This is a genomic window from Bacteroides graminisolvens DSM 19988 = JCM 15093 (genome assembly GCF_000428125.1).
In the GTDB taxonomy this organism is placed as follows: Bacteria; Bacteroidota; Bacteroidia; order Bacteroidales; family Bacteroidaceae; genus Bacteroides; species Bacteroides graminisolvens.
Genome location: NZ_ATZI01000022.1, coordinates 1 through 40575 on the forward strand (window position 1 = coordinate 1; position 40575 = coordinate 40575).

A 40575-nucleotide genomic window follows, 5' to 3' on the forward strand; every position below is an offset into this window, starting at 1 on the left:
AGGTGACTATAGCACAAGGGTTCCACCTCTTCCCATTCCGAACAGAGAAGTTAAGCCTTGTCACGCCGATGGTACTGCGTAACAGTGGGAGAGTAGGTAGTCGCCGTTTTTTAGAGAAGTCCTGCAGCTATACAAAGCTGTGGGACTTTTTGCGTTTAGGTTTTTTATTAATAAAAGTAGTATGAAGAAAATTGTGATTGTGGGTTGTGGACGTTTATCAACGATTGTGGTAGATGCAATTGTTAGTGGAATATTAGATGAGTATGACTTGGTTGGTGTTTACTCTCGTACGTTTGCTAAAGCAGAGTCTCTGTCAAGTAGGATGAATGAGAAAGGCAAGTCTTGTCGAGTTTGTAGAGACTTGAATGAATTACTCTCTCTGAAACCAGATTTTCTGGTTGAATTAGCTTCTCCTAATGCCATGAGGGAACTTGCATTGCCAACTCTTCAAAATGGAACTTCAATTATAACCTTATCTATTGGTGCTTTGGCGGACTCGGTTTTTTATAATGAAGTTATGAATACTGCTAAACTTAATGGAACAAAGGTTTATATTGCATCGGGAGCAACTGGAGGATTTGATGTGTTGCGTACAGCCTTCTTAATGGGGAATGCCTCTGCGAAATTCTTTAATGAGAAAAATCCACGTGCATTGATGGGTACGACTGTTTATGATGACAGCTTACTTAATGAACAAAAAACGGTTTTCAGTGGAAATGCCAAAGAGGCAATCAAATTGTTTCCTACGAAGGTGAATGTTTCTGTAGCAGCATCATTGGCGTCGGTCGGACCTGAGAACATGGAAATGACAATGGTATCAACTCCTGGGTTTATAGGAGATACTCAAAGAGTAGAAATTAAGAATGATCAAGTTCATGCTGTTATTGATGTGTATAGCGCAACGGCTGAAATAGCAGGGTGGTCAGTCGTTAACACCCTGCTGAATATTGTATCGCCTATTGTATTCTGATAAGTTAGCTAATACTTTCTCACTTAAACGATCAAAGGCTTGTTGTGTTCGACCTGTGGAAACCTGCATACATCGGACGTGCGGATGATTAAGTAAATGTTTTCCGCCCAAAGCTCCTATAGTATCGCAATAACAAAGGTTTTTCCCATTTAGCCAGTCGAGAAAGGGTGCCTCATCCCATGCAGGTGATAGTCCTGTATTGAATAATATTTTATTCTCACCTAAAGATTGAAATTCTGCTTCGTGGAGTAAGATGGTATTTTTGTTCAAGCAACAAAATACCACTTCACTTTCACGAAGTAGTCTATCTAATGGCAAGAACTTATAACCTTTCTGACGTGCATTGACTTTCTCACTTCTTGCAAAATATGAAATGTCTGCACCAAAAAACTTCATGGCATCAGCAATCATTCCACCTGATTTTCCTAATCCAATGATTCCAGCCTTTAATCCGGTAATTTCGCGGGGGATTTCGTCCCATGCTTCTTGTCCGAAACCATGCAGACAGCGAACTAATTCACTAATAACGTATTCTACTACTCCTTCGTCGCCATAATCACGAATTCCCGTTACTGTAATACCTTTTTTATTGGCATAGATAATGTCAACATTGGCACTTTCTGGTGAGTAGAGAGAACAGCACATTCCGATGTATTTTACTTGATCACATCTGTCTAGCACCCATTTATTGATTTGAGAAGTATAACTCAATAATACGGCATCGGCATCGCTAATACGACTTACTATTTCATTATCGTTTTGAGGAATATCTCCAAAAAGAATAACCTCTTTGGCGAACTTCTTTAATGCTTTTTCAGCAGAATGAATTAAGCTAATAGGCTCAATTGCAACTAATTTACGAAACATACTTATTCTATTTTTCAACGAAGTTACAAATAAAATAGGTATAATACAAAAAGAGTTGCAGACTCTATTACCAGTCTACAACTCTTTCAGATAAATCATGATTCTGTATTTATTCTACCTTTATTTGAAAAGGAGAGGCAGGTAAACCTGTTTTGTTTCTAAGATTTCCTTTTGGATTATCATCCCATGCATAACGAATCATCGTAGGGTTGGCAATGTTTTCATTCCATATTAGGATTTTATTACCCGAGATTTGAGCTTTGGCCCATTGATAACGTCCATCTTTATCGGCAATAGCAAAACCTTCTAACGAATCAACTGGAAGGAAGTCATCGGTACCTTTTTGAAAAGTAAGTGCTATTTTTCCGTCTTCGAGCTTGGCTGATATGCAGACAGGACCTGAACTAACATTTTTTTTCTGATTATAGGCAAGTCTGTCGGCTTGTAAAGCAACCCTTTTGGCTAGTTCTTTTTTGTTTAGTGGATGAATGTCATTCCATTCTCCCAAACCTAAACCTACTACAAGAGCAGTGTTGGGTAGTTTAGTTGTTACTAACCTTTGTGCTTCACGCAGCTGAGCCCAACCACTTTCAGATGGATATGTGTGTGTTTGCATGAAGTTTGGCAATTGAATAATAAAGAATGGTAGCGTAGAATTGTTTAACTTACTTCTCCAATCAATGATCATGGAAGATAATAAGGCTTCATATTCGTGAGAACGTCCTGTATTACTTTCACCCTGATACCACAATACCCCTTTAAACTGAAGTTTTGATAAGGGAGAAATCATTGAATTATACATACCAGTTGGAACATTTTGAAATGAAACGCCATTCACTCTGGTTGGCATTTCACAACCCAACTTATAATTCCATTGGCTGGACAATTTAATACTATCACCTCCCAAAATAAAACAATAAGGTTTGTCTTTAACAAAACTGGGACGTCCTCCATAACTAATCAGGCGCACGGTAATTATATTTTTTCCGGCTTTTAAGATCGAAGCGGGCACTTTATAAATACGAGGAGGATATTGATATGCTGTAGTCCCAACAAAAGTTCCATTTACAAAAACAGAATCAGCATCAACGATACATCCAACACGCAATACCCCATCTTTTATCTGAGTAGGCGAGAGTTCAACTGCTTGACGAAACCAGTGTGAACCATTTATGGGATATCCTTTGTTGATACTCCATTCCGAACTAAACATATCTACAGATGCCCAGTTTGAATCATCAAATTCAGTCTTATACCAGCAAATTGAATCATGTAATCCTTTGTCTCCCTTATATAATGATCTATCCCAAAATGCATTCATCATACTACTGCTTTGATTGATCAACTTTCTATATTCATCCGAAGAGAAAATATCTCTTTCTAACAGATTCCGAGGGAAGTCTTTCAAAGCTTCTTCACTCATCCAAGCTTCGATGGTACTACCGCCCCAACTTGAATTGATAATGCCAACCGGAACTTTGGTTTTGTTATACATTTCTTTAGCAAAAAAATAGGCTAAAGCAGAAAAGCCAGGTGCAGTTTCTTTGGTTAAGGCTTTCCATTCCATTTTTGAAATATCTTCTTGCGGACCTTTTACATCGTTTCCGTAGGGCGTTTTGACGTATCTGATGTTGTTGTTCTCATACATCTCTGTTTCTTCACGATACAGATCAGTAACACGATTTATGGGTAATTCCATATTTGATTGTCCGGAACAGAGCCACACATCGCCAACAAGAACATCTTTTATGATCAGGTGATTAACGATTAATTCATAGGGGCCACCCGCTTTACAAGCCGGGAGAGTAGCAGTCCACTTTCCATTTTGATCCGCTTTGACGGCCACTTTGTGCTTATTGAATGTTATGTTAACTGCTTCATTTGCATCGGCAGTGCCCCAAATCTGAATGGGTTGTTCTCGTTGCAGAACCATACCGTTTGACAGAACGGCCGGAAGTTTAACTTCTGCTTTGGCACAGATAAGCATTATTAATGCTAATGTAATGAGTAATATCTGCTTCTTTGTATTGCTTATCATGGTATTATGTTTTTAATGAATTGGTATACGGAACAAAGGTATTAAATCTAAGGCTTAATTGTTTGCTTTTAGGGCTCATTTGTGTTACATACCGTTACGCTGATTTGCTTCGTGTAACATAAATTATTGTTTATGTTACATATTATCTGATAGTTAATGAAGAGGGTTGTTTTATAAGTTGAATAGTGTATTTTTGCATCGACAGAGATTTTAATAACTAAATGTAAATACGATGAAATTGACACATCTTATTAAAGCGAATTTAGGTGTTGCTTGTCTTTTTTGCTTCTCTTTTACTATTTCTGCTCAAGAAGCATACAAGAATCCTAAATTATCACCAACGGAAAGAGCTAACGATTTATTACCTCGATTAACCTTGGAGGAAAAAGTTTCTCTCATGCAGAACTCTTCTAAAGCCATACCACGGTTAGGTATCAAAGCATACGATTGGTGGAGTGAAGCCCTTCACGGAATTGCTCGTGCAGGAAACGCAACGGTTTTTCCGCAAACAATCGGTATGGCTGCTTCTTTTAATAAGGATTTACTATTCAATGTATTTGATGCAGTTAGTGATGAAGCCAGAGTTAAATATCGTCAGTTTAGTTCATCCGGCCAGCACGGAAGGTATCAAGGGTTAACCGTTTGGACTCCCAACATAAACATTTTCCGTGATCCGCGCTGGGGTAGGGGACAGGAAACTTATGGAGAAGACCCCTATCTGACCAGCATGATGGGACAAGCCGTTGTACGTGGATTGCAGGGTGAAGCCAAAGGCGGGTATGATAAACTGCATGCTTGTGCAAAACACTTTGCCGTTCATAGCGGTCCCGAGTGGAACAGACATACTTATAATGCAGAGAATATTTCCCCGCGTGATTTGTGGGAAACCTACCTTCCCGCCTTTAAAGATTTGGTTCAGAAGGCCAATGTAAAGGAGGTTATGTGTGCATATAACCGCTTTGAAGGTGACCCGTGTTGCGGATCAAATAGACTGCTAATGCAGATTTTGCGTGATGAATGGCAATATAAACATTTGGTTGTGAGTGATTGCTGGGCTATTAATGATATGTTCACACCTGTTCCCAAGGGACATGGAACGGAACCCGATGAAGCTCATGCCGCATCAAAAGCCGTATCAGCTGGAACAGATGTGGAGTGCGGTTCGGTTTATAGCAATCTGACAGACGCAGTAAAGCGTGGTTTGATTGATGAAAAACGCATTGATGAATCTGTTATTCGTTTGCTGAAAGCCCGTTTCGAACTTGGAGAAATGGATGACCCCTCACTTGTTCCCTGGATGCAACTGAAGGATGATGTTATCAACAGTCCGAAACACCAGCAGCTGGCTATCAAGATGGCGCGTGAAAGCATGACTTTGTTGCAAAACAAAGACAACATACTTCCCTTGAAAAAAACAATGAAAGTAGCTGTCATGGGACCCAATGCTACCGATTCTGTAACGATGTGGGCTAATTACAATGGTTTCCCATACCATACCACCACCATACTAGAAGGAATAAAGAATAAGATAGGAGCCGAAAATGTGATCTATACCCAAGGCTGCACATTTACGCAAAATGTAGTTTTGAATAGCTTCTTTGATCAATGTGCCTTGAATGGCAAACAAGGTTTTCAGGCTACGTATTGGAATAATACAACGTTTAATGGCGAACCTGCTACTACAGACTGGTTAACAACTCCGTTCAATTTCTCAGCTGCCGGAGGAACTGTTTTTGCCCGTGGCGTATCATTGACAAACTTTTCGGCTCGCTATGAATCAGTTTTTACTCCTAAGGAATCTGGCGATGTGGCTTTCCATATGAATCTTAACGGCGGCTATACTTTATATATTGATGGAGAAGAACAAAACAAAGGAGGATCTATTGGATTACCGACTAAGGTTTATATGCTTCATGCAGAAGCCGGAAAATCATATACTATTCGTTTAGACTATAGCGTGCGTTATGAAGGTTCGTTGAACTTTGATTTGGGAAAAGAAGAAACGATTAACTTTAGCAAAGAAATTGAAAGGGTGAAAGACGCCGATGTGGTTATTTTTGCCGGAGGTATTTCTCCCAAACTGGAAGGTGAAGAGATGGCTGTAAATACTGATGGATTTAAAGGAGGAGACCGCACCAACATAGAACTACCTGCAGTGCAAAGAGAATTGCTAAAGCAATTGCATGCCGCCGGTAAACAGGTTGTATTTGTAAACTGTTCAGGTTCTGCTATGGGACTTGTGCCCGAGACGGAAAGTTGTCGAGCTATTTTGCAGGCGTGGTATCCGGGACAAGCAGCCGGTGTTGCCGTGGCCGACGTCTTATTCGGCGATTATAATCCGGCCGGACGTTTACCCATTACCTTCTATAAGAATGTAGATCAGTTACCCGATTTTGAAGATTATAATATGAAAGGACGTACCTATCGTTATTTTAAAGGCGAAGCTTTATTTCCTTTCGGTCATGGTTTGAGCTATACGACCTTTACTTACGGTCAGGCTAAATTAGCCAAGGCAGTTGTCAAGGCCGGAAATTCTGTAGAATTAACGATTCCGGTGACCAATACTGGTAAGTACGATGGCGAAGAAGTCATTCAGGTGTATCTGAACAGACCGGCTGATGTGGAAGGACCTTCGAAAACGCTTCGTGCCTTCCAACGAGTATTCCTCAAAGCCGGTCAGAAACAAGATGTCAAAATCCAGCTCAATCCCGATGAATTAGTTTGGTTTGACACCAACTCAAATACGATGAGATGCATTCCCGGTGAGTATAAGTTGTTGTACGGAGGAACCTCCGACAGCACCAAACTGCATACCGTTTCGTTTCGGATGAATTAACTGTTAAGCAGTTGAAACAGAAAGAGAGGAGTCTTCTTCAATGAAAGACCCCTCTCTTTTCTTTTATTCAAAACAGGAAATTTTTATTTCATGCCTTTTTTAGCATTGCTGGCCGGAGTAACAGCTTTTGCTGATTCGGCTTTCTTTGCTTTAGTTTCCTTGCATGCTTTCTTAGACGATTCTGCTTTCTTAGAAGCAGTTTGTTCAGTCTTCACCGGTTCTGATTTCTTAACCTGAGCATAAACTACGTTACCTGCACACATCATAGCTACCATAGCAGCTGCGAAAATAATCTTTTTCATAATTGTAATTCTTTTAAGTGATTTACTATATAAATGATAAACTCTATGTCTTTTGGACATGACAAAGATAGATTGATAGTTTCTTCATTGTAATTAGAAACTTCTTATAATTACATTAGAATTTCATTAGAAAGCGTTGGGGCTACTAAAGTTGTTATTGCTTTTTTATTATAACTTTGCAGCCAAATTGATAGAAAGATGCAATACTTTGGCGAAATACTTTCTTTGGGCGTGGCTGTGTCGTGGACAATCACGGCTTTATTTGCTGAAACAGCCAGCAAAAGATTGGGCACCTTACAACTTAACGTCATTCGACTAACACTTTCCATTATCATGGTTGGAGGAACTTTGTGGTGGTTTACCGGTTCCTTTTTGCCACTCTACACAGACTCTGCCACATTAATCTGGCTAGCCTTATCGGGTTTTGTAGGATATGTGTTGGGAGATTATTGCCTCTTCAACTCGTATGTGCTAATCGGTTCACGGTTTGGACAGTTGTTTATGACTACGGCTCCCATAGCTGCTGCTTTTTTCGGATGGATTATATTGGGAGAACATTTGTCACTCCAAACCCTGGCAGGCATGCTGATCACATTATTTGGAATTGGACTTTCGGTTTTAGGCCGGGGCAGCTCCCATAAAATAGGATTAAAACTGCCATTGAAAGGTGTGCTCTTTGGTATTGGTGCCGGAGTAGGCCAAGGAGTTGGTTTAGTTCTCAGTAAAATAGGAATGAATTATTATGAAGCGTCTATTCCTGAACAAATGGAATCTGTTTCCGATTTAGTACCCTTTGCCTCTACTTTTATTCGTGCAGCCGTAGGAGCAATTGGTTTCATCTTGATCATGGGCTATAAAAAACAATTTCACACCTTAAATACTGCCCGCAGAGATTATAAAGGAATGGGTGCTGCTTTGGGCGCAACCGTTTTCGGCCCTTTCATAGGCGTTTCTTTTTCATTGATGGCAGTTCAATATACTGAAGCCGGTATTGCATCTACCTTGATGGCGCTTACCCCCATCTTCATACTTTGGCCATCACATTATTTCTTCAAGCAACAAATAACCCTTAGAGAGATAATAGGCGCCATTATCAGTGTGCTGGGGGTGTCTTTGTTCTTTATCTGATCAATATGCACTCTTTTCTAATAGATAAAATACGCCCGTTGGTAGATATTAATCTGTTTGTAATGTATTTCCTGATTTAAATATGAGCTTAGGTTGAAAACTTTACTAACTTTGCATCGATTTGCAGAAAGTATAATAAGTATGATAAGACCTTTATGAAAGGAGTTTTGTGATCTTCTTATTTTCTTATTAAGAAAAACTTTAGAGGGATCAAAAGTGTTTGAATGAGTTTATTAGAGAGAGTAGTTGTAATAATATGAAAGAGTAATGAGGCTTATTGAATTGGTGAACTGTGTTCGCAGAAAAACGCTGTGTTTATTGACCGGTAGTATAAAATCGGGTATTTCTTGTATGGATAGCGTTGACAGAAAATGTATAAAAAAGGTGTTAATCGTTAGGCCCAATCACCGTTTGGGCAATCAGTTGCTGATTTCTCCTTTGATACAAGAAGTTCATCGCATGTTTCCTGATAGTAAAATTGATCTTTTTGTAAAAGGGCCTCTTTGCCGGGTGTTGTTTCATAACGACGAAGCGGTAGACGATATTATGACTCTCCCAAGGAAGCACTTCAATGACTTTTTCTGTTATATTGCCGGATGGTATAAAGTTCGCTCGAAGAAATATGATTTGGTCATAAACGTAGTAAGTACTTCCTCATCGGGCAGAATAGCGACTAAAGTAGCACGCTCAACTTATAAAATCTTTGGTGACGAAGCTGATGTTAATGTACTCATCAACCTTCCTTATAAAAAACACATTGCAGTTAAACCCATCTATAATTTACGCACCTATTTTTCCGCTCTGGGCTATGATGAAATGACCAAAGAGTTGCCTTTGCTGAAAATACAGCTAAGTGATGCCGAACTGTTAGCCGGAAAAGAAGTTTTAAGAAGGTATATTGCTGATGATAAGAAAGAAACCATTGCACTCTTTACCTTTGCCACCGGTGCCAAATGTTATCAGCAAGAATGGTGGCAACAGTTTCTTCAAGAATTAAAGCACCGTTTTGATAACTATAACATCATTGAAATACTTCCTGCCGAGAATGTTTCACAAATAGGATTTTCCATTCCTGCGTATTATAGTAAAGACTTACGGGAGATAGCCTCTGTACTTGCTAACGTCCGCCTGTTTATTGGCGCCGATAGTGGCATGATGCATTTGGCAGTTGCTGCAGGTGTAACTACTGTCGGCTTGTTTTCTATTACGAAGATGGATGTATATGCTCCGTATGGCAACCTTAATAAAGGCATTGATACAACACGAGTAACGATGGACCAACTGATGGACGAAATAAATGCTAGTCTACCGCAGTTAAACTAATACGGCACTTTGCCTTATTCCATACGTTCTATAAAGAAATTGCTGGTTGCAAAACCTTCTGTACACCCGGATGTACAAGCCTTGTACACCCCCATGTAGAACACTTATACACCCGGGTGTACAGAAGTCGTACACCCGGGTGTATAAAAGATTTGTTCACCAGCAAATTTTTATTTAATCACTTGCACTTTAGCTTTGTCACGTGGCTTGGCGTCCGGCCATTCGTTAGGATAACCTACGGATATAGTATAAAGAGGAGCAAAATTCTCGGGCAGATTAAGCTGAGCAATCACTTCTTTGGCTTCCGGTGTGCGCATGTATGCAATAACACTTCCTACCACACAAGTGCCTATGCCCATTGATTCGGCAGCGAGCAGAATATTCTGTCCCAATAAACCGCAGTCAACCTCACTATAATGGTTGGTTGTATCATTGGCAACTACAATAATAGTAGGTGCTCCGTGAAACACACTAAATCCTTCTTGCTGAGCCTTCGAGGCACTACCCTTCATCTCTTTTCCTTTAGCGAAGTTGATAAAACCATCGTTGATTGCTTTTATTAAATCGGGCTTTTGTATTACCCGCACTTCCCACGATTGCTTATTTAAAGCACTTGGTGCGTTGATGGCACATTCTGTTAACGTGTCAAGTTGTTCGGCCGTAATCTGTTCTGCTTTGTATGAACGTATACTCCGACGACTCATAATACTTTCTACCGTTTGGTTTGTTGCTTCCATATTCGTTTCTCCCGATGGAGGTGTTTGGCAAGACACCATTAATAAAGCCGTTAAAACAATAAAATAAACTTTCTTCATCATATTACGTATATTTAGTCATTTATCAAAAGTACAATTAATTTGGAAAGATGCAATTAGGTATAACTTCTTTTAGTATTCCTGTTTGGCTTTTAACGAACAAACAAGACCCTTCAATCGTTCTGTTCTCACATTCTATAAATAGTATAGTATAAGAAAGGAATCACAGTTATGAATGAAGATTTTAGCAAGTTGTTATCTCCTTTTCAGTTTCCTGTATCAGGAATTCAGGTCGATAACAGAATAGTGATGGCACCGATGACCACTTTTTCGGGCAACGAAGACGGAACCGTATCCGATGATGAACTGTCTTACTACAAAGAGCGTAACCGAGGAGCCGGTTTACTTATCTCCGCATGCGCTTACGTAACTCCGCAGGGAAAAGCTTTTCCCGGACAATTCAGTGCTTATTCAGACGATATGTTGCCTAGCTTGAAGCGATTGGCTGCTGCATTGAAAGAAAACGGAGGAAAGGCCGTGTTGCAGATTCACCACGGCGGAAGAATGTGTCCTCCCGAACTGGTTCCCGGCAGCGAGCCATTGAGTGCCAGCGCTGTTGCACCTGTGCGTGAAGGAGCCGTAACACCTCGTGAAATGACCGAATTGGAAATAGAAGAAACCATAGCCGCTTATGGAGAAGCCGCCCGAAGAGCCGTGGAAGCCGGTTTCGATGGTGTTGAAATTCATGGTGCCAATACATATTTAATACAGCAATTCTTCTCTCCGCATTCAAACAGACGAACCGATAAATGGGGAGGAAGTCTTGAAAAGAGAATGACTTTCCCGTTGGCAGTGGTCGATGCCGTAAAGGCAGCCGTGAAAAAGGCGTCCGACAGACCCTTCATCATTGGTTATCGTATCTCTCCCGAAGAGCTTGAAAACCCGGGAATTACCATGAATGATACGTTGGCTTTGGCGGAAGTTCTCTCTGAGAAAGAACTGGATTACCTGCACGTTTCAACCATGAACTTCTTTGGTGCTTCGTTGCGAGATGCCGCAGATGCCACACCCAGAGCACAACTTATTTATGATAAGGTGGGACACAAACTACCTGTGATTGGTGTTGGAGGAGTGAGCACGCCACAGCAGGCCGATATGGTTCTCGGCACCGGTGTACAATTAGTCGCGTTGGGTCGTGAATTACTTATTGAGCCTCGTTGGCTGGAGAAGTTGAAAAATGGTCAACTTGATTCGATAGAAACGGCACTGGATGTGCACAACCAGTCGGGTTTACATATCCCTACCCCCATGTGGAACAGTTTGTTAACACGAACGGGTTGGCTTCCTCTTAAGGAATAAGTACATCTTCTACCCCTTTTCTGGGGGAGTAAGGCATGGGAGAGGCGTAACCCAAACGAACAATTAACATAGGATGTTCATTGGTTTGGAGAAGCTTCTCCCTTATTGTTTCCATTAGTTCAGGCACTTCGCACGGCTGGTTCATGTAAGCATTGCATATTCCCAATCGGGTAGTTTCCAATAAAAAGCGTTCCAATGTCCGTCCTAGCGATATCCACTCTTCAACCGTATTCTCTTTAACGGTGAAAAGTACGAGGTGAGAGGATGACTCAATCTTCTTTAAATCCGATTTGTTTTGGGTTTTGGGCTTAAGGAAACTGTTTACTATGGGGCGTGCAATTAACGACGGAACACCGGGAACACCCATGGCAGCATTGGTCAGTCCGTTATTTGTCTTTTCGGCATGTTTGCTGTTAAACCGTATCCAATCCAATAATTCTTTTTTAAAAGCACCGTCGCTCATCTGAACATCGTTTCCCAAGCAGATGTAATTGGTTAGCCGCTTGTAATCGTCTTCTCCTTTTATATACATATAAAAACGAACTCCACTTTCCACCGGCATGTTTTTGATGATGGAAACCGTATCGCGGCTTATCTTCCGACAAGTGTAAACGCTTCGGTTTGTTTGTCTCTTGCTGATCGATGCGAACAGCGGGTGGCTTTGTGGCGATGCACTTTGTAGGGCAATATGAATGCTATACGTCTTTTCGTCTTTCTTTTCCACAGATAGTTGCGGAAGGTATCCTTTCTCTTGTGCAGCAATGCATAAGTTTTCGGCCGCGCATCCCAAGCTGATGTACAATTCCCGGTTCATCGGGTCAATAATTGGCAGTGACTGACCGAAATCGGGCAATATCTCAATCTCGTTGGGTTGTATTCTGAATAACCAGGGTTGCGTATTATGGCCTGAGGGAGCTTTTATCGCATAAGAAATCAATTCTTTGAAGACCGTGTTTTGTGCCTGGGCGTCGGTCGTAACAGGAATTATTGTTGCCATACACATTGTTATTAGAAAGTTTTTCAGATTCATTTAATTCATCAGTTAGTAATTCAAAGGTAGACATAAATAAATGATCTGTCTGCGCTAGTCTGTTATAATATCTATTGAAATCTTAACTTTTAGTTAAAGAGTAATGGGTGATTAAACTCATTGGGTTGTTTGTTTGTCAAACACTCAAAGTATTTAATTAAGGGGCCTGCTGGTTATGTTGCCGAAATGTAACCGTATAGTTTTCAATAGGTGGATGCAGGCTACGTAAACCCTAGACTAATAAGTGAAATATGAGACGATTAACAGTTCTTTTTTTGTTGGTATTATCAGTTTTAACCGTTTATGCTGAGACAGAAAAGGGGGCGCAAATTACAGGAAAAGTCATTGACGCCTCCACGAAACAAGGAATGGAGTTTGCAAACATCAGTTTGCGTAAAACGGGAAGTAAAGAGTTTATCAAAGGAACCGTATCCGATCAGTTGGGTGCTTTCAGACTAGATGGTGTATCAAACGGCAATTATGTGGTTGCCGTATCCGTAGTTGGATATGCTACATTTGAGAAAGAACTGACGATTGGTACGGGACAAAAAACGATAAATCTGCGTAACATCTTACTCAAAGAAGATACGCAGCTTCTGAATGAAGTGCAGGTGGTGGGACAACGGTCTCAGATGAAATTTGAGATTGACCGCAAAGTCTTTAACGTGGATCAAAGTTTAGCTACTGCCGGAGGTTCAGCCAGTGATGTACTTGGTAACATACCTTCGGTTCAGGTTGATCCCGAGGGAGAGGTCTCTCTTCGTGGTAATTCAAGTGTTACCGTTTGGATTAACGGTAAAGAGTCGGGGTTATCTGCTGATAACCGTGCTCAAATATTGGAGCAGCTACCGGCCGAATCGATTGAACGTGTGGAAGTAATTACCAATCCGTCGGCCAAATATAATCCCGAAGGCACAGCCGGTATCATTAACATTGTGTTGAAGAAAAACCGCAAAGCCGGTTATTACGGAAGTTTGCAGGCGGGTGTTGATACTCGTGGTGGCTATAATGCTGCGGGTAACGTAAACTTCAGCAGTGGAAAGTTTGAGTCTTTCGTTAACGTGGGCACGCGCGTACGTAAGTCGGAAGGAGAGGGTTATACCAATCGTCAGAATCTGGATGATAATGGGAATCCGGTTTCTTATCTGAACCAGTTGCGTAACGATGAGGATACGCGTAAACCGGTCATTTTCAGAGCGGGGACAACTTATCATGCTACCGATAAGGACCACTTTAGTTTCAATGGATTTGGATTGTTAGGCAGGGGAGATGAAACCGACTGGCTGAATTATACCAGCAACATTCCAGGTTCTTTTACTAACAGCTTGCGTACTTCCGCCGAGAAGAGAAAGATGAATATCGGTAATTTTGAAATTGGGTACAAAAGAGATTTCAGCGAGAAGAGCAATCTCGACTTGTCGGCTTCATATAACTTGGTCAACATAACTCCTGAAAGTTCGTTCTTACAAGTATCAAACTATGCGGGCGGTACTTCAACTACTTCTTACCAATTTCAGGAGAATGTAATGAAACCCAGAAAATGGGAGTTTCAGGCCGACTATGTGACAGAATTTGGCGAACAGAACAAGATTGAAGCCGGTTATAAAGGTGAGTTCCTCACATCGAAAAGCAAGGTGTCAACTTATTCGGGAACATCGGAGGGCAATGCCGCTTTCAACGAGGGACTTTATAATAACTTTACCTATGATCAGAATGTGAATGCTTTGTATGCAACCTACTCGAAACGCATCAATCGATTCGGCATTCAGTTAGGTTTGCGTGGAGAGCACACGCGTACCAATACCAATTCATTAGGTTACAATCAGTCCGAGACAGATCATCCGGCTTATAAAGATGACTATTTCTCGTTCTATCCAAGTGCGTTTCTGTCTTATCAGTTGCCTTCGAATAACGAACTGCAACTGAATTACACCCGACGTGTATCTCGTCCTTGGGGTGGACAGTTAAACCCGTTTGTAAACCTCACTGACTCAACGAACATTTCTTACGGTAATCCTTTGTTGCTTCCGCAATACTCCAATTCATTGGAATTGAATTACATTAAGAACTGGGAAAATCATACGCTTTCGGCATCGTTGTATTACCGTAACACGGACAACGTAATTCAACGAATCAGTTATCGCGACGGTGATATTATGAAGAGTACGTTTGAGAATATAGCCAAGACTCAGTCGGCCGGAACGGAACTTATTTTAAAGAATAACCTGTTTCGTATGATTGACTTGACCAGCACGTTGAACTTTTATTATAACAAACTCGATGGCTTTAGTTACTTACCTGCAGGGGCAACTACCCCCGTAGTTGGTGAGGCCGATGAAGATTTCTCGTGGAGTGCCAGGATTATAGCCAATGTCATGTTGCCTTGGGGTGTCTCTTTGCAAGCTACCGGCGATTATAACTCGCGTGAGTTAGTAGCACAAGGATATCGTAAAGCCAACCATGCAATTGATTTAGGCCTTAGAAAATCATTCCTCGATCGGAAACTGAGCCTGACTATCAATACCCGCGATTTACTGAATTCACGCAAAAGAGAAACAATTACTTCGGGTTCCGGATTCAGTCAGGAATCAGTATTTGCCCGTTCCGGTCGTACCGTAGGCTTTACGCTGACTTATAATTTCGGTAACATGAAAGGTAGCAGCAAACGTCCCGACCGACAGGAACAGCAGAACAACGGTGATGGTGGTATGATGGAGGAAGGATTCCAATAGCAACCTAGACTAATGTGTCTTTCATATATAGATATGTTTTTACTGTGATTATGAGTATCCCTGCAAGCTTAACCTCTTGCAGGGATTTTTGGTTATTGTTCTATCTCAAGCAATTTTTCCTTAACGTCTAGTCCTCCTGCATAACCTACTAAACGTCCGTTAGCACCAATTACGCGATGACATGGAATGATAATAGCAATGGGATTACGGTTATTGGCCATACCTACGGCACGAGATGCTTTGGGGTTGCCGGCAGCCGTTGCTACTTGTTTGTAACTCCATGTTTTACCATAAGGAATGGTACGGAGTACTTGCCAAACTCTTAATTGAAAATCAGTTCCTTGAGGATGCAACGGAACCGTAAACTCTCGCCTTCTTCCTTCAAAATACTCTTGTAATTCGTTTACAGCCTGTTTAATGAAAGGTGTTTCTTCGCAAACAGCATGAACAGGATTTCTTTTACCAAATGATACATCTGTAATGCCTTGTTCATCGGCAGAAATGGTTAAGTAACCAATTATCGTTTCATAAAAGTAATAGTTTATCATACGCACAATCTTTTTAAGGATTGAATGAATGGATAATGTGCAATAATTCTTCGTGCAAGATACCGTTACTAGCTAACACTTCACGTCCCGAATAAAAGCTGTCTGTACCCGAGAAATCAGTAATTCTACCCCCGGCGTTTTTTAAAATGATAGAGCCCGCAGCTATATCCCACGGACCTAAGAACGCTTCCAGACGCGCTTCAAACCGTCCGGCAGCAACGTAACAAATCTCAGCAGCGGCCGATCCCTGAATACGTAGTCCACCCACATTTCCGTATAATGTGTGAATGAGGTAATCTGCCATCTTTTTATAAGCATTGAAGTTATAAGGTAATCCCAATTCGATGAAAGCATCATTCAGTTTATTAATTGCGGATACATGAATTTTCTCCTCATCAAGATAGGCGGGAATGCCTTTGTGCGACCAAAAGCATTCATTGCGACATACTTCATAGACTACACCGAGTAACACTTCCTCCCTATTCCGCAACGCAATGCTGATGCAAAACGGAGCATTGTCATGAATAAAATTAGTGGTGCCATCGAGCGGATCAATAACCCAGCAATACTCTTGCGTAGTCAGTTCACCCGAACCTTCTTCGGCTATGAAGCCTGCTTCGGGAATCAGTGCCGACAATTGCTCAACCAATCGGCGTTCCGATTCCTTATCGACGTACGAAACGTAGTCGTGACTGTTTTTTTCTTCTACCTTTTCTCTTTTGAAGTTCTTTCTCTCAGCTCTTAAAAAATCACCTCCTTCTTTGGCGATGCTTCGTACTGCTCTTGTCAGTTCAGCCAATTCTCTGTTATCGGCGGGATTATATTTCATCATTAGTTCTTTTAAAGATTATTATTAGGGGTAACGAGTAGTTTATCAACCCGCCCGTTATCCATGTCAACCACCTCGAATTGTAAGTGACGATAGGTAAATGTATCACCCTCTTTCGGGATGCGTCCGATGAAGAACATAGCCATTCCGCCTAACGTTGTGAAATCCTCCACTTCAAGGTCATCGTATTCAAGTATATTCATTTCGTCCATAAAATCACTGATATTCATGGAACCCTCAACGAGTAAGGAACCATCGGCCCGTTCAACGATCTCGAGCTCTTCAGTCTCACCCTCTTCGAGTATATCACCAAAGATACTCTCGGTCAGGTCATGCAGCGTAACCACTCCTTCGGTTCCTCCGTATTCATTGACCACAACTCCGAATTTGGTTTTATTCTTTTTAAATAGCTCCAATATTTTCTTGGCATACAAACTTTCAGGAATATAAAGAGGTTCCCGGGCTATGTCGGCTAGGTTGAAAGGCTGATCGGAACCCGTTTTAAGAATGATGTCCTTTACCGAAACAACGCCGATGGTCTCGTCTTTGGCATGGTCAACTAGTAGATAATTACTGAAATGCCGTTCATCAATTATCGCCAATGTTTGTTCCAAGGTATAGTCCGGCTGCAGAATTACCAAATCTCGTCTGTGCGTCATTAATTCGTTGGCGCGTTTGTTTGAGAAGCGGAAAACATCCCGTAACATTTCAGATTCTTCCCTGTCAATAATTCCTTGCTCCGAGCTCTGATGCAAAATCATGCGCAGCTCTTCATGAGTCATGGGCCTTTCCTGACCTCCTTCAATACCTAACATTCTATTAACCACACGGGTTGACAGACTTAACAGGTACACAAACGGGTAGGCTAACTTCGATAGTAAGCTCATGGCAGGGCACAAGGCACATGCATATTTTTCAGGGTTCGTCAGTGCAATCGATTTAGGAACCAGTTCGCCAATGACCAATGAAAGGTAAGTGATGATGGCTACAACGGTAATCATAGCCAGATTTTCGGCATAAGGCGCCGTAGCGGGTATGTCTTTAAAAAGAGGAGCCAAATCATCAGCCAATGCCACTCCACCGAAAGCACCCGATATGATACCGATCAGTGTAATTCCGATTTGTATAGCTGAAAGAAATTTCTCAGGTTCTTCCAACTGTTTCAATACTTTTTTTGCCGTTCTGTTTCCTCTGCCGGCCATTGTTTCGAGGCGAGCTTTGCCGGATGAAACCAATGCTATTTCATACATGGCGAAAATGCCGTTCATAACCAGCAACAGAATGATGATAATAATTTCCATAAATGTTTGTGAAGATTTTCAGAAGCGAAAGTTACTTCTTTTAGTAATGCCGTGCAATAGTTGGCTCCTTTTTTTATTAAAACTCAAATGTAACCCCAATAGTTGGCAAAACAGTACCGCTTTCTTGTTTTATGTATTTCATAACATACCGTTGTTCCGCACGTGGTGCCGATGGATTCTCTACAACTCCGGTGCTCACAATAGCGTCGGGTTCCTTAAATTTACTTCCGGTAATGTTCTGTACATCCAGATAAAATCCAAGCATGTATCGTCCTATGTAATATGTTTTATCAACGCGCACGTCGAGCGCAGCATAATGATCGGCTCGTTCCGTGTTGAACTTCGAATAATCATAATACGGTTTAGCCTGTGCATCCCAAGCAGTAACGAGCGATGACTTTTGCACATCATAAGGAGTGTAAGGAGCACCTCCTATGGCACTGATCTTCGCCCCGATGCTCCAGTTGCGAGGCAGATTGTAAGTACCACTCATATTCAATATAAATCGGTTATCCCATGCCGAAGCGATGTACGGATCGTTTTTGGTGTTTCTGTATTCGCTTTTAAACAGGGTGAGTGAAGAAGAAAGGTTCAGTTTCTGGGCAACGATCCATTTCAACATGAATTCTACTCCGTACGAACGCCCCTGAGCTGTTGATGATACCGCCTCATTACCTACTACACCGTAATCATTGCCTTTGCACGCCATGGGAATACCGTCAACAATGGAGTAGGGAATACGATCATAGTCTTTGTAGAAACCTTCGGCAGATAGTTCTACCTGGTTATTGATTTGCCAGGAAAGACCTATGTTCTTTTGGCTGACCGACATAAAGCGAAGGTTGGTTTTGTTTACGAACTCTCCGTTGTTGTCTTTGAATCCTAACATGGTGTAGGCGGGTAACTGATAGTATAACCCAATGCTTCCGCTCAGGAAAAATCCTTTGCTGAGTTGATAGGAAACAGACAGACGAGGTGATAGCTGCTCGCTCAGATCACGCATTTCCGAAGAGTAATTGTTAGCGTCTGTTCTTAATCCCAAAGATGCACTGAATCGATCATCATCCGATTCGTAAGTAGCTTTTACAAAAGCTCCCCATTTAATCATATCTATCCAAGTGCGGTAGTTCACCACTTGCTCGCTTCCGGTGAAACGCTTTTGATACGTACGATTCCCATACTGTGCATATTCCATATTTGCACCGTAACTTAACCTGGTATTTCCCCAAACCGAACTGTTTTCTACTCTCAATTTCGTTTCCTGCTCTTTCGACCGAAGTTTGAGAGAGAGCATCTCTGCATTGCTTTCGTCGTTGTTCAGGTATTTGGTATTCCGGTTGTTGAGGTAGCTGTGGCTTAACACCAAACTCTGTACATGGTGTCCGGCATAGTGTTTGTACACACCACCTACCGTAAAAGTCTCTTGTTGTATCTTGGGCAGATAACCCAGAATATACTGGGCATCTTCCTCTTCTGCATCTTTGTTGAGTCGCATGTTATCAATACCCGCCAGTCCTAACAATGTTAACTCGTTTGCTTCATTAAAGCGAGTTTTCAACTTAAACTGCGCATCCGTATAGGTGGGTAGGAATGGTAATCCTAACGCTTTGAACAGAAACTGCAAATACGACTGCCGTAAAGATACGAGATAAGTAGTTTTCTCACTTAAATGTCCGTTGGACGTGAGCGATGCTTCCGATGCACCGAGTGTTGCTTTCAGTGAATTCTTCTCCAAATCGCCGTCACGCAGCTTGAAGTCGAGCACCGAACTCATGGCATTTCCTCTTTCGGCAGGGAAGGCGCCCGTATAGAAATTGACCTCACGTATCAGGTCAGCGTTGATGATGCCAACCGGTCCGCCCGACGCTCCTTGCGTGCTGAAATGATTGATATTAGGGATCTCCACTCCATCGAGGTAGAAACGGTTTTCAGACGGAGCACCTCCACGTACAATCAGGTCGTTTCGGTAACCGGCAGGCGAGAAGGCTACACCGGGATACGACTGTACGATGCGAGAAATGTCACGGTTAGCTCCGGGACTCTTTTCTATTTCCTGCAAACCAATAATACGCAGGCTTACCGGAGTTTCCGTAACTCTTCTGAATGGCGATGCCGTAACGGTAACACCGGTTAGTTCCGTGGGGCTTTCCTCCATTTCAATGGTGATGTGTAAGTCTTTTGTGGAAAGAATATATTCGGGAGTAATGACCGTGCGGTAACCTATAGCCGATGCTTGTAACCGGTAGATACCCGGTTTGAGTTGCGGTGAAGTGAAACGACCCGTTTCATCTGTCACGCTGCCGCTACCCGTGCCTTGCACCAGTATGTTGACGAACTCTAACGGCTTGCGTGTCATTTTATCAATAACCACTCCTTTTATATAATGTATGGGTTGAGCGGCTACATTCAGAAAGCAAATTACGAGAAAGATACCTAATAAAAATAGTCGTTTCATATATTCTATTTGTTTAATGTCACTAATCAACAAACAAATGTAAGGAATAGTTTTTGTTTTCAGATGAAACCGTTATTTTTGTCATACAATTGCAGTCAATAGATTGCAATATTCGTTTTCATTGAATTTAAAAAGAAAAACATGATTGTAAAAAGACATTTTTTAGCTGTATTGCTTCTATTGGCAGGTTTATATGTACAAGCCGCCAAAGTAGATACCGTTCTGGTGAAGAGCCAGTCGATGAACAAAGAGGTGGAAGCTGTTGTCATTACTCCGAATATTGCTTCGGGTAAGAAGGCAGTAAACTGTCCGGTTATTTATTTGTTACACGGATATAGTGGCAACGCTCGTTCGTGGATTGCTCTGAAACCCGAACTACCTAAGATAGCCGATGAGAAAGGCGTTATCTTTGTTTGCCCCGATGGCAAGAACAGTTGGTATTGGGATAGTCCCAAGAATCCGGAGTATCGTTATGAAACGTTTGTTTCAACGGAACTGGTTAGCTACATCGATGCCAGTTATAAAACAATTGCCAATCGCTCGGGACGAGCCATTACGGGACTGAGCATGGGCGGTCACGGCGCCTTGTGGCTTGCTTTTCGTCACAAAGACGTGTTTGGTGCGGCAGGTAGCACCAGTGGGGGTGTAGACATCCGTCCGTTCCCTATGAATTGGGAGATGAACAAACAATTGGGCGAATTTGCTGCCAATAAAGGTTTATGGGATCAGCATACAGTGATTAACCAACTCGACAAGATACAACCCGGTGATTTGTCGCTCATCATTGATTGCGGAGAAGGTGACTTCTTTCTTACTGTTAATCAAAACCTGCACGAACACTTGTTGGCCCGTCGCATTGATCATGATTTCATCCTTCGTCCGGGAGTTCATAACGGACAGTACTGGCATAACTCTATTGATTACCAGATTCTTTTCTTTCAGAAATTCTTTTTGAAGAAGTAAGTACAACAAATAAATAATGGGCGTATGGAAAGTTTAATCTCCGTGCGCCCATTATTTGTTTACTATGTACGTTTCAGAACGACTTTTGTTTATTGTTTGGCCGTTTGACGAATGCCATCAACCACCACACCGTTTGTTGCTTTTCTCTCAAGTGATGATTTCCCTCTTCGCAGTTGCGTTGTGGTAGAACGTGTTGAGGCCTTTGTCGCACTATATGTTCCATTAATAATGCTAATGGCTGTGCTTAGCATAATCTCGTCTGTGTTACCGAAATCAAATATCTTATCTAAGTGATCAATCTCCGCTACTTGGTATTTAGGAGTAAATCCGTTTACGTAGAAGTCCGATTCCCCTTTGGAGTTGTATATCTGACAGGTAATAGGATGCATTTCCCATTTGTAGGTAGTATTTTCAAAGGTTTCCGAACCTACGTTTTTACCTTCGGTTTGTTCACCAATCAAAATTACATTGGCATCACCCATATAAGGCCTTAATGCATTGATTACGAGCTCGGATGCTGAGGCAGTACGATTGGATACCAAAACATATAGTTTGCTAAGGTTTAGGTTCGTTCCTGTGCTGATTAAACTTTTTGCATAGCTCAGGTTGTAAGTACGTGGGCTCTGTTTATCATTAAACGTCATGTTACAGAACGTTTGATTCAAAGCACTGGATGGAGCCAGAATGGTAGAAAGCAGTTGGGCGCAAGTGATCAATCCGCCTCCGTTGTACCGTAGGTCGAGCACAAACTCATCTACACCTGCAAATTCTTTAGATAAAGCCAATAATTCTTTGTTATATTTCTCATCTCCATCCGTTTTACTATCGGTGAAGTGATTGTAGACCAGATAACCTATTTTTTTCCCACTCTTCTCGTCCGTTATAATTGTATGATAATGTACGGGATCATCTTCAATGGCACGAGCTGAACTAATGTTGATATCACCGGCTGCAACAAAACGTTTATCGGTTTCAAAGGTAGCCATGGTAAATTTGGTGGCCGTGCTTCCAAGCAAGGTCGTGTAATTACTTTCTGTGATATTCTTTCCGTCTATTTTAGTAATCCACATACCCCGTTTAATTCCTGCTTCTGATGCCGGTGAATTAGGAACTACGTACAAAATGTGCGCGTATGAATAACCTAGTGGGTTATCATTTTGGTCAACCATGTTGTAGATCTGAAATTCAAACCCGTAACTGTAGTCGGTCTGACTGATGCTTTTGGTTGAAGCCGATACGTCAGAAGTACTTTCTATATAAGAATAGAAGTAATCAGAACTATCGTTGTGTTTACCGTCTTTAGAGGAAAGCAACGAATCAAAGAAATCCAATACTCCCAGTTTGTAGTTTAACGAAGAAGCTGCGGGTATTTCAGAATACCAGTAATAGTTTTCCCGCATTTCGCTTTCAATCCAAGTATACACACTTTCCGTAATAACTACAGGATCCTCTTCTTCTTCCTCTTCGGTAGGTGTGGTTACTATCTCATCATCGTCTTTGCTGCACGAATAAAAGAAAAAAGGTAAAGCCACGGCAAAGAATACGATGGCAAATGTCTGTTTGATATTCATAAAATTACAGTATGAGTTATTTATTATTCAATCAGCTTCAGGGCGGTACTTAAAAGTAACTCGCCGGTGTTGCCGAATTCTTGAAAAGTAGCAAGTGTCGATAGGCTTTCTGCAGCAGCGTAATCAACAGCGAAACCACTTGTGTAATCAGCCTTATCTTTGGCGTTGTAGTACATGTGCGTAACCGGATTAACACTCCATTGGTACGCCTCGTTCACGTATGGGGTGGTGCCGTAAGGTTTTCCGGCAGTCTTCGCACCCACAAGCACTACCGTCATATAAGGTTTAAGTGAGTTAATCAGTAACTCAGCCGCCGCCGATGTTTCTCCGCTTACCAATACGTACAGCTTTTCCAAATTCAGGTTTGTTCCTCCCGATATGCTGCTCAAAAATGTTTTTGTTACCGTTTGCGGGTTCTGTTTATTGTTGTATTTCAGCGTGCAACATGTTTTCCCCAATGCTGTGGACGGTGCCAGTATGCTGCCCAATAGCTGCACATTTTCCAAATCACCTTCTCCCTGAGCATAGCGAAGATCCAAAACAAACTCGCTGACCCCCGAAAACTCATTCGATAATGCAATCAATTCCTTGTTATATGCATCATCGGTTCCGTTTGCAAAGTTGTTGTAAACCAGATACCCCACTTTCTTTCCCGCCTGCGTCAGCGTGGTGTGATACAAGACAGGTTCGTTGGCAACTACCCTGGTTGTAGGCAAGCTCGACTTTCCCGCAGCTACCAGTTTGCCGTCACTGTATGTGGCGAGTCCTATTTCCAATGCATCATCTTCATCCAAGATTGTTTTATTCTTGCTAGTAATGGAGTCGCCCTCTACCGTGGTTATCCATTTCCCTCGTGACAGTCCGGCTTCCGAGGCGGGTGAATTAGGCAGAACATATAGTACTTGAGCTGCATAAGTCGTGTCACTCACACTGTATAGCTTGTATTTAAAACCGTACGAATAATCGGTTGCCGTTAAATCCGTGACGTAAGAAACCGTTTCACTATTATATACCAACGTTTTGAGGAAAGCCGCCGGTGCTGTAAAGTAGTTGAGCTTTTTGGTGGAAGGCATCTCGGTGTACCAATAGTAGTTAACACGCATCAAGCTGTCCATCCATCTGTCTAGCCCTGTTTGCTCCCGATAAGCAATGCTGCGGTCTTCCCCGCAAGATGAAAGGCAAACGACAGATAAGAATAGCATGACCGACGCATATCGTATTTTCCGGAAATTCATAACAGGTGTTTTATAGTTCTTGAACGATGCAAATATACTTTATTCTTTCTTTTTCCGAATATAAAATTTGAATAAATACAATATTTATAGACGAACTACCATATTTGTGGTATGAAAATGCCTTCAATGAGTGATTGGGTAGTGTGTTCGTGCGACCTATCTTTGTGACATGAGATTTGAATTCTTATTTATAGAAACAATATAATACAGATTAGGTTATGGGAACAAAGAAATTACATTTTGAGACATTACAACTTCATGTTGGACAAGAAAATCCGGATCCGGCAACTGATGCACGTGCGGTACCCATCTATCAAACTACGTCGTACGTTTTTCGCAATTCGGCGCACGCTGCCGCACGCTTCAGTTTGCAGGATGCCGGTAACATTTACGGCCGTTTAACTAACTCCACACAAGGAGTGTTCGAAGCCCGCATAGCCGCACTCGAAGGCGGCATTGCCGGACTGGCATTGGCATCGGGAGCGGCTGCCATCACCTATTCTTTGCAGAACGTGGCCCGTGCCGGCGATCACATCGTTTCTGCCAATACCATTTACGGTGGCACCTATAACCTGCTGGCTCACACGCTGCCTCAATACGGCGTAACCACTACATTTGTCGACCCGTCGGACCTGTCGAATTTTGAGAAAGCCATTCAACCCAACACCAAAGCGGTGTTCATTGAATCGTTGGGTAACCCCAATTCAAACATTATCGACATTGCCGCTGTGGCCGATATTGCTCACAAACACAGCATTCCGCTGATTGTTGACAATACATTCGGCACCCCATACCTGATCCGTCCCATTGAATACGGTGCCGACATAGTAGTGCACTCTGCCACAAAGTTTATCGGTGGTCACGGAACATCTCTGGGAGGTATCATTGTCGACTCCGGTAAGTTCGACTGGGTAGCTTCCGGCAAGTTTCCCCAATTTACCGAACCCGAAGCCAGTTACCACGGCGTAAGATTTGTCGATGCTGCCGGTCCGGCTGCCTACATTATCAGAATACGAGCCGTATTATTGCGCGATACCGGTGCAGCTATCAGTCCGTTTAACGCTTTTATTTTGCTACAAGGAGTAGAAACACTATCTTTGCGCGTTGAACGACACGTGTCGAACGCACTCAAAGTGGTTGAGTATTTAAAGAAACATCCCAAAGTGGCGGCAGTGAACCATCCTGCGTTACCCGATCATCCGGATCATGGGTTGTACAAACAATACTTCCCGCAGGGAGCCGGATCCATTTTCACTTTCGAGGTGAAAGGTGGTGCTGCCGAGGCACAAGCGTTCATTGATCGTTTACAAATATTCTCGCTGCTGGCCAATGTGGCCGATGTGAAATCACTTGTCATTCATCCGGCAAGCACCACCCATTCGCAGCTGAGCGAGAAAGAATTGGCTGAACAGGGCATCAAACCGGGAACGGTACGCTTGTCAATCGGTACGGAACATATCGATGACATTATCGATGACCTGGAGCAGGCGTTGAACTTTTAATAGAATATGAATATAGCAACTTTATTATCGGGAGGTGTCGACAGCTCTGTTGTCGTACACCTTTTGTGCGAACAGGGCTACAAGCCCACTTTGTTTTATATAAAAATAGGTATGGACGGGGCAGAATACATGGATTGCTCTGCCGAGGAAGATATTGAGCTGGCCACTGCTACAGCTCGTAAATACGGCCTGCCGTTAGAGATCATAGATTTACATAAAGAATACTGGGACGGGGTGGCGTCTTACGCCATCGACAAAATACGGAAAGGGCTTACTCCCAATCCGGATGTGATGTGCAACAAACTCATCAAGTTTGGCTGTTTTGAAGAACGGGCAGGGAAGGACTTTGATAAGACCGCTACGGGACACTATGCCAGCATTGTGGAACAGGACGGAAAGATATGGCTGGGTACTGCCAAAGATCCGGTGAAAGATCAGACCGACTTCCTGGCGCAAATCAACTACCTTCAAGTATCCAAACTGATGTTTCCGCTGGGTGGGTTGATGAAGAATGAGGTACGCGACCTGGCACTCAAAGCCGGTCTGCCTAGTGCTAAGCGAAAAGACAGTCAGGGCATCTGTTTCTTGGGCAAAATCAATTACAACGACTTCGTGCGTCGTTTCCTTGGCGAAAAGGAAGGACCTATTATCGAACTGGAAACCGGAAAGAAGATTGGTACCCACCGCGGCTACTGGTTCCACACCATCGGACAACGTAAAGGATTGGGATTGAGTGGCGGTCCGTGGTTCGTGATCCGTAAAGACATTCAGGAAAACATCATTTACGTGTCACACGGATACGATGTGGAGACACAATACGGTTATGAGTTCGGCATGCACGATTTTAGTTTCATCACTGAAAACCCGTGGACAGAAGGAGCAGGCGAGTACGATGTTACCTTTAAAATACGTCACACCCCGGAATTCCTTCAGGGCAAGCTAACCCGTACGGGCGATACTTACAATTTGGTTTCGTCAGAGAAGTTGCAAGGCATTGCACCGGGACAATTTGGCGTGATTTACGATAAAGACTCCCGCATTTGCTTTGGGAGCGGCGAAATTATCGGTTAATTATTCCCCTTATTATAATAAAGAGATAAAGCCGGGTACTGCTTAAATGTAGTATTCGGCTACATCAACAATACCTGCACGCATGGCATATCTTGTAGCCTCATGCGCATTGTTAACCCCCAGCTTTCTGAAAATATTCTTCCGGTGACTGTTGATGGTATGAAAACTCAGGTTCTTCTCCGCAGCAATCTCCTTGGTTGTCTTTCCCAACGCAATCTCTTTCAGAATCACCTTTTCACTGGCAGTGAGCAAATGATCATCTTGCATCGCCGTGGCAGCAGCCGAATTTCCGGTGAGCAGCATATTGCTTATGTGGTTACAAATGAAACGCTCTTTACGTGAAGCAAACTGCATGGCAGTAGTAATTTCCTCCTTCGAGCTATCTTTCATCACCACGCTGAAGGCTTTGGCCGGCAATACCACCTGACGAATAAAATTCAAACTCAGCTCGTCGGAAAACAACAACCAGTCGGCATCCTTAAACCGCTCGTGCAGCACCACCAGCTCGTCGGCGGTGTTAAAGTCAAACAAAGTATAATCCAGCACCACCACCGCATCGGGATGCAGACGCAACTCTCTGATCAGTTCTGCCTTGCTGTCGGCTTCCACAATCACCTGAATCTCCTTCTGTAGGCCTAATAAAAATAGAATTCCCGCCCGGGTGATATCCTGATTATCTGCAATGATGTATTTCCTCATTATTCAAACGTTGGTTACTTTGCAAAAATACACTTTTTGATGAATTTATGCTTCTTTTTTCACTATTTTATATCCCGTTGCCGCAATAAAGATACTCATGAGCGGACTGATGATATTAAAGAAACAATAAGGCAGGTACGCCAGCGTGGCTACGTTGAGAATCGTAGCTTGCGTCATGCCGCATGTGTTCCACGGAATAAGTACAGAGGTAACCGTCACGGCATCTTCGGTGGTGCGACTCAGCAACCTGCTTTCGTAACCCTTCTTCTTATAAATATTGCCAAACATATTTCCGGTCAGAATGATAGAGATATACTGATCGGCCGTGGTTATATTGAGGAAAATACCCGAGCATACAGTCGAGGTTACCATGCCTGTGCGGCGTTTCATGAAACGTACAAATACCGATGTGATACTTCCCAGCATGCCGCTTGCCGTCATGGCTCCACCAAAACACATGGCACACACAATGAGCCACACCGTGTTGAGCATGCCCGCCATACCTCTTGTGGCAACTAGTTCGGTGAGTGCTTCGTGATTCGTGTGCAACTCCGTTTCACCGTAGATCGTCATCAGTGCACCTTTGAACAGCGCTTCGGCGTTGCTGCTTGCCGTACCGGCAATTTCCTGCAACAGATGAGGCTGAAAGATGACGGCAAATACCGCCGCCAGTGCAGTCGACAAGAAAAGAGTAACCAGCGAAGGTACCTTTCGGGCAATCAGTACTCCGGTTATGACCGGCACCAAGAGCAACCATGGCGTAATGTAAAACTTATCATGAATAGAAGCCGAGAACGCAGCGATATGTTCCGTGTGACTCGCCTCGTGTGATAATCCGGCCACCGTAAAAATAACCAGCGTAATGAGCATAGACGGTATGGTGGTAATCAGCATGTAGCGGATGTGTGTAAACAGAGGCGTATCCGTAACCGAAGAAGCCAGTATGGTGGTATCGGAAAGCGGGGAAACCTTATCGCCAAAGTATGCTCCCGAAATGATGGCACCCGCAATCCATCCCTCGTCGAATCCCTGCGCCTTACCAATACCCATCAGCGCAATGCCGATGGTAGCTATGGTGGTCCACGAGCTACCCGTCATGACCGACACCAGCGAACAAATGATGCACGTTGAGGCCAGGAAGAAGTTAGGATGAATAATCTGCACTCCATAATAAATAAGTGTGGGAACCACCCCGCTCACCATCCACGCTCCGCTTAGTGCCCCGATAATAAGTAACACAATCAGCGCCGTGGCAACGCCCGAAATATTATTCGTGATGGCCAGCTCAAAGTCATGCCAGCGAGTTTTGCATACAGCCATACCAATCAGTACGCATACCGCCGTAGTGGTAAGCAATGCCACCTGACTACCGCCGTTGAGTGCATCACTGCCAAATACCCGGATAATGGCAAACAATAAACTGACCAGTACCACGATGGGAACCAGCGACAGGAGAGGAGACGGTTTTCTTTTCATACTTTACGTATCAGTGGTTTATGCAGCATCTATACCCGTCAGCGTTTTCAGAGCGTAACCGATGAGGAAACTGATACCCGCCACCGTGAAGCTGAGTATAGCCATTTCCAGAAAACGCTTTTTGAAACTCTCGCCTCGTGCCACTGCGTAATAATAATTAAACAAAGCTATAATGGTAAGTGCCATGACAAGCATCAACCCCAATGCTACCAGTACATTCTCGATGAAAATGAACGGAGCTACCAGCGCCACCACTGTTATGATGTAAGCAATACCCGTATACACAGCCGCCTTGACCGGATGTTTGGAGTCACCCTCCTCCGATTTGGTCGACAAATACTCTGACGAAGCCATTGACAAGGCCGCTGCAATACCCGTAATGCTACCGGTCAGCGCTATGAGGGGTGCGTTACTCAATGCCAGCGTGAAACCAGCCAAAGCCCCGGTGAACTCCACCAACGCATCATTCAACCCCAATACCACGGAACCCATGTACTCCAATTTCTCCTCATTGATAAGGCCAATCAGCTTTTGTTCATGCACCTCCTCGTCGCGTCCCAGCTTCTCTAACTCAGGATATTCCGGGTAGCGGGCATAAACCTCTTGCGCATCCCTCTCTTCCTTCTCCATCAGTTTGATGGCGAAAGTCAGTCCCAAGATGCGTGCCAGCCAATAATACTTGAATATACGCCAACGATTGGGAGCCACCTCTTTACCCGTATGCCTTTTCAGTATTTCGTAGTGCGCCTTTTCCTCGGCAGCAATCTGTAACAACGTCTTTTTATTCTCGCTATCTTTTACGATATGGGCCAGTTTAGCATACACAATGCTGCTGGTTATTTCATCCTCCTGAAAGAACAGGAAGTCAGATATTGCATTTTTATCCGCTTTCATTTCATTTGAATTTAATGTTTATGCAAAGTTATATTATTTATGATAGAACACATTCGTTGCTTTCTTTTTTAACGCAACAACCTCTAAAAATAAAGCAGGCGGTGAGAGACATACATCTTCACCGCCTGTTTGCTAATTGCCACCTGCCTAACGCCGGTGAGCAACGAAACTATTAATCCACATCCTCTTCCGCATTGGCATCGAATACAACGCTTTTGGCTACGTATGACTCATTGCCGGATGTATCTGTGCAGTACACCACCACGTGATACTTACCCTGACGAGCCAAGATAGGTATCTCGATGTGATCGTGAACGTGGTGATTCTTCTGATTCACATCGAACGACTGATTGTAAGTGAACGTAATGGAATCGCCGACCGCCCTGGTCGAGGCCGAAGTATGCGTGTGTCCGTCGAATTTATTATGAATATCAACCTTGTAAGAAGCCACCATTACATCATCAGACAAATCCATGTCGAGATGCAACAAACTACCTGTTTTGATAGCGCCCCCATCTGTAGGTTCGTTGATAACGATCACCGGTTTGGTGGTATCATTATCATCGTCAGAGCACGCTACGAACAAACTACTTAGTGATACAATACAAATTGCTGAAAGAATTAATTTTGTTTTCATTTGAATACTTGTTTAAATGGAATTTTGATTAAAACCTGTAAGTTCCTGCCCGGTTCGGGAATCTCCACTTTGCGGTAGAAACTCAGGTGATTGAAATACTTCCTGTCCAGTACATTTCTGGCAGTAAGCGTTACCTCTATGGGAGTGTTGTGCCATTTGAAGTCGAACTTCCCGCCCAGATGAAACAAGTTGCCGCCCGAAGTCTTGTCCTCGTTGCGATCCACCCTGTTCTGTGCGACAATACTCTCCATCTGCGCATACACACTCCACGAAGCAGCCTCCCACGTAAGCGTGTTACGCATGGAAGCAGGCGGTGAGAAACTCAGCGGCAAATGTTCGTCGCAGTTATACGTGTACACATAATCGCCGGCAAACTGATAAGTCAGCTTGGGCAACACGCGGTAAGACATACTCAGTTCCGCACCCGTGAAAATAGCCTCCGCACCCGTGTATCGGTAAATTTGTCCGGCATCGGGCAGTACAGACCATTCACCCGTAGGCCTCAGAAAAATGTAATTGTCAAACCAACTGAAGAAAGGAGACGCCGTGAATGACAACCTTCCTTTCTCATATGTATAAGCAGCATCCGCCTGCCATCCTTGTTCAGACTTCAGCGTAGCCACACCCTGCTCGTGCCTGAAGGTGCCGTGATGCACCCCGTTCGACGCCAGTTCGTTGGCACCCGGCAAGCGGAAACTCCGCCCCACGTTGGCTTTCAACATGTGCACCCGCGAAGGATTCCATACAAAACCCACCGAAGCCGAATAATCGCCAAAGTCCCTGTTCACCGCATAGCTTCTGTTCTTATACACCTCTATCACATTTGCATCATATCCCTGATCAACGAGATACTCCTCCAGATACGCATCGGTATACCCGGCCACCTTTATCTTGCCATAATCATACCGCACACCTCCGCTCAGCGTTAGCTGACTGTTGAGTTTGTAGTTACTCAACCACAACCCACCGGTGGTGACACGCGTGTACTCCGGCAATAAAAAAGAGTAACCGGCTATGTTATTATCTTGATATTGCACATCCCAGCCCAGCGTATGCTCCCATTTTCCATTTCCCAGAAAACGCAACTTAGCATTTGAACTATACGTGTTCAACCTGAACGCCAACTCCTTGTCGGGATCCTTCTGAGGAATCTGTTGCGTGGAGTAATGCGTGTGAAACGAACTCCACTCTTCGCGGTGATTGTTCTGGTACCCCAAGTCCCACGACAGAGCCAGCGGTCCCCACGCATACCCTTGATGCAACGCCACCTTCAGGTGATTCACAAAACTGTAAGGCAACTCAATGTTGCGACTGTTGCCGTCATCGGTCAGTTTCGACAGATCAGGAATGCCATGCGCCCCCGGAAAGAACCCCGTTTTCTGGTAAGCATTACTTATTGAAAAGGAAGCATCGTACCCGTTTTTGCGGTACGTGGTGAACCAGCTCACGTCTCTTTCGAAACCGGCTGTGTTCTTCATCCTTCGGTTATACACCGGAATTTTACGGGTCAGATACACCACCGTATCCGTGGGAATACGGTAATCGGCAAAATGCATCTCGGTGTACCTTAGTTTGGTAAACCACGCATTGTGTTTCAGCCCCAGCATGAGCGAACCGCCCAGCGTGCCGTTCACCGATTTGCCGATGAGAGCCACTTCACCCAGAAACATGTTCTGAGTAGGAGCAGGCAAGGCATTGATTTCAATTGCTCCGCCCATGGCATCACTACCATATAATAAAGACGAAGGACCTTTGCGCACACTTACCTGGCCGGCATTGAACGCATCAATCTCCAGCCCGTGATCCGCACCCCATTGCTGCCCCTCCTGTTTGACCCCGTTTTCGGTCACCGTAATCCGGTTAAAACCCAATCCCCGAATCATCGGTTTGGCAAAGCCCGAACCAATATCCATGGAATGTACGCCGGGAATGTTACCCAACGTCTGCACCAGATTTCCCGAAAAGTTATTTCGAAGAAAATCTTCACCGACCACCTCGAGCTGCAACGTAGCATTCTTGTTTCGTATGTGGTGATACGTCTCTGATACCACCACCTCCGACAAGTTGACACTCTTCAGTGAATCGGTTGTCTGGGCGTGTGCCGACAAGGATATAGCTATACCCCATGCACACATACCCGATAAACATCCGATACGCATACTAACAAATAGTTATTCGTTAAACGAAAAAAATAAGATGAGTGAGATAAAAGTATGTCAGCCCACGGCGGGAGGTGCACGCATGCCACGAGAATAAGAGAAACTGAATGTTCCCTTGTTCTCAAAAACCGGAACCTCATAAGGAAGAAGTTCGGCAATGAAACATAGTTGGAGAGAAGATACTTGAACGAAAGGCGACAGTGTGAAATGACAGATAGGGCAGGAGTCGGGCCGACTGCTGTTACTGTCTTCCTCACAATCGTGGTGACAGGCAGAAGATGTGCACGGCTCGTGAAAGTGAAAAGCCTTCACCACATGGAAAGGCATGAGCGTTAGTAGTAACACCCAGGCAATTCCTATCCGTAATCTGTATTTCCTTTTTGCCCTGTTAAGCATAGTGAATGCAAAGTTATATAGAACTTTTCTAAATAAAAACAGCTTGCCGCGCAAATTTGAATTCTTTTATACTTTATTAGTTATAGCATTTCCACCAATGGAGCAGAAACAGAAACCCCGTTGCTACGAGTGCGGTAGACAGTCCCGTGTAGAAGAAAGCAATGAACCAGGTAGGCAATAAATGAAAAGTGCGAATGCTGATACCCATACCAATCATGAACAACATAACGAGCCACCCTTTGGCATCAAAAAAAGCCAGCGGATGATTTTTGTCGCCCATTTCAGCAATTCGCCGGGTGTGTTTACCGTGCAGCCTTTTAAATATAAGAAAAAAAAACAGGCAGAAAATAACCACCGCTCCGGCTAACTTCAGTTGCCATTGCAGCGCATCGTTCATCCATGTATAAATGCCTATTTTCAGTATGTTGGCTCCGGCAGCTATCCAAACCAGTCCGGCCATTGCCACCAGTACTTTTCTGCTTACGTACACTCTCATTCTATCTTGCTGATTTTGTATTCAGGTACTTAAACAGCATGGAGGGGAGTAATGTTCACGCAGAAAAACAAGTCAGCCGTCCTTGTCTGTTATTACGTTATACTCACATGTTTTGAAAACCATACATGTTGCCCTTACTCCTTTATACGACTCTCCTCCTAGAGAAAAAAAAGTGTGGTTTACCATCACTTACCCTCACTAACTGACTTGAATCCCCTTTCTAATAGGCTATATAGAAGAGTGATGGTAAAAAATGTCTACCATTAAAACGGCAGTTTTACCCTCACTATCTATCACTTTTAACTAAGACTATAGATTCATTAACTCCAATTTAACTAAAAATCAGACGATGTTTGAGCGATTTCGAATGCTTTTTGATGAAAAACGGCCAAAAACGACTTCATAAGTCGTCGAAAATACCTTGTTGTGCATAGATAAACCCCTTTTTTGGCTTCAACGCCCTTCAGTCAATTTGAGATTGAAATGCCTCTTTTTAGTTTATTTTTGTGAGTTTATTTTATTTGTATTGACTGTGTTTAGATTTGGAGAATGGCTACTGTTTATGCAGTAACCTTTTTGTACCGATGCTTTGATAGACTTTTTGGGTGGTAATGGTACTTTTATATGGAGATTTTCTTTTGTTATATTGACTAAATATATTACTTCATTTCGGAATTGGTCTTTGTTTTTGAGTTTGATTCTTGCTTTTTTATGCGTACTTGTTTTGTGTTTGAAAAATAGTTATTATGTATGGTTTTAATGTTGGTTGTTTTGATGTAATTGTAAACCAACAATTTATAATTGTTGGCCTGCGATTTTAAAAAGTTGGCGTAGGATTTTGAAAAGTTGGTGTAGAATATATTTCGTATGCTGAACTTTGAATTTTATAAATTGATATTTTGGATATATACAACAAAAGGCGAGAATTGCTTCCCACCTTTAATGTTTTCACAACGGAATAATCCTTATTGTGATTTGCTTCAAAATTGTATTGCAAAACTATGAATTATTTTTTAGTAAACAAGTGATTTCTGTAGAAAAATATATATTTTTGGAAAAAATGTATTTTGAATCAAATATTATGAAGAAAATATTAGGATTAGATTTAGGGACTAACAGTATAGGTTGGGCGCTAATAGAAGCCGATTTTGAGAGTAAACAAGGAAAAATTCTTGGGATGGGAAGCCGTACAATTCCGATGGGGCAAGAATTAAGTAAATTTGAACAAGGACAAGCCCAAACAAAAAATGCAAAGAGAAGGGTTGATCGTAGTGCAAGGAAACTTAATAAACGCTACAAGCAACGGCGTAATAAACTTATTTATGTTCTGCAACAATTAGATATGTTACCTGAACAAATTAAATTATCTGAAGAGTTTAACAATCCTTTAAAAATTGATAAGGTTTCAATTTTACCGATTGCTCAAAAGCAAAAACAATATTCTGCGATTGATTTACTAGAATTACGAGTGAGAGCATTAAATGAACCAGTTTCACTTAAAGAATTAGGTAAAATTATTTATCTTTTTAATCAACTTCGAGGCTATTCCGGTGGAGGTAATGAGCCAGAAAAGCAGGAAATAGATAGCGATCTTGTTGAAAATGAAGATAGAAAAGGAAATGAAAGTTTTCTGGCTTTTGGAAAAGTAATTTGGATTTCAGAAGCTGAATCCTTTATTTATAAAGGTAAAGAGTTAAAAAAGTATAAAGTGAAAATTGAAACAGAAGACGGCGAGTTAGAAGGAGACACTTTTTTAAATTTGCTTAAAGAAGGTGAGTCATTAGAATTTTTAATAATTAAGACAACAAAAAAAAACGAAGAAACTATCACCTTTAAATTGCCCAATAAAACGAATTGGCGCAAGAAAATGGAAAATTTAGAAAAAGAGTTGAACGAACAAGCAAAAATAAATGGTAGAGAGATCTTTTTGTCGGAATACTTTTTGATAATATTAAAAGAAAATAGATGGGCTAAAATTAGAAATAATGTAGTCCTTCGTTCCCGTTATCAATCTGAATTTGATAGGATTTGGAAAACACAAAGTGAAAATCCTAAAAGCGAATTATATGATATGTTATTACATCTTTCGCAAAATAAATTATTCGATATATTAAAATTTATTTTTCCTGGAACAAAAGAAACACAAGAAGAATATCGTAAAGCAGGACTTGAAAAAGGCCTTTATCATATCATTAAAAATCAAATCATTTACTATCAAAGAGAATTAAAAGATCAAAGCAATTTGATCTCTGATTGTAGTTTTGAAAAAGGACAAAAAGCCGTTTCTAAAAGTCATCCGCTTTTTCAGGAGTATAAAATTTGGGAACAAATCAATAAATTGACTATCAATACAAAAATTGAAGATGGGACAAATCGAAAAGGTGAAATAAAATATAAATATATTGATAAACCTGTTCCAGCAGCACTTAAAGAGTGGATTTTTGATGAATTGCAGGAAAAGAAAGAAATAAGTTTTAGTGTTATTTTGAATAAATTGATAAAAATATATAATTTACGAAGTGGTGTTGATTTTCTCAATGGAATGAATCCCAAGGCTAAGTTAAGAGGTAACGAAACAAAATTAATTCTGAAAAAAGTTTTATGTAATGGACTTTGGGATAAACTGGGCATGTCAAACATTGAACGGCAAATTGAATTATGGGATATTCTGTATAATGCTAAAGGTAATGAATACGAAATAAGTAGTGATCGAACGTCAAAAGTAATTAGTTTTCTCAAACAATATTCTACTGAAATCCCAGATATTCAGCAAACTGCTATAGAAATTAGCAAAACCAAATTTAGCAGGAATTATGCTGCAATGAGTTTGAAAGCAATAGAGAAAATCTTGCCTCTTGTTCGTTGTGGAACAAAGTATTTCAGTAATGAGCTTTCTGAAATACTTAACGAAAAAATTATTAGGCTTTTAAACGAAAATTTAAGCGATCCATTTGAAAAAGCAGCACAAGAATATCTAGAAAATAATAATGATATACTTATTCATGGCGGTATTATGAATGCTTACGCTATAATTTTGGTATATGGTAATCACACGGAAAATAAGTATGCTGAAATTGAGCAAATTCAAAACCCCAACCAGATTTTAAGATTAAAACAGGGTGAGTTACGTAATCCATTGGTCGAGCAGTTGATAAACGAAGCATTAATGGTGGTCAAAGATATTTGGAAAGAATTTAAGGAAAAACCGCAGGAAATAAGAATAGAGTTAGCTCGAGAACTCAAAAACAATGCTGAAAGACGAGCAAAAATCTACAAATTAAATAGTGAAAACCAAAAAACTAATGATGAAGTTAGAAATCTGCTGATAGAACTAAAACAGGAAATAACGCTAGCCAATATCGAAAAATATAAGATTTGGGCTTCGCAAGAAAGTTTGGAAGAAATATTTGTGAAAGAATACAAAGATCCCTCTAAATCGGAAATTGAGAAAATGCGTTTGTGGCGAGAACAGGGACACATTTCCCCATACACAGGAAAACCTATACCTCTTTCGAAACTGTTTGATAGAGGAATGTATGATGTTGACCATATCATACCTCAATCTCGCTATTTTGATGATTCGTTTACAAATAAGGTTATTTGTGAAAAAGCAGTTAATAGAGAAAAAAATAATCGCACAGCGATGGAGTATTTTGAGATTGGTTCTCTGACTCAGCAAATATTTTCTAAAGAAGCTTTCATAAAGCACGTTAATAAACATTTTCAAGGAATTAAACGAAATAATCTTCTGACAACAAAAGTACCGGAAGATCCAGTGGTTCGTCAAATGAAAGAGACGCAATATATTTCAGTCAGAGTAAAAGATGAATTGAATAAGATTGTAGGATGCAATAACGTAAAAACAACAACAGGAGGTGTCACTGATTATTTGAGAAATCAATGGGGTTTGACGGATAAATTCAAACTGCTGTTAAAATCACGCTACCAGAATATTCAACCATTGCTTGCTGAAACTGAATATGAGAAATATATAATTGGCATTGAAAAAAAGAAAAAGGAATATAAAAAAATGAATATACCTTTTACTGATACTATATTAAGCAAAGTCGGTTTTATTGAATTGTTTAATAGTAATTTTATACAAATTAAAAGAAATAAATTAATTATAAAAGGATGGAGTAAACGTATTGATCATCGTCATCATGCAATTGATGCACTGACGATTGCTTGTACTGAACCAGCTCATATAAAGCGATTAAACGATTTGAATAAAGAACTTCAAACTTGGTTAGATAATCACAAAAAAGATATTCTGCCCGATTTTGAAGGAAGTCCTACCGAATTATTAGACGAGATTCTTAATTTAGATGAAGCCAAGCAAAAAGCTATATTTGTTCAAATAGAGAAGTTTAAAAGCGTTGATATGCCTTGGTCTGCTTTTCCAGAAGATGCAGAAAAAGCAATTCAAAATATTATTGTTTCGCAAAAGCCGAAAGATAAATTATTAATTCAGCCCGATAAAAAAGGTCATCTGCAAATTAAAATACGAGGTCAATTACATGATGGAACATTGTACGGTAAAAGTCAAGGTATAGAAACGTATAGAATACCATTATCTAAATTAGCAGATAAAAAAATAGCGACAGAAAAAACAATTGATAAAATAGCAAATGAATATCTTAAAATAGCAATTAAACAACATTTAAAAGATTTTGAAAATAAAAAGGACGAGGCATTTTCAGCAGAAGGTATTTTGGTGCTAAATAAAAAATTAGCAGAAAAGAAAAGATTTAATGAATGGAGCAGAAAAAATCAGAAGAAAAGAGTCGGGGAAAATGCACCTCATACCCCTTTGACTTCAATTAAGATTTTTTATCGTGATCCGCTAAGAGTTAAAAAGAAAAAAGGATTTGAAGAAGCTGAAGAGGTATTAGAAAGGCTTATTAGAAAAAAAGCATATAATGAGACCTTATTAGTCAAGACAGGTGGTAACTACCTTTTTGCTGTGATGGAAAAAGATGGTAAAAGAGTTTTTGACCTCATTTCTTTTTATGATGCGACTCGTTTATTAAAGGAAGAGTTTAACCAAATACTAGACAAACAGAAATTTGACAAAGAACAAGTTTTTAAAAGATATTTTGAAAAAGAAAATAGAGCCAAATTTCTTTTTACACTAAAACAAGGTGACCCCGTGTATATGCTATCTAAAGATGAAGACATTATAACAGACAAAGATAGTCCGTTATATGAAAGTTTTTGGAAAGATAAAATAGCAAGAAGTAGAAATATTTATTATGTAACAAAATTTAGTGGAAATGAGATCTATTTTATGAACCATATTGTTGCAAATCCAATCATTAAAAAAAAGGAGTTTGGTAGTCAGGATGCCTATCAAAAAATAGAAGGTTTATCTATTAAAAATTATTGTATCAAACTGAAGATTGATCGTTTAGGAAATATTGAACCATATTAAAATAGCATGAATATAGTTTATGTGTTATTCATAATTATTGGTAAATATATCAGTTTTCTAAATAACACCTTGATTGTTTTTTTGAATCTACTTTGCTTTACAAAATTTTGGGAGACTTTTAGAGTAACTCGCTAATAATCATTATAAAAAGTGCTTTCGGGTGTAATTATAGATTTATATTACAAAAAATATATAGAAATTAGTATGATAAAAAAGACACTATATTTCAGTAATCCTACTTATTTAAGTTTGAAAAACAATCAACTTGTGATCAAATTACCCGAAGTAGAAAAAAACGACTCCTTACCGGATTCGTTTAAGATAAAAAACGTGCAAACAATTCCGATAGAAGATATAGGTATAGTGATGATTGACAATAAGCAAATCACATTTACTTCGGGGGTAATGGAAGCTTTGTTGGAAAATAATTGTGCGTTGATTACGTGTGACAGTCGTTCAATGCCTCAGGGGTTATTATTGCCTTTGGAACAAAACACCACTCAAAGTGAGCGTTTTACAGCACAGATTAATGCTAGTATCCCTCTGAAAAAACAACTTTGGCAACAAACTATTCAAATGAAAATAGAGAATCAGGCATCTGTTTTGAGAACGTGTAGAAATGAAGAAGTGCGCAATATGCTAAAATGGGCAAACGACGTTAAAAGTGGTGATTCTGACAATCTTGAAGGTAGAGCGGCTATTTATTATTGGAGAACTCTTTTTCCTGATATTGATAATTTTACAAGAGGCCGGGAGGGTGTCCCTCCTAATAATCTCTTGAATTACGGCTATGCCATATTACGAGCTATTGTAGCCCGTTCGTTAGTTTCAAGTGGGCTTTTGCCTACTTTAGGGATTCATCATCATAACCGTTACAATGCTTATTGTTTGGCAGATGATATAATGGAGCCCTATCGTCCGTTTGTCGATAGATTGGTTGTAGAAATTATGAATAGTGGAGTGGATTTTCAGGAATTATCTAAAGAAATAAAAGTTAAACTATTGAATATTCCGGTTTTAGATGTGATGATTAATGGGCAACGCAGCCCATTAATGATTGCAGTAGGGCAAACAACGGCTTCGTTGGCGAAATGCTATTTAGGCGAACTACGTAAAATAGTGTATCCTTATTTTGAGTAATGAATGGATCGTTTCAGTGAATATAGAATTATGTGGGTGTTAGTGTTTTTTGATTTGCCTACTGAAACAAAAAAGGAACGCAAAATATATAGTGATTTCCGGAAAAAACTATTAAATGACGGTTTTACTATGTTCCAATTCTCAATTTATCTTAGGCATTGCGCCAGCCAAGAGAATGCTGATGTCCACATCCGCCGCGTAAAAAATATATTGCCTGAAAAAGGTCACATAGGTATTTTATGTGTTACAGATAAACAATTTGGTAAAATGGAGCTGTTTTATGGGCAAAAAGAGGAAGCTGTCTCAACGCCTTATCAACAATTAGAGCTTTTCTAATAAAAAATCCCGTAGTAAATACGGGATTTTTTGTTGATTAACAGCTCTTTTTTTTAATCCTAATTCTTCTTATAAATATCTGATAGTCAGTTC

General features: G+C 41.3%; 30 protein-coding genes and 1 rRNA gene. 13 read left to right on the plus strand and 18 right to left on the minus strand.

Going from position 1 to position 40575, the window contains the following annotated elements; translation table 11 throughout:
• The first annotated feature begins 1 nt into the window (after nucleotide 1).
• Both rrf and C511_RS0111610 read left to right on the plus strand, forming a co-directional pair.
• Nucleotides 2–109, plus strand: a 5S ribosomal RNA gene (gene rrf / locus C511_RS0111605).
• A gap of 72 nt (nucleotides 110–181) precedes the next feature.
• Nucleotides 182–970: an aspartate dehydrogenase domain-containing protein gene (locus C511_RS0111610; protein ID WP_024997310.1), complete on the plus strand. Its 789-nt coding sequence runs from the start codon at nucleotides 182–184 to the stop codon at nucleotides 968–970.
• Here C511_RS0111610 and C511_RS0111615 read toward each other — a convergent pair.
• Together C511_RS0111615 and C511_RS0111620 are read right to left on the minus strand one after the other, a co-directional pair.
• Nucleotides 923–1837: an NAD(P)-dependent oxidoreductase gene (locus C511_RS0111615; RefSeq protein WP_024997311.1), complete on the minus strand. Its 915-nt coding sequence runs from the start codon at nucleotides 1835–1837 to the stop codon at nucleotides 923–925. The genes C511_RS0111610 and C511_RS0111615 overlap by 48 nt on opposite strands.
• Before the next feature lie 109 nt (nucleotides 1838–1946).
• A complete protein-coding gene (locus C511_RS0111620) occupies nucleotides 1947–3875 on the minus strand; it encodes a sialate O-acetylesterase (protein WP_024997312.1) in 1929 nt (642 codons plus the stop codon).
• Nucleotides 3876–4107: 232 nt separating this feature from the next.
• Here C511_RS0111620 and xyl3A point away from each other — a divergent pair, with 232 nt between their 5' ends.
• Complete coding sequence (gene xyl3A / locus C511_RS0111625; RefSeq protein ID WP_027318172.1) at nucleotides 4108–6711, plus strand: xylan 1,4-beta-xylosidase; 2604 nt, start codon at nucleotides 4108–4110, stop codon at nucleotides 6709–6711.
• 83 nt (nucleotides 6712–6794) lie between these two features.
• Here the strand turns inward: xyl3A and C511_RS0111630 are convergent, their stop codons facing one another.
• Entirely contained in the window at nucleotides 6795–7013 is a 219-nt protein-coding gene (locus C511_RS0111630; protein ID WP_024997314.1) for a hypothetical protein, read from the minus strand.
• Nucleotides 7014–7211: 198 nt separating this feature from the next.
• Between C511_RS0111630 and C511_RS0111635 the strand changes: the two genes are divergently transcribed.
• Together C511_RS0111635 and C511_RS0111640 are read left to right on the plus strand one after the other, a co-directional pair.
• The gene (locus C511_RS0111635) at nucleotides 7212–8141 is read left to right on the plus strand and encodes a DMT family transporter (protein WP_024997315.1); all 930 of its coding nucleotides are present in this window, start codon (nucleotides 7212–7214) and stop codon (nucleotides 8139–8141) included.
• Nucleotides 8142–8408: 267 nt separating this feature from the next.
• Nucleotides 8409–9464, plus strand: a complete 1056-nt coding sequence (locus C511_RS0111640) for a glycosyltransferase family 9 protein (RefSeq protein ID WP_024997316.1) — start codon at nucleotides 8409–8411, stop codon at nucleotides 9462–9464.
• A gap of 170 nt (nucleotides 9465–9634) precedes the next feature.
• Here C511_RS0111640 and C511_RS0111645 read toward each other — a convergent pair whose 3' ends face one another.
• Nucleotides 9635–10282 (minus strand): nitroreductase family protein, encoded by a 648-nt coding sequence (locus C511_RS0111645; protein WP_051260513.1) that lies wholly within the window; start codon nucleotides 10280–10282, stop codon nucleotides 9635–9637.
• 168 nt (nucleotides 10283–10450) lie between these two features.
• Between C511_RS0111645 and C511_RS0111650 the strand changes: the two genes are divergently transcribed.
• Nucleotides 10451–11578 carry an NADH-dependent flavin oxidoreductase gene (locus C511_RS0111650; protein ID WP_024997318.1) on the plus strand — a complete coding sequence of 376 codons (1128 nt, stop codon included), beginning with the start codon at nucleotides 10451–10453 and terminating at the stop codon, nucleotides 11576–11578.
• Here C511_RS0111650 and C511_RS0111655 read toward each other — a convergent pair.
• Nucleotides 11568–12575 (minus strand): Acg family FMN-binding oxidoreductase, encoded by a 1008-nt coding sequence (locus C511_RS0111655; RefSeq protein WP_081698308.1) that lies wholly within the window; start codon nucleotides 12573–12575, stop codon nucleotides 11568–11570. The genes C511_RS0111650 and C511_RS0111655 overlap by 11 nt on opposite strands.
• Nucleotides 12576–12859: 284 nt before the next feature.
• Between C511_RS0111655 and C511_RS0111660 the strand changes: the two genes are divergently transcribed.
• Nucleotides 12860–15340, plus strand: coding sequence for a TonB-dependent receptor domain-containing protein (locus C511_RS0111660; RefSeq protein WP_024997320.1), 2481 nt, complete (start codon nucleotides 12860–12862; stop codon nucleotides 15338–15340).
• A 92-nt stretch (nucleotides 15341–15432) separates the two neighbouring features.
• On the opposite strand, the gene C511_RS0111665 is transcribed toward C511_RS0111660, so the two are convergent.
• The 4 genes from C511_RS0111665 to C511_RS0111680 form a co-directional block, all read right to left on the minus strand.
• Entirely contained in the window at nucleotides 15433–15888 is a 456-nt protein-coding gene (locus C511_RS0111665; RefSeq protein ID WP_027318174.1) for a methylated-DNA--[protein]-cysteine S-methyltransferase, read from the minus strand.
• A gap of 13 nt (nucleotides 15889–15901) precedes the next feature.
• On the minus strand, nucleotides 15902–16720 hold the full coding sequence (locus C511_RS0111670; RefSeq protein WP_226992564.1) for an inositol monophosphatase family protein: 819 nt from the start codon (nucleotides 16718–16720) through the stop codon (nucleotides 15902–15904).
• A gap of 8 nt (nucleotides 16721–16728) precedes the next feature.
• Nucleotides 16729–18018, minus strand: coding sequence for a hemolysin family protein (locus tag C511_RS0111675; RefSeq protein ID WP_024997322.1), 1290 nt, complete (start codon nucleotides 18016–18018; stop codon nucleotides 16729–16731).
• A 76-nt stretch (nucleotides 18019–18094) separates the two neighbouring features.
• The gene (locus C511_RS0111680; RefSeq protein ID WP_027318175.1) at nucleotides 18095–20473 is read right to left on the minus strand and encodes a TonB-dependent receptor; all 2379 of its coding nucleotides are present in this window, start codon (nucleotides 20471–20473) and stop codon (nucleotides 18095–18097) included.
• A 141-nt stretch (nucleotides 20474–20614) separates the two neighbouring features.
• Here C511_RS0111680 and C511_RS0111685 point away from each other — a divergent pair, with 141 nt between their 5' ends.
• Entirely contained in the window at nucleotides 20615–21436 is an 822-nt protein-coding gene (locus C511_RS0111685) for an alpha/beta hydrolase (RefSeq protein ID WP_034782350.1), read from the plus strand.
• 89 nt (nucleotides 21437–21525) lie between these two features.
• On the opposite strand, the gene C511_RS0111690 is transcribed toward C511_RS0111685, so the two are convergent.
• Nucleotides 21526–23007 (minus strand): S41 family peptidase, encoded by a 1482-nt coding sequence (locus C511_RS0111690; protein ID WP_051260514.1) that lies wholly within the window; start codon nucleotides 23005–23007, stop codon nucleotides 21526–21528.
• A 23-nt stretch (nucleotides 23008–23030) separates the two neighbouring features.
• Nucleotides 23031–24242, minus strand: coding sequence for a S41 family peptidase (locus tag C511_RS0111695; RefSeq protein ID WP_027318176.1), 1212 nt, complete (start codon nucleotides 24240–24242; stop codon nucleotides 23031–23033).
• Nucleotides 24243–24460: 218 nt separating this feature from the next.
• Here C511_RS0111695 and C511_RS0111700 point away from each other — a divergent pair, with 218 nt between their 5' ends.
• Both C511_RS0111700 and mnmA read left to right on the plus strand, forming a co-directional pair.
• A complete protein-coding gene (locus C511_RS0111700; protein ID WP_027318177.1) occupies nucleotides 24461–25744 on the plus strand; it encodes an O-acetylhomoserine aminocarboxypropyltransferase/cysteine synthase family protein in 1284 nt (427 codons plus the stop codon).
• A gap of 6 nt (nucleotides 25745–25750) precedes the next feature.
• The gene (gene mnmA, locus C511_RS0111705; protein WP_024997325.1) at nucleotides 25751–26815 is read left to right on the plus strand and encodes a tRNA 2-thiouridine(34) synthase MnmA; all 1065 of its coding nucleotides are present in this window, start codon (nucleotides 25751–25753) and stop codon (nucleotides 26813–26815) included.
• A 42-nt stretch (nucleotides 26816–26857) separates the two neighbouring features.
• On the opposite strand, the gene C511_RS0111710 is transcribed toward mnmA, so the two are convergent.
• The 7 genes from C511_RS0111710 to C511_RS0111740 form a co-directional block, all read right to left on the minus strand.
• Nucleotides 26858–27514: a response regulator transcription factor gene (locus C511_RS0111710; protein ID WP_024997326.1), complete on the minus strand. Its 657-nt coding sequence runs from the start codon at nucleotides 27512–27514 to the stop codon at nucleotides 26858–26860.
• A 45-nt stretch (nucleotides 27515–27559) separates the two neighbouring features.
• Nucleotides 27560–28990 carry a Na+/H+ antiporter NhaC family protein gene (locus tag C511_RS0111715; RefSeq protein ID WP_024997327.1) on the minus strand — a complete coding sequence of 477 codons (1431 nt, stop codon included), beginning with the start codon at nucleotides 28988–28990 and terminating at the stop codon, nucleotides 27560–27562.
• An 18-nt stretch (nucleotides 28991–29008) separates the two neighbouring features.
• A complete protein-coding gene (locus tag C511_RS0111720) occupies nucleotides 29009–29884 on the minus strand; it encodes a VIT1/CCC1 transporter family protein (protein ID WP_024997328.1) in 876 nt (291 codons plus the stop codon).
• A 172-nt stretch (nucleotides 29885–30056) separates the two neighbouring features.
• Nucleotides 30057–30521 (minus strand): DUF4625 domain-containing protein, encoded by a 465-nt coding sequence (locus tag C511_RS0111725; RefSeq protein ID WP_024997329.1) that lies wholly within the window; start codon nucleotides 30519–30521, stop codon nucleotides 30057–30059.
• Nucleotides 30518–32680, minus strand: a complete 2163-nt coding sequence (locus tag C511_RS0111730) for a TonB-dependent receptor (protein ID WP_024997330.1) — start codon at nucleotides 32678–32680, stop codon at nucleotides 30518–30520. Before C511_RS0111730 ends, C511_RS0111725 begins: the two co-directional genes overlap by 4 nt.
• Before the next feature lie 57 nt (nucleotides 32681–32737).
• Nucleotides 32738–33076: a hypothetical protein gene (locus C511_RS0111735; RefSeq protein WP_024997331.1), complete on the minus strand. Its 339-nt coding sequence runs from the start codon at nucleotides 33074–33076 to the stop codon at nucleotides 32738–32740.
• A gap of 76 nt (nucleotides 33077–33152) precedes the next feature.
• Complete coding sequence (locus C511_RS0111740) at nucleotides 33153–33572, minus strand: hypothetical protein (protein ID WP_024997332.1); 420 nt, start codon at nucleotides 33570–33572, stop codon at nucleotides 33153–33155.
• Nucleotides 33573–34653: 1081 nt separating this feature from the next.
• Here C511_RS0111740 and cas9 point away from each other — a divergent pair.
• The 3 genes from cas9 to cas2 all read left to right on the plus strand — a co-directional run bounded on the left by cas9 (nucleotide 34654) and on the right by cas2 (nucleotide 40482).
• Nucleotides 34654–39006, plus strand: coding sequence for a type II CRISPR RNA-guided endonuclease Cas9 (gene cas9, locus C511_RS0111745; protein ID WP_027318179.1), 4353 nt, complete (start codon nucleotides 34654–34656; stop codon nucleotides 39004–39006).
• Nucleotides 39007–39210: 204 nt separating this feature from the next.
• Complete coding sequence (cas1, locus tag C511_RS0111750) at nucleotides 39211–40146, plus strand: type II CRISPR-associated endonuclease Cas1 (protein WP_024997333.1); 936 nt, start codon at nucleotides 39211–39213, stop codon at nucleotides 40144–40146.
• Nucleotides 40147–40149: 3 nt separating this feature from the next.
• A complete protein-coding gene (gene cas2 / locus C511_RS0111755; RefSeq protein ID WP_024997334.1) occupies nucleotides 40150–40482 on the plus strand; it encodes a CRISPR-associated endonuclease Cas2 in 333 nt (110 codons plus the stop codon).
• Nucleotides 40483–40575: the final 93 nt, after the last annotated feature.

Excerpts from the sequence above, each read along its gene's own strand:
- C511_RS0111610 (WP_024997310.1), top strand. The coding sequence starts at position 182 with ATGAAGAAAATTGTGATTGTGGGTTGTGGACGTTTATCAACGATTGTG.
- C511_RS0111615 (WP_024997311.1), bottom strand. The coding sequence starts at position 1,837 with ATGTTTCGTAAATTAGTTGCAATTGAGCCTATTAGCTTAATTCATTCT.
- C511_RS0111620 (WP_024997312.1), bottom strand. The coding sequence starts at position 3,875 with ATGATAAGCAATACAAAGAAGCAGATATTACTCATTACATTAGCATTA.
- xyl3A (WP_027318172.1), top strand. The coding sequence starts at position 4,108 with ATGAAATTGACACATCTTATTAAAGCGAATTTAGGTGTTGCTTGTCTT.
- C511_RS0111630 (WP_024997314.1), bottom strand. The coding sequence starts at position 7,013 with ATGAAAAAGATTATTTTCGCAGCTGCTATGGTAGCTATGATGTGTGCA.
- C511_RS0111635 (WP_024997315.1), top strand. The coding sequence starts at position 7,212 with ATGCAATACTTTGGCGAAATACTTTCTTTGGGCGTGGCTGTGTCGTGG.
- C511_RS0111640 (WP_024997316.1), top strand. The coding sequence starts at position 8,409 with ATGAGGCTTATTGAATTGGTGAACTGTGTTCGCAGAAAAACGCTGTGT.
- C511_RS0111645 (WP_051260513.1), bottom strand. The coding sequence starts at position 10,282 with ATGATGAAGAAAGTTTATTTTATTGTTTTAACGGCTTTATTAATGGTG.
- C511_RS0111650 (WP_024997318.1), top strand. The coding sequence starts at position 10,451 with ATGAATGAAGATTTTAGCAAGTTGTTATCTCCTTTTCAGTTTCCTGTA.
- C511_RS0111655 (WP_081698308.1), bottom strand. The coding sequence starts at position 12,575 with ATGGCAACAATAATTCCTGTTACGACCGACGCCCAGGCACAAAACACG.
- C511_RS0111660 (WP_024997320.1), top strand. The coding sequence starts at position 12,860 with ATGAGACGATTAACAGTTCTTTTTTTGTTGGTATTATCAGTTTTAACC.
- C511_RS0111665 (WP_027318174.1), bottom strand. The coding sequence starts at position 15,888 with ATGATAAACTATTACTTTTATGAAACGATAATTGGTTACTTAACCATT.
- C511_RS0111670 (WP_226992564.1), bottom strand. The coding sequence starts at position 16,720 with ATGATGAAATATAATCCCGCCGATAACAGAGAATTGGCTGAACTGACA.
- C511_RS0111675 (WP_024997322.1), bottom strand. The coding sequence starts at position 18,018 with ATGGAAATTATTATCATCATTCTGTTGCTGGTTATGAACGGCATTTTC.
- C511_RS0111680 (WP_027318175.1), bottom strand. The coding sequence starts at position 20,473 with ATGAAACGACTATTTTTATTAGGTATCTTTCTCGTAATTTGCTTTCTG.
- C511_RS0111685 (WP_034782350.1), top strand. The coding sequence starts at position 20,615 with ATGATTGTAAAAAGACATTTTTTAGCTGTATTGCTTCTATTGGCAGGT.
- C511_RS0111690 (WP_051260514.1), bottom strand. The coding sequence starts at position 23,007 with ATGAATATCAAACAGACATTTGCCATCGTATTCTTTGCCGTGGCTTTA.
- C511_RS0111695 (WP_027318176.1), bottom strand. The coding sequence starts at position 24,242 with ATGAATTTCCGGAAAATACGATATGCGTCGGTCATGCTATTCTTATCT.
- C511_RS0111700 (WP_027318177.1), top strand. The coding sequence starts at position 24,461 with ATGGGAACAAAGAAATTACATTTTGAGACATTACAACTTCATGTTGGA.
- mnmA (WP_024997325.1), top strand. The coding sequence starts at position 25,751 with ATGAATATAGCAACTTTATTATCGGGAGGTGTCGACAGCTCTGTTGTC.
- C511_RS0111710 (WP_024997326.1), bottom strand. The coding sequence starts at position 27,514 with ATGAGGAAATACATCATTGCAGATAATCAGGATATCACCCGGGCGGGA.
- C511_RS0111715 (WP_024997327.1), bottom strand. The coding sequence starts at position 28,990 with ATGAAAAGAAAACCGTCTCCTCTCCTGTCGCTGGTTCCCATCGTGGTA.
- C511_RS0111720 (WP_024997328.1), bottom strand. The coding sequence starts at position 29,884 with ATGAAAGCGGATAAAAATGCAATATCTGACTTCCTGTTCTTTCAGGAG.
- C511_RS0111725 (WP_024997329.1), bottom strand. The coding sequence starts at position 30,521 with ATGAAAACAAAATTAATTCTTTCAGCAATTTGTATTGTATCACTAAGT.
- C511_RS0111730 (WP_024997330.1), bottom strand. The coding sequence starts at position 32,680 with ATGCGTATCGGATGTTTATCGGGTATGTGTGCATGGGGTATAGCTATA.
- C511_RS0111735 (WP_024997331.1), bottom strand. The coding sequence starts at position 33,076 with ATGCTTAACAGGGCAAAAAGGAAATACAGATTACGGATAGGAATTGCC.
- C511_RS0111740 (WP_024997332.1), bottom strand. The coding sequence starts at position 33,572 with ATGAGAGTGTACGTAAGCAGAAAAGTACTGGTGGCAATGGCCGGACTG.
- cas9 (WP_027318179.1), top strand. The coding sequence starts at position 34,654 with ATGAAGAAAATATTAGGATTAGATTTAGGGACTAACAGTATAGGTTGG.
- cas1 (WP_024997333.1), top strand. The coding sequence starts at position 39,211 with ATGATAAAAAAGACACTATATTTCAGTAATCCTACTTATTTAAGTTTG.
- cas2 (WP_024997334.1), top strand. The coding sequence starts at position 40,150 with ATGGATCGTTTCAGTGAATATAGAATTATGTGGGTGTTAGTGTTTTTT.